Annotated in this window: 57 protein-coding genes and 1 riboswitch (1 of these 58 running past the window's edge); of the genes, 8 read left to right on the top strand and 49 right to left on the bottom strand. The window is 40.2% G+C overall.

The window, feature by feature from the left end; all coding sequences use genetic code 11:
* The 3 genes in view from meaB to HMPREF1151_RS00265 are tightly spaced (at most 4 nt apart) and all read right to left on the bottom strand, a layout consistent with a single transcriptional unit that may run on beyond the window.
* Window positions 1-180, bottom strand: the start of a protein-coding gene (meaB, locus tag HMPREF1151_RS00275) for a methylmalonyl Co-A mutase-associated GTPase MeaB (protein ID WP_009660710.1). It extends 1,074 nt beyond the left edge of the window; the window shows 180 of its 1,254 coding nt (coding positions 1-180); its start codon is at window positions 178-180; its stop codon lies beyond the left edge, outside the window.
* Entirely contained in the window at window positions 173-2,362 is a 2,190-nt protein-coding gene (gene scpA / locus HMPREF1151_RS00270) for a methylmalonyl-CoA mutase (RefSeq protein ID WP_005378012.1), read from the bottom strand. Before scpA ends, meaB begins: the two co-directional genes overlap by 8 nt.
* Before the next feature lie 4 nt (window positions 2,363-2,366).
* A complete protein-coding gene (locus HMPREF1151_RS00265) occupies window positions 2,367-4,529 on the bottom strand; it encodes a methylmalonyl-CoA mutase family protein (RefSeq protein WP_009660721.1) in 2,163 nt (720 codons plus the stop codon).
* Between the two features lie 282 nt (window positions 4,530-4,811).
* A riboswitch (cobalamin riboswitch) is annotated at window positions 4,812-4,988 on the bottom strand.
* A gap of 202 nt (window positions 4,989-5,190) precedes the next feature.
* On the opposite strand from HMPREF1151_RS00265, the gene rarD reads away from it, so the two are divergent.
* On the top strand, window positions 5,191-6,087 hold the full coding sequence (gene rarD / locus HMPREF1151_RS00260) for an EamA family transporter RarD (protein ID WP_009660645.1): 897 nt from the start codon (window positions 5,191-5,193) through the stop codon (window positions 6,085-6,087).
* A gap of 100 nt (window positions 6,088-6,187) precedes the next feature.
* Here the strand turns inward: rarD and HMPREF1151_RS00255 are convergent, their stop codons facing one another.
* Window positions 6,188-7,087 (bottom strand): DUF3829 domain-containing protein, encoded by a 900-nt coding sequence (locus HMPREF1151_RS00255; RefSeq protein ID WP_009660603.1) that lies wholly within the window; start codon window positions 7,085-7,087, stop codon window positions 6,188-6,190.
* A 168-nt stretch (window positions 7,088-7,255) separates the two neighbouring features.
* Here HMPREF1151_RS00255 and HMPREF1151_RS00250 point away from each other — a divergent pair, with 168 nt between their 5' ends.
* Window positions 7,256-7,633 (top strand): type II toxin-antitoxin system HicB family antitoxin, encoded by a 378-nt coding sequence (locus tag HMPREF1151_RS00250; protein ID WP_009660634.1) that lies wholly within the window; start codon window positions 7,256-7,258, stop codon window positions 7,631-7,633.
* Window positions 7,634-7,643: 10 nt separating this feature from the next.
* Here the strand turns inward: HMPREF1151_RS00250 and HMPREF1151_RS00245 are convergent, their stop codons facing one another.
* From HMPREF1151_RS00245 to HMPREF1151_RS00210, 8 genes are all read right to left on the bottom strand, one after another.
* Window positions 7,644-7,967 carry a hypothetical protein gene (locus HMPREF1151_RS00245; RefSeq protein ID WP_232197992.1) on the bottom strand — a complete coding sequence of 108 codons (324 nt, stop codon included), beginning with the start codon at window positions 7,965-7,967 and terminating at the stop codon, window positions 7,644-7,646.
* Window positions 7,968-8,108: 141 nt separating this feature from the next.
* On the bottom strand, window positions 8,109-8,735 hold the full coding sequence (locus HMPREF1151_RS00240; RefSeq protein ID WP_038141032.1) for a tetratricopeptide repeat protein: 627 nt from the start codon (window positions 8,733-8,735) through the stop codon (window positions 8,109-8,111).
* Between the two features lie 258 nt (window positions 8,736-8,993).
* Complete coding sequence (locus HMPREF1151_RS00235; RefSeq protein ID WP_009660688.1) at window positions 8,994-11,816, bottom strand: FAD-binding and (Fe-S)-binding domain-containing protein; 2,823 nt, start codon at window positions 11,814-11,816, stop codon at window positions 8,994-8,996.
* 724 nt (window positions 11,817-12,540) lie between these two features.
* On the bottom strand, window positions 12,541-13,338 hold the full coding sequence (locus tag HMPREF1151_RS00230) for a sulfite exporter TauE/SafE family protein (RefSeq protein ID WP_009660612.1): 798 nt from the start codon (window positions 13,336-13,338) through the stop codon (window positions 12,541-12,543).
* A gap of 60 nt (window positions 13,339-13,398) precedes the next feature.
* Complete coding sequence (gene larA / locus HMPREF1151_RS00225; protein ID WP_009660733.1) at window positions 13,399-14,673, bottom strand: nickel-dependent lactate racemase; 1,275 nt, start codon at window positions 14,671-14,673, stop codon at window positions 13,399-13,401.
* A 420-nt stretch (window positions 14,674-15,093) separates the two neighbouring features.
* The gene (locus tag HMPREF1151_RS00220; RefSeq protein ID WP_009660663.1) at window positions 15,094-16,638 is read right to left on the bottom strand and encodes a ClC family H(+)/Cl(-) exchange transporter; all 1,545 of its coding nucleotides are present in this window, start codon (window positions 16,636-16,638) and stop codon (window positions 15,094-15,096) included.
* Window positions 16,639-16,910: 272 nt separating this feature from the next.
* Window positions 16,911-18,062, bottom strand: coding sequence for a lactaldehyde reductase (gene fucO / locus HMPREF1151_RS00215; protein WP_038141029.1), 1,152 nt, complete (start codon window positions 18,060-18,062; stop codon window positions 16,911-16,913).
* A 141-nt stretch (window positions 18,063-18,203) separates the two neighbouring features.
* The gene (locus HMPREF1151_RS00210; RefSeq protein WP_009660671.1) at window positions 18,204-19,352 is read right to left on the bottom strand and encodes a glycoside hydrolase family 3 N-terminal domain-containing protein; all 1,149 of its coding nucleotides are present in this window, start codon (window positions 19,350-19,352) and stop codon (window positions 18,204-18,206) included.
* A gap of 159 nt (window positions 19,353-19,511) precedes the next feature.
* On the opposite strand from HMPREF1151_RS00210, the gene HMPREF1151_RS00205 reads away from it, so the two are divergent.
* Complete coding sequence (locus tag HMPREF1151_RS00205; protein WP_005378014.1) at window positions 19,512-19,745, top strand: (2Fe-2S)-binding protein; 234 nt, start codon at window positions 19,512-19,514, stop codon at window positions 19,743-19,745.
* A gap of 300 nt (window positions 19,746-20,045) precedes the next feature.
* Here the strand turns inward: HMPREF1151_RS00205 and HMPREF1151_RS00200 are convergent, their stop codons facing one another.
* The 15 genes from HMPREF1151_RS00200 to HMPREF1151_RS00135 all read right to left on the bottom strand — a co-directional run bounded on the left by HMPREF1151_RS00200 (window position 20,046) and on the right by HMPREF1151_RS00135 (window position 30,701).
* A complete protein-coding gene (locus tag HMPREF1151_RS00200) occupies window positions 20,046-20,678 on the bottom strand; it encodes a site-2 protease family protein (RefSeq protein WP_009660738.1) in 633 nt (210 codons plus the stop codon).
* A 98-nt stretch (window positions 20,679-20,776) separates the two neighbouring features.
* On the bottom strand, window positions 20,777-21,547 hold the full coding sequence (locus tag HMPREF1151_RS00195) for a carboxymuconolactone decarboxylase family protein (protein ID WP_009660626.1): 771 nt from the start codon (window positions 21,545-21,547) through the stop codon (window positions 20,777-20,779).
* 183 nt (window positions 21,548-21,730) lie between these two features.
* The gene (locus HMPREF1151_RS00190) at window positions 21,731-22,162 is read right to left on the bottom strand and encodes a hypothetical protein (protein WP_009660628.1); all 432 of its coding nucleotides are present in this window, start codon (window positions 22,160-22,162) and stop codon (window positions 21,731-21,733) included.
* Window positions 22,163-22,247: 85 nt separating this feature from the next.
* The gene (locus HMPREF1151_RS00185) at window positions 22,248-22,769 is read right to left on the bottom strand and encodes a MarR family winged helix-turn-helix transcriptional regulator (RefSeq protein ID WP_009660608.1); all 522 of its coding nucleotides are present in this window, start codon (window positions 22,767-22,769) and stop codon (window positions 22,248-22,250) included.
* Window positions 22,770-23,063: 294 nt separating this feature from the next.
* Entirely contained in the window at window positions 23,064-23,279 is a 216-nt protein-coding gene (locus HMPREF1151_RS00180) for a hypothetical protein (protein ID WP_009660714.1), read from the bottom strand.
* 177 nt (window positions 23,280-23,456) lie between these two features.
* Window positions 23,457-24,047: a nitroreductase gene (locus HMPREF1151_RS00175; RefSeq protein WP_009660624.1), complete on the bottom strand. Its 591-nt coding sequence runs from the start codon at window positions 24,045-24,047 to the stop codon at window positions 23,457-23,459.
* A gap of 91 nt (window positions 24,048-24,138) precedes the next feature.
* Window positions 24,139-24,342: a hypothetical protein gene (locus HMPREF1151_RS09805; protein ID WP_232197991.1), complete on the bottom strand. Its 204-nt coding sequence runs from the start codon at window positions 24,340-24,342 to the stop codon at window positions 24,139-24,141.
* A 419-nt stretch (window positions 24,343-24,761) separates the two neighbouring features.
* A complete protein-coding gene (locus tag HMPREF1151_RS00170; protein ID WP_009660700.1) occupies window positions 24,762-25,187 on the bottom strand; it encodes a hypothetical protein in 426 nt (141 codons plus the stop codon).
* 159 nt (window positions 25,188-25,346) lie between these two features.
* Window positions 25,347-26,330 carry an inverse autotransporter beta-barrel domain-containing protein gene (locus HMPREF1151_RS00165; protein ID WP_038141027.1) on the bottom strand — a complete coding sequence of 328 codons (984 nt, stop codon included), beginning with the start codon at window positions 26,328-26,330 and terminating at the stop codon, window positions 25,347-25,349.
* 183 nt (window positions 26,331-26,513) lie between these two features.
* Window positions 26,514-26,867 (bottom strand): Spx/MgsR family RNA polymerase-binding regulatory protein, encoded by a 354-nt coding sequence (locus tag HMPREF1151_RS00160; RefSeq protein WP_009660717.1) that lies wholly within the window; start codon window positions 26,865-26,867, stop codon window positions 26,514-26,516.
* Between the two features lie 88 nt (window positions 26,868-26,955).
* A complete protein-coding gene (locus HMPREF1151_RS00155) occupies window positions 26,956-27,273 on the bottom strand; it encodes a HigA family addiction module antitoxin (protein WP_009660711.1) in 318 nt (105 codons plus the stop codon).
* Window positions 27,274-27,286: 13 nt separating this feature from the next.
* Window positions 27,287-27,571 (bottom strand): type II toxin-antitoxin system RelE/ParE family toxin, encoded by a 285-nt coding sequence (locus HMPREF1151_RS00150; RefSeq protein WP_038125098.1) that lies wholly within the window; start codon window positions 27,569-27,571, stop codon window positions 27,287-27,289.
* Between the two features lie 176 nt (window positions 27,572-27,747).
* The gene (locus tag HMPREF1151_RS00145) at window positions 27,748-28,203 is read right to left on the bottom strand and encodes a hypothetical protein (protein WP_050988778.1); all 456 of its coding nucleotides are present in this window, start codon (window positions 28,201-28,203) and stop codon (window positions 27,748-27,750) included.
* Window positions 28,203-29,453: a hypothetical protein gene (locus tag HMPREF1151_RS00140; protein WP_009660719.1), complete on the bottom strand. Its 1,251-nt coding sequence runs from the start codon at window positions 29,451-29,453 to the stop codon at window positions 28,203-28,205. Before HMPREF1151_RS00140 ends, HMPREF1151_RS00145 begins: the two co-directional genes overlap by 1 nt.
* Before the next feature lie 123 nt (window positions 29,454-29,576).
* Window positions 29,577-30,701 carry a hypothetical protein gene (locus HMPREF1151_RS00135; protein ID WP_009660651.1) on the bottom strand — a complete coding sequence of 375 codons (1,125 nt, stop codon included), beginning with the start codon at window positions 30,699-30,701 and terminating at the stop codon, window positions 29,577-29,579.
* 215 nt (window positions 30,702-30,916) lie between these two features.
* Between HMPREF1151_RS00135 and HMPREF1151_RS00130 the strand changes: the two genes are divergently transcribed.
* On the top strand, window positions 30,917-32,248 hold the full coding sequence (locus HMPREF1151_RS00130; protein ID WP_009660589.1) for a hypothetical protein: 1,332 nt from the start codon (window positions 30,917-30,919) through the stop codon (window positions 32,246-32,248).
* A 138-nt stretch (window positions 32,249-32,386) separates the two neighbouring features.
* Here the strand turns inward: HMPREF1151_RS00130 and HMPREF1151_RS00125 are convergent, their stop codons facing one another.
* The 10 genes from HMPREF1151_RS00125 to HMPREF1151_RS09745 all read right to left on the bottom strand — a co-directional run bounded on the left by HMPREF1151_RS00125 (window position 32,387) and on the right by HMPREF1151_RS09745 (window position 39,354).
* Window positions 32,387-33,007: a hypothetical protein gene (locus HMPREF1151_RS00125; RefSeq protein ID WP_009660686.1), complete on the bottom strand. Its 621-nt coding sequence runs from the start codon at window positions 33,005-33,007 to the stop codon at window positions 32,387-32,389.
* A gap of 98 nt (window positions 33,008-33,105) precedes the next feature.
* Window positions 33,106-34,326, bottom strand: a complete 1,221-nt coding sequence (locus HMPREF1151_RS00120; RefSeq protein WP_009660614.1) for a hypothetical protein — start codon at window positions 34,324-34,326, stop codon at window positions 33,106-33,108.
* A gap of 407 nt (window positions 34,327-34,733) precedes the next feature.
* A complete protein-coding gene (locus tag HMPREF1151_RS09860; RefSeq protein ID WP_071529957.1) occupies window positions 34,734-35,153 on the bottom strand; it encodes a hypothetical protein in 420 nt (139 codons plus the stop codon).
* A gap of 126 nt (window positions 35,154-35,279) precedes the next feature.
* A complete protein-coding gene (locus tag HMPREF1151_RS09855; protein ID WP_009660604.1) occupies window positions 35,280-35,441 on the bottom strand; it encodes a hypothetical protein in 162 nt (53 codons plus the stop codon).
* A gap of 21 nt (window positions 35,442-35,462) precedes the next feature.
* Complete coding sequence (locus tag HMPREF1151_RS00110) at window positions 35,463-35,837, bottom strand: hypothetical protein (protein ID WP_232197990.1); 375 nt, start codon at window positions 35,835-35,837, stop codon at window positions 35,463-35,465.
* Between the two features lie 5 nt (window positions 35,838-35,842).
* A complete protein-coding gene (locus HMPREF1151_RS00105) occupies window positions 35,843-36,409 on the bottom strand; it encodes a hypothetical protein (protein ID WP_009660627.1) in 567 nt (188 codons plus the stop codon).
* A 478-nt stretch (window positions 36,410-36,887) separates the two neighbouring features.
* Window positions 36,888-37,466: a hypothetical protein gene (locus tag HMPREF1151_RS00100; RefSeq protein WP_227041684.1), complete on the bottom strand. Its 579-nt coding sequence runs from the start codon at window positions 37,464-37,466 to the stop codon at window positions 36,888-36,890.
* Between the two features lie 52 nt (window positions 37,467-37,518).
* Entirely contained in the window at window positions 37,519-38,181 is a 663-nt protein-coding gene (locus tag HMPREF1151_RS00095) for a hypothetical protein (protein ID WP_232197989.1), read from the bottom strand.
* Between the two features lie 100 nt (window positions 38,182-38,281).
* A complete protein-coding gene (locus tag HMPREF1151_RS00090) occupies window positions 38,282-38,989 on the bottom strand; it encodes a nicotinamide mononucleotide transporter family protein (RefSeq protein ID WP_009660725.1) in 708 nt (235 codons plus the stop codon).
* A gap of 155 nt (window positions 38,990-39,144) precedes the next feature.
* The gene (locus HMPREF1151_RS09745; RefSeq protein WP_009660732.1) at window positions 39,145-39,354 is read right to left on the bottom strand and encodes a hypothetical protein; all 210 of its coding nucleotides are present in this window, start codon (window positions 39,352-39,354) and stop codon (window positions 39,145-39,147) included.
* A gap of 1,080 nt (window positions 39,355-40,434) precedes the next feature.
* Here HMPREF1151_RS09745 and HMPREF1151_RS00080 point away from each other — a divergent pair.
* The gene (locus tag HMPREF1151_RS00080; protein WP_009660665.1) at window positions 40,435-41,004 is read left to right on the top strand and encodes a hypothetical protein; all 570 of its coding nucleotides are present in this window, start codon (window positions 40,435-40,437) and stop codon (window positions 41,002-41,004) included.
* An 80-nt stretch (window positions 41,005-41,084) separates the two neighbouring features.
* A complete protein-coding gene (locus HMPREF1151_RS00075; protein WP_009660743.1) occupies window positions 41,085-42,323 on the top strand; it encodes a zinc-ribbon domain-containing protein in 1,239 nt (412 codons plus the stop codon).
* 108 nt (window positions 42,324-42,431) lie between these two features.
* Here the strand turns inward: HMPREF1151_RS00075 and HMPREF1151_RS00070 are convergent, their stop codons facing one another.
* From HMPREF1151_RS00070 to HMPREF1151_RS00020, 11 genes are all read right to left on the bottom strand, one after another.
* Window positions 42,432-42,635, bottom strand: coding sequence for a hypothetical protein (locus HMPREF1151_RS00070; RefSeq protein ID WP_009660660.1), 204 nt, complete (start codon window positions 42,633-42,635; stop codon window positions 42,432-42,434).
* A 10-nt stretch (window positions 42,636-42,645) separates the two neighbouring features.
* A complete protein-coding gene (locus tag HMPREF1151_RS00065; protein WP_038141025.1) occupies window positions 42,646-44,124 on the bottom strand; it encodes a PD-(D/E)XK nuclease family protein in 1,479 nt (492 codons plus the stop codon).
* Between the two features lie 522 nt (window positions 44,125-44,646).
* Window positions 44,647-46,077 carry a [FeFe] hydrogenase, group A gene (locus HMPREF1151_RS00060; protein ID WP_009660662.1) on the bottom strand — a complete coding sequence of 477 codons (1,431 nt, stop codon included), beginning with the start codon at window positions 46,075-46,077 and terminating at the stop codon, window positions 44,647-44,649.
* A gap of 326 nt (window positions 46,078-46,403) precedes the next feature.
* A complete protein-coding gene (locus tag HMPREF1151_RS00055; protein ID WP_005381651.1) occupies window positions 46,404-46,796 on the bottom strand; it encodes a hypothetical protein in 393 nt (130 codons plus the stop codon).
* A 46-nt stretch (window positions 46,797-46,842) separates the two neighbouring features.
* A complete protein-coding gene (locus HMPREF1151_RS00050) occupies window positions 46,843-47,919 on the bottom strand; it encodes a Fic family protein (protein WP_038141023.1) in 1,077 nt (358 codons plus the stop codon).
* A gap of 438 nt (window positions 47,920-48,357) precedes the next feature.
* Complete coding sequence (locus HMPREF1151_RS00045) at window positions 48,358-48,729, bottom strand: hypothetical protein (RefSeq protein WP_009660658.1); 372 nt, start codon at window positions 48,727-48,729, stop codon at window positions 48,358-48,360.
* 226 nt (window positions 48,730-48,955) lie between these two features.
* Window positions 48,956-51,421: a DNA gyrase subunit A gene (gene gyrA / locus HMPREF1151_RS00040; RefSeq protein ID WP_009660692.1), complete on the bottom strand. Its 2,466-nt coding sequence runs from the start codon at window positions 51,419-51,421 to the stop codon at window positions 48,956-48,958.
* Window positions 51,422-51,527: 106 nt separating this feature from the next.
* Window positions 51,528-52,730 carry an ATP-binding protein gene (locus HMPREF1151_RS00035; RefSeq protein WP_005379379.1) on the bottom strand — a complete coding sequence of 401 codons (1,203 nt, stop codon included), beginning with the start codon at window positions 52,728-52,730 and terminating at the stop codon, window positions 51,528-51,530.
* A gap of 348 nt (window positions 52,731-53,078) precedes the next feature.
* Complete coding sequence (gene sfsA, locus HMPREF1151_RS00030) at window positions 53,079-54,323, bottom strand: DNA/RNA nuclease SfsA (protein ID WP_009660676.1); 1,245 nt, start codon at window positions 54,321-54,323, stop codon at window positions 53,079-53,081.
* Between the two features lie 198 nt (window positions 54,324-54,521).
* On the bottom strand, window positions 54,522-54,743 hold the full coding sequence (locus HMPREF1151_RS00025) for a DUF2922 domain-containing protein (RefSeq protein WP_005375863.1): 222 nt from the start codon (window positions 54,741-54,743) through the stop codon (window positions 54,522-54,524).
* A 124-nt stretch (window positions 54,744-54,867) separates the two neighbouring features.
* Window positions 54,868-55,074 carry a DUF1659 domain-containing protein gene (locus tag HMPREF1151_RS00020; RefSeq protein WP_005375915.1) on the bottom strand — a complete coding sequence of 69 codons (207 nt, stop codon included), beginning with the start codon at window positions 55,072-55,074 and terminating at the stop codon, window positions 54,868-54,870.
* Window positions 55,075-55,481: 407 nt separating this feature from the next.
* On the opposite strand from HMPREF1151_RS00020, the gene HMPREF1151_RS00015 reads away from it, so the two are divergent.
* Together HMPREF1151_RS00015 and HMPREF1151_RS00010 are read left to right on the top strand one after the other, a co-directional pair.
* Entirely contained in the window at window positions 55,482-56,438 is a 957-nt protein-coding gene (locus HMPREF1151_RS00015; protein ID WP_009660600.1) for a DUF1858 domain-containing protein, read from the top strand.
* 20 nt (window positions 56,439-56,458) lie between these two features.
* The gene (locus tag HMPREF1151_RS00010) at window positions 56,459-57,124 is read left to right on the top strand and encodes a hypothetical protein (protein WP_005375832.1); all 666 of its coding nucleotides are present in this window, start codon (window positions 56,459-56,461) and stop codon (window positions 57,122-57,124) included.
* A gap of 175 nt (window positions 57,125-57,299) precedes the next feature.
* On the opposite strand, the gene tnpA is transcribed toward HMPREF1151_RS00010, so the two are convergent.
* The coding region (tnpA, locus tag HMPREF1151_RS00005; RefSeq protein ID WP_038141018.1) for an IS200/IS605 family transposase at window positions 57,300-57,671 on the bottom strand (372 nt) is incomplete at its 5' end.

The raw sequence follows: 57,671 nt of genomic DNA, 5'->3' as shown, positions 1-57,671 counted from the left end.
GTGACACGCAAAGGTATCATCTTTTTTCGCATCTTCTGGCACCCAGTCGGGACGGTAGGTACTACCCTCGGCGCTTGCGTTTTTTACACCTAATTCTGGCGCCTTACCTTCACCAGTGGTAAAAGTAGCGTCCTGTGCATTGCGCAATTCATCCGGAGTAGACCGTTTATTATCAGTCATTGCCTTCGTCTTGAACGTGGCTAGTCAATGTTTCTAGTAATTTTTTCGCCGCTACTGGCAAAACTGTACCAGGGCCAAAGATAGCCACTGCGCCATGTTCGCGTAGGAACTCATAGTCCTGAGCAGGGATTACGCCGCCGATGGCAACTAAAATATCTCCACGACCTCGCTTGTTGAGTTCTTCCACAAGTTGAGGTAACAATGTTTTGTGACCTGCCGCAAGAGAACTAAATCCGACGATATGAACGTCATTATCCACAGCATCCTGTGCTGTTTCTTCTGGAGTTTGGAACAAAGGTCCGATATCCACGTCAAAGCCCATATCCGCGAAGGATGTAGCAATAACTTTGGCACCGCGGTCATGACCGTCTTGGCCCATCTTCGCAATCATGATACGAGGGCGACGACCTTCGAGTTCTTCAAAGTCATCTGCCATTTGACGTACTTCTTTGATTACATCATCATCTTCATATTCACTGGAGTATACGCCAGAAATAGAGCGGATAACCGCTTTATGACGGCCACAAACCTTTTCAACAGCAAAGGAAATTTCACCCAAGGATGCACGAGCACGAGCTGCTTCAAGTGCAAGGGCAAGCAAGTTGCCTTCACCGGATTCTGTAGCATTAGTAATCGCTTCAAGGCAGGATTGAACCTTATCTTCGTCACGGTTAGCACGCAATTGTTCGAGGCGACGGATTTGCGCTTCCCGTACAGCTGTATTATCTACATCGAGGATATCCAATGGATCTTCTTTATCTAGACGGTATTTATTGATACCAACGATAGCTTCACGGCCAGAGTCGATACGAGCTTGGCGACGAGCTGCCGCCTCTTCGATACGCATCTTAGGAAGACCTGTGTCAATCGCTTTCGCCATACCGCCAAGGGATTCGATTTCTTGAATATGGCCCCAGGCACGACGGATCAATTCGTCAGTCAATGCTTCTACATAGTAGGAACCGCCCCATGGGTCGATAACCTTACATACCTTAGTTTCATCTTGGATGTAAAGTTGTGTATTACGCGCAATACGTGCAGAGAAGTCTGTAGGCAATGCGATAGCTTCATCAAGCGCATTCGTATGTAGGGATTGCGTATGGCCCAATGCGGCGCCCATCGCTTCCATACATGTACGAGCCACGTTGTTGAACGGATCTTGTTCTGTTAAGGACCAACCAGATGTTTGGCTATGTGTACGAAGAGCCATAGATTTAGGATTTTCAGAACCGAAGCTCTTAATAATCTTAGCCCACAACATACGAGCCGCACGCATTTTAGCCACTTCCATAAAGTAGTTTTTGCCAATAGCCCAGAAGAAGGACAAACGAGGTGCGAATTGGTCAACATGAAGGCCTGCATTGACACCGGTACGGATGTATTCAAGACCATCGGCCAATGTATAACCTAATTCGATATCCGCCGTTGCACCCGCTTCTTGCATATGGTAGCCAGAAATAGAGATACTGTTGAATTTAGGCATGTTTTGAGATGTATACGCAAAGATATCACCGATGATACGCATGGACGTAGCTGGAGGGTAAATATAGGTATTACGTACCATGAACTCTTTCAAGATATCATTTTGGATTGTACCGGCCATAACCTTTTTATCAACACCTTGTTCTTCACCAGCTAGGATGTAGAATGCCATAACAGGCAATACGGCGCCGTTCATTGTCATGGATACGGACATTTGGTCAAGAGGGATACCGGAGAATAGAATTTCCATATCGAGGATAGAGTCAACTGCAACGCCCGCTTTACCAACGTCGCCCACTACGCGAGGATGGTCGGAGTCATAACCACGGTGAGTAGCAAGGTCAAAGGCAATAGACAAACCTTTTTGGCCTGCTGCCAAGTTACGACGATAGAACGCATTGGATTCTTCGGCTGTAGAGAAACCAGCGTACTGACGCACTGTCCAAGGACGAGTTACGTACATTGTGGAATAAGGTCCACGCAAGAATGGAGGTACACCAGCCATATAGTCAAGGTGTGTCATCCCTTCATAATCCATCTCTGTATAGAGAGGTTTTAATTGGATTTGCTCCATTGTCGTGTTATATAAGTCTTCAAAGCTTTTTCCTGTTTCTTTTTTAAGTTCAGCAAGCCATGCATCGCGCGATGTGGCAGACTGAGATCCCAAGCCAAGAGAGGAGAAGTCTGGATTTTTAAACATGAGCTCACATCCCTTTCTTATCTTGTAACGTATTTAAAATAGCGTAGCAGTTTGCGCGAACAGAGATGAAATCATCTACACCTGCTTCACGATATACAGGCTCTAGGTCCTTAGAAGGTGCCCCTGCCAAAATAACCGTTACATTCGGCATAGTTTCTTTCAATTCTTTCGCAAGTGGTGGAACCAATTCAGGATACGTATCATCTGTAGAACAGATAACTACCACATCGGCGCCACTTTCACGAGCTGCTTTAGCCGCATCAGCCGTTGTTTCATGACCATCATTTTTGATTACTTCGAACGCCGCTACTTCAAAGAAGCCTGTGGAGAAGTCCGCACGAGGTTTATGTTGAGGAATAGGGCCCATATTAGCCAAGAATACCTTCACATTATCTTTTGTGCGTTGTTTATAATTTTCCGTACGCATACGAAGAGCTTCAAATTGTTCCGTCCAACGATGAGCCGTAATAGGTTCGATTGTTTCGGAGGAAATATCGCCCGCATCCAAAGCCTTACGGATTTGACGCATTGTCATTTTTTGCAATGCACCGAGCTCGATAAGGCCAATCAATGCACCTGGCTCTGTTGTGCTTGCTTCGAGTGTAGATTGGGCTTTTACAACCGCTTCTGAATCTGCAGTTGCCAAGTATTCTTCGAGATGAGCTACCCGTTTTTGACGCAATGTTTCTTGATTTTCAGGTTTTGGATCAAGCAATTCTTCCGTCATATTAGCGTACATGTTATTACCAACCGCTACATCCTTACGGAATGCAAGGTTTTTAAAGCGTTCATTAAGAATTGTTTTAACTTGCGCTTGAGGATAACCTTCCTTCAAGGCAGCGATAATGCCACCTTTAGACTCGATAGTTTGGAATTCATCCCAAATTTTTTCGCATAATTCCGCTGCCAATGTTTCTACATACCAAGAACCACCTACAGGATCAACTGGTTGACGCAATTCGAATTCAGTTTGTAACATAACTTGAATGTTACGGGCAATACGACGAGAGAATTCATCGGATTTGCGAATTGGTTGATCAAATGGAGAAACTTCAAGACTATTGAGACCACCTACAACACCAGAGAATGCTTGTGTTGTATTACGCAACAAGTTTACATATGGATCGTATACGGTTTTTGTGAAAGCAGATGTTCTGCCGTGTACATGAACGGCACGGTCGCTTTCACCAGCGCCGAAGGCCTCCATAATGCGAGCCCAAAGCACGCGCAACGCACGCAATTTAGCAATTTCCATGAAGAAGTTTGCACCCAAGGAGAATGTAAACATCATGCTCTTAGCAATGGTATGAATATCGATGTTGCGTTGTGCTAATTGCCGCACGTAGCAAACAGCTGTTGCCAATGCATAGGCAACCTCTTGCACATCGTTGGCACCGCCATTAGCGTATACATCACCGGATACAAGCACGGTTTTAAGCTCAGGTGCTTGATCCTTGGCCCATACAACAGTATGTGCCATTTCATCAAAAGCAGTATCTAAAGACATATGCAATGCACCGTCTTTAGCCCACACGCCGATAGGATCTGCACCAACGAGACCTTTCAAATCGGATGTTTGCTTTTTAGAAGCTTTCACAGTAGCCGACAACATACCGAGCAAAATCGCTGCAGATGCGCCAGTTTCAATGTATAAAGGATTTTCCTTAAGATTAAATCGTTCAATTAATTGGCTGCAATCGGCCATCGTATACAAGGATGTGCCGCCTACACCAACAGATGCGCCTACTTGCACATCTTGATCATGGCGTGTTGCTTCATCAAGACGAATGTTGTGAATAGTGCCACCTTTCACAATTTCGTATAAACTTGCATGATTGGCATCCTTCGGTAAGGATTCATCAACATATTGAGATACACCCCAAGAATCTTTGATATAGCCGCTTGCTTTCGTGCCACGTAGGAACTCGCCAGCGCCAGGATAAACGCCCTTTGGAATCTTTTCCTGATGCAATGCAGGTGTATAGATAGGTTGTAACGTAATACCTTCATAGGTTTTGGTGAACATTTTTTTATGGAAATCGCCACCTTTTAACGCCTTTTCAACCTCAGCCTGCCATCGTTCATACGTAGGTTTCTCAAACTCATCAAAGGATACAGGCGCCAGTAAATCGCGTTCAGTGTCCTTTGAAGTCTTTTTGTCAGACATATATGTGCCTCCTTTTCAACTTGAAACCATACAGGGGGAACAGCGCACCGTACCAGTGAGTTGCTTCGTATATGAGTTCCATAGGTGCCAAATATATATCCATCATGATGATGGATCTCCAGTCAAACTATTAAGCCTATGCCATATATGAACGACCCTCTAGCGTGGCAAATAAAAAAACGTGCCACCCGAGAGTGACACGTTAGGTTACATATTGAATGGTACACTAAAACTATTGTAAAAAGTATACCTCAATCCCCTTCCTATCGCTCGTAGGTACATAACGGTGATTATCAAATAGGCAGTTCTCCTGGCTCGGGCTCAACACCTTGCTTTCGCCTTCCCAGATTGCTCCAGTGACATGTATGAAAGCAGGCTCGTCCTTACAGTGGCGGGACCGCATCGGCTTGTACCGATTTCTCTATTAAGTCTTGCGACACCTATTCTCTATATTCGTTGTTCTAAGTCCAATATAGTGTAAAAATATGCACAAAGTCAATGAACATAACAGTTAATCATAAGTAGCAAATTTCAAGTTATAACTAACGCATATATAGAATGATAAAAATGCATAGGTGCAATTTAGAGAAATCACCTCTATAATTTGCTACTGCTATACTACCACCATGTTATAATAATTCTACTAGTGGGAGGTCGTATTATGAACGAAATAAACAAAAAGGGGCTCAGCACCACATTGCTGTGCTGTTTAATTTGGGGGTTGTTGCCCCTCTATTGGGCGCTTTTAAACCAAGTATCATCCTTTTCCGTATTATCGCACCGCATCATCTGGTCCGGATTTTGGATGTTCTTCCTCGTCATCGCCACAGGGCGCCAACAACTGCGTATGGACATACAACTTTTACGCACCCATCTTACGCAATTAGGCCTACTATTACTGGCTGCTATACTTATAAGCATCAACTGGTTCACCTACATTTGGGCCGTTACAAACCAACACGTACTCGACACGAGCCTTGGCTATTATATCAATCCATTGCTCAACGTATTGCTGGGTATCCTAATCTATAAAGAAAGATTACTTTGGCCACAAAAGCTAAGTATTGCCATCGCATTCTTAGGTGTGGCCATCATGACTGTTCAACTAGGTACATTGCCCATCGTCTCTATCATCCTAGCCGTATCCTTTAGCCTCTACGGCGCCGTTAAGAAACGACTCACCATCCATCCATTCTCGAGCATCGCCTTCGAAGCATGGCTCATCACACCGATAGCATTATGGTATTTAGCGGCTATAGACACCACCTCGTGGACCTTTATCGAAAACCTAACACCGACCGGTCTTCTCCTCATCGGTGCCGGCCTTACCACATCGATTCCGCTCATCCTCTTTTCATACGGTGCCCGCCTATTGCCACTTAACATACTCGGCTTTTTACAATACCTGTCCCCTACCATGGGCTTCTTCTTGGCCATCTTCTACTTTGGTGAAAGCTTTGGTACAGCCCAACTCATAGCCTTCGGCTGTATCTGGGTGGCACTCGTATTGTTCACCCTATCTAATCAAATGACGACACGTATTAAGATAAAAAAATAGAATACATTACAAAAAAGCTGTAGCAAATGAAATTCTCATTTAATACAGCTTTTTATGTGTTCGTTTTACACGAGTCTAACGTAAATGAACTCAGATCTTATTAATCTAATTCATTCATATTTGTCGTATTCATATTAGAAATATAATGGTTATAAGCCTCAATCATACGAGTATAGTCCTTATCTTGTTTCGAACCCATATAAGTCCGGATAGCACCAATCGTAGAGTTTACAGAGGTCTTAACAGTGTCATAGTTAGAGTTAGTAATGCCATTAGACAAATCGCCAATAGCTTGTAACTCTTGATTCATGGCATTCACATCCAGTTGTTTTTCACTATCTAACTTTTCAAGAACAGCGGTAAGTCTCAAATGAACCTCTTGTGCTGCGGCTGCGTTTTTCTTACCTGCATCGCGCAATTGTTGTAACTGTTGTTGCAATCGATCGAGGTTGATTTTATGCATCAGATTATCAAAATCTGCATAGATAGGCACAAATTGCTCATACAACTGTACATATTTTGGACCTAATTGCTGTTCCTTAGCATAGTTATCTGTGGTGTATTCTTTAGATTTATAGTATGCATCCAGTTCTTCGGCTACCGGTGTGATTTCATTCAATTTTGAAAGCAACTTATCTAGGGGCTCCTTCATTTCATCATAAGGAATACCGGCTTGCTTAGCTTCTTCTAATTCTTTTTGTAACTGTTTAAAGTTCGGTGTATTAAATACAGTTAAATGCTTACCTGCTTTTAAATCATTAATCGTCGGTGTATTCGCATAATCAAACATAACAGCCATGCGATTATATCGGCTTATGGCTTTCACATATTGATTAAATAATTGTACCTTATCCTGTTCCGACCGCTGTGCTATTTCCTTACGGCTCTGCTCAGTGCCCTGCCATAGCTCTGACATACTACAACCGCTCAAAAACAAAGGTGATGTCAGCGTTAGTGCACACAACACAGCCATTGCCATCCTTTTGCCAAGTGGTTTCATGATGAATTCTCTCCTTTCATCAATATACAGCTTAGTTTATATATTCTAATTATATACCCATTATAAATAATAAGAAATAACTCCTAACAATGGTTTTATACGTGTACACGTGTTATTATGTAAGGAGAGAATATGAAAGATAAAGATTTACTTAAATAAGGAGGCCCTATGAAGTTTATATACCCTGCCATAATCCATGATGATACTGATGGTTTCTGGGCTGAGTTTCCAGACTTAGAATATACAAGTAGTACGGGCTCAACACTGACAGAACTCGTAACTAATGCACAAGAGGCGATGGAACTGTATATTTTAGGTGCCTTAGAAGATGGCGAAAGCTTACCTACACCTACATCTATACGTAACTTACCTTGTACGGATACAACTTATCCTACATTAGTGCAAACAGATATTGATTTAGCTACAAATAGTAAATCCGTAAAGAAAACCTTAACCATTCCTGCGTGGCTTAACGATAGAGCCCTAGCGAAAGGTATCAATTTCTCCCAGCTTTTACAAGAAGCGTTAGTAGAGAAAACAATGTAAATTCACATCATTAATTACTCAGCAAAATTAGGAGTACTGTCCACGCAATAACTGCTAAGGTGAGTAATATGATACAAAGCATCCACAGAATTATTACGAAATAGAGCAATAATTTTAGTACATATAATACATCAAACCATATACTATGACGATCCTCTAATCGCGCCATATATTCGGAGAGATGGCGCACCAAAAATGGAGCTTTCGCATTAGGATTCAGCTTCTTCCAGTACAGCATAATATACGGCGTTACAAAACAACCTACAAACACTAAGTATGTAAAGAATAGAGGTGTTTCTATATTATGTTGTGACATAAACCCTGACCAGTCCATGACCATTAGACAACCAAGGTATAGAAAAACAAACCAATATATAAATCCTACCACTTTTAAAATAAGGCGAATCATCTGTTTACTATCCATTGTGACAATCCCATTACTATCAATAATCTAGCCTTTTCGAGTTTTATAAGACTATAATCCTACTAATGTTTTAAATCGCGCATTATTGTGAAACCGTTCAAAATGATCTTGTTCAGCAGCAACAGCCTTTACAGAGGCATCAATGTTAATTGCTTTTTCAAGCCAATCAAGGGCCTTAGTATCATCCCCTTGGTCTGCATAAATGGTAGCAATACCATACACAGACCAGGTATTATTAGGGTCCTTTTCTAATACCTTTTCAAACCATTGTTTAGACTCAGGTAATTGACCTTGTAGCTTATAGACCATGGCCATATTATAGTAATTAGCCACATTATTAGGATCTAAATCATAGGCCTTTTTAGTATCTGCTATGCCTTTAGTAGTATCTCCATTTAAAGCCGTAGCAAAGCCACGAATCGAATAAGCGTCTGCATTATTTGGATTATTCTTAATAGAAGCTGTTGCCTCCTCGATGGCTTTATTATAATCACCAGACGATAGGGCTTGCTTAGCGACAGTTAAGTGGCTATCTAGATTAGTCATTTTGCTACTGTCTTGAATGGATATACTAGAACTCTTAGCATTGCTTTCTGTATTACTATTATTGGTATTCTGATTTACTCCACAACCACTAATAAATATAAGTAATGTAAGTATAGGCAAAATTCTTTTCATATCATATATTCCATTCTTAAATAATCTCCAAGATGCATAGCATAATAATATAAGAAAAAGGACGAGCTGCCACTCGTCCTTTATTTGTTGTATTGTAGGTAATTTCATACACTCTACTAATAAATATAGTATACCATATTTATTAGAAAATAAATATCTAACAATAAATACAAACACGCCAACAAAACAAAGTGCTAACATCATATAAAAATGTTAGCACTCTATTTTTATTTAGTCTATTAAATTTTTGAATATTCCTTATTTTTTAGCCTTAGAGCAACGATCCAATAAGTACGCTACGCTTACGAATGGGATACCGCCGCTTTCACCAAGACCAATTTCACAGGTAGAACTGGAACTTACGCCAAGTGTAGCACCGTATTCGGAAACTTCACTAGCAAGGTCTTTTGTAGCACATTTATTGAGTTCTGGTGTGAAGAAACCTTTTTGACCAGCAAAGCCATCGCATGCGAAGGATTTAATATTGAATACATTGTCAGAGCAGAGACGTGCCAAGTCTTCAATGTATTGAGATTTGCCCAATACTTTGATTTTACATTGTTTATGAACAATAACGCGTTCATCGCATTTTGTAATATCTAGACGAGGTACTACAAATTTGCATAAGAATTCAGAAATATCATTAATTTCTAAATCTGGCATGTGTTTGAATGCATGGTTGAAGCATGCACTATGGTCGATAACGATTGGGTATTTACCATTTTGAGATGCTTTCATCAACGCATCGTGTAAATCTTTTACAGCCCGTTCATGTACGTCATCGTAGTTTTCAAAGCTCAATCCGCAGCAGAGGTTTTCGATATGTTCAGGATAGATAATATCGATTTGAGCCTTATTGCAGAGGCTTTCAACAACTTGTTGCAAGCTGCGTTGATCATCATAACCTTGGTTTTGACGGAACGCACGGTTCGCACAAGTACTGAAGTATACAACCTTTTCAAAGTTAGTAGGTTTAATGCGGTTTTTCAATTTATAGCGATTAGCCTTAGGTGTTGTTTTAGGTACATAAGGTGTTACGCCAGTTACGCCATGTAAACCTTCAGTGATTTTGGAAATTGCTTTTTGTGTGATAATAGCACCAGCAATGCCTTCAAGGCTTACACCGGCACGGCACATTTCAAGAGTACTGGAGAAGTTGTCGTAAATTTTCTTAGCCAAACCAGGTGCTGGTGGATCGATGCGACGCATGGATAATGCGATTTGTGCAGTATCGATGCTAAGTGGGCAAAGACCTTTACACATGGAGCATGCAGCACAAGTTTCAACACCGAAATATTCATAACCTTTTTTAAGTTCGTTTGCAACAGCGAAATTGCCTTCATTTTCAAGGCGTTTAGTTTCGCGCAACAATGCGATACGTTGGCGTGGTGTCAATGTCAAATTACGGCTAGGGCAGTTCTTTTCACAGAAACCGCATTCCATACAGATTGTGAAAGCATCATCGATAACACATTGTGCTTTAAGATTTTTCTTGTACACATCTGGATCGTCAGTAATCATAACATCAGGGTTCAAGATGCGAGTAGGGTCAAAGATAGCTTTGATACGACGGTTGATTTCGTACGCTTTGCGGCCCCATTCCATTTCGATGAAAGGTGCCACCATGCGGCCTGTACCATGTTCGGCTTTCAAAGAACCACCAAAACCAGATACGCGTTCTGACATTTCTTTTACCAAATCACCGAAGTTCTTAGTATCTTTAGGGTCACTGAAATCAGGAGTAATGTTAAAGTGAACGTTACCGGACAACGCATGACCGAAGATTACACCACCATCAACGAAATCGTATTTGTGGAATAATTCAGTAAGCATTTCGATGCCCTTAGTAAAGTCTTCGATTTGGAAGCAAACGTCTTCTGTGATAACAGTAGTACCTTTTCTACGTTGACCACCAACGATTGGCAAGATACCTTTACGGATTGCCCACCAGGAATCGTATTCTTTAGGATCTTGAGAATAAAGACTTGGAATAGCTGTTGGAATGTCTTTCAATTGTTCTTTAATGAAAGCCAAGTTTTTATCAACAGTTTCTTTAGAATAGCTTTCAGTTTGGAACAAGATAGCACTTGTACCTTCTGGAACTTCACGAACGAAATCAGGTACATTATCTAGAGTTTGAACTGCTTTTAAGGATTGATAGTCCATCATTTCAGCAGCAACAACCTTTTCACGGCCCATATTAGCCAAGGCTACAACGGCAAGAGATGCGTCGTTCAATGTGCTGAAGAACATGAGACCGCAACCTTTGTGAGGTACATCTTCAACAGTGTTGTACACGATTTCAGATACAAAGCCCAATGTACCTTCGGAACCGATGAACAAGTGATTGATAATATCGATGATATCTTCAAAATCTACAAGGGAGTTCAAACCGTAACCTGTAGTATTTTTGATTTTATATTTGTGATGAATCAAATGAGTCAACTCTTCATCAGCCAAGATTTCTTTGCGCAATTGCAAAATATCTTCAACCATTTGTGGTTTTTCTTTGAGGAATTGATCGATGCTCTTTTTATCGGATGTATCCAAAATGGAACCATCTAATAAGACAACGCGAATAGAGCGAATTGTTTTATAAGAGTTTTGTGCAGTACCACAGCACATACCGGAGGAGTTATTGTTCAAAATACCGCCTACCAATGCTGTTGCAAGAGTTGCAGGGTCTGGACCGATTTTACGATTATATGGTTTCAACAAATCATTCGCATCGGAACCGATAACACCACATTCACAACGCAATGCTTTGCCATCGTCGATAACTTCCATTTTTTTGAAGCCATCATTACAAACGATAAGCACGTCTTCACTGGAACATTGACCAGACAAAGAAGAGCCAGCCGCACGGAATGTAAATGGTGTGCCACATTGTTGACACAAACGAATAAGACGACGTACTTCGGATTCGTTTTCTGCTTTTACCACTACTTCTGGTAAATAACTGTAACAAGATGCATCTACACCATACGCATAACGGCGCAGACGGTCTGTATAAACACGATCCTTACAAATCGCTTGCGCCTCTTTGGCAAAACGATCATAATCTTTAACTAATATACTCACTTGAAAAGCCTCCAATCCTATCCTTAGGAAAATTTCTTTTATAACTAGTATACGCCGTTCTCATTTCGGTCGCTACCATTATGCATAAATTGTATATGAAATATAAATTCTATAGATACACAATACAAAATGTATCTTAGTTGAAAGTTGATTTCATTTACCAAAAAAACAAGTGCATTTCCTAGGAACACACATCAATAAAAATATATGATAACCACTTATAAAAACCCTTATGGGTATCCCCTATCAATATGTGTATTCATGGGGATTAAGAGGTATGTAGCATGAATACAGATCTACACCAATATATGAATATTTATGTGAATTTCCCTAGTATCCTGTATATTATACATTAGGAATTATCAATATAAATTAGTTATGCGTTTTAGGAATAGATGCTAAAAAGCACAGACAAAAGGACTGTAGCAAAAATGAGGTAATCTCATTTCTGTTACAGCCCTTTTATATATTTTTCTTATGTTTAGACTATATAGGTACTCTTGTAAATTAGAACAGGCGTGTTCTATTTGTAAAAGTATCATATTTAGGTGCTCTTATAAATTAGTACAGGCGTGTTCTATTTGTAAAAGCATCATATTTAAGTGCTCTTATAAATTAGAACAGGCGTGTTCTAATTCTAAAAGCCTCACATATAGGCCTCCATATAAATTAGAACAGGCCTGTACTAATTTTAAAAAGCAATGTATATGAATATCTATCCTACTTAAAACAATATCCCAGAGCCAATAATCAATTTAATAGCCAATGCAAATACGCCGATGCTCATAAGTGCCAAGATAGCCTTAGCTCTGAGGCGTTTTGCTATTTGAGCGCCTGCTTGGGCCCCAAATATGGCACCGATACTGGCAGGGATAGCAATGTTAAATACGATATGGTTTTCTACAAAATGGGTAATAACACCAACTGACGTGGATACGGCCAAAATAGCATGACTTGTAGCGGTTGCTAAATGTGTGGGAAATCCCATGATGTAAATCAGAGCAGGCACGTGTACTAGCCCACCGCCGATACCGAAAATACTAGAGATGAAACCAACGATAACACTAATAGCAATACCGATTGGTTTATTGTACGTCACTTGATCTTTAGTCAAAGATTCTTCTTTACGCTCTCCTTTTTTACCAAAGTTCTTAAAACCAATCAAGAATGAAGCACATAGCATAAAACAGCCAAAGGCAAACATAAATCCATTACCAGTGAACCATCCAGACATACGAGCACCTAAAATAGCACCTGGGAATGTGGAAATACTGAATATAAGTGCAGCGCTAACATACACCTTTTTCTGCCGTAAATATGCTAATGACCCAGAAATGGCATTACACATAACAGAAAATAGCGATGTTCCCACAATCATAGATGGAGACCATTCTGGGAACCAATACATAAATAATGGTACAAATACAAGGCCTCCACCCGCGCCAATTATCGTTCCAAACATAGCGGTAAAAAAACCAACTACAATAAAAAATAAATAAAACAAAACTATATTATCAGACATAATCACACTCCTACACTACCACGTAAAGGACTTTCCATTGTAAAAATACAATAGACGTAACTATTCTACAATCACTGTAGATCCATTAGGGATTATAGTAATCGATGCATCCTCGCCCATAATGCCACGAGCGATACACAATGCTTCATCTAATGTGGACGCAGGTGTCATGTGCATATCGCGAATGACTTGATGGTCGCAATCTTGAGTCACAACGATAACCTTATAGTGATTCAAAATACGCGCTAAAATTTGAATTTTCCATTGGTATGGTTTAGTTTCATTACGAGGTACGCCGTGGATATCATCTAGGATTTTTTGAGGACTTTCCATATTTTTGAAAGCCTCATATAATGCTTGTCCCCCATGTCCTTCTTTACAGGAAGCAGCGATGATGATAACACCGCCATCCTTACAAGATGCTTCGCCAGCCGTCATCCCCTTTACGGATTGATATAAATTTTGGTCAGATGGATAGCCACCATTACTTGTAATAACGATATCTGCAGGAATAGCTTTCACAGAAGACAAGGAACGAATAAACTCATAACCTTCCTTATGGGCATCTACACAATCACCAGCTACAGCCTTAATAATTTCCTTTTTACTATCGATAATAACATTTAGGATGAACTGCAAATTCGCTTTTCGTGCAGCGTACAACATATCCTTGTGAATCGGATTTTCATCGATTTTACCGGTCCGGGAATGCTCGCTTTCAATAAATTCGGCACAATGATTAGCCAACACCGTCACCTTGGATGCTACGCCAGGCAACACGGATTTGCGGCCGCCCGAGAAGCCCGCGAAGAAATGAGGATTAATTAGCCCTTCGGAGATGAGTAATTCCGTTTCCACCGCCAAACGATTGATGACGCACTTGCCGCCAGATGGCAACGTGCCGATTTCTACCATATTAGCCGCATCCTCAGAATCGTGATTGATGAGTTTTTCGTTATTCACGATATCCTCGCCGAACCGATGCACCATCTCGTCGTGCGTCATAGCCCGATGAAAGCCAGTGGCAATCAAAATCGTAATATCAATCGTCGGATTCACCGCGCGAATGCGACGGAGCAAAATTGGTAACGTCACCTTACTAGGCATAGGACGCGTATGGTCACTCGTAATGATAACCATATTGCGTTTGCCCTCAACCAATGCTTCAAGAGACGGACTATTAATCGGATGATCAAGCGCCTCCTCAACAAGCTCAGCTGGACTCTTCTCCGCCTTATACGCCGCCGCATTAGACACAAGAACCCCTTGCACAAACCGCTCATCAATAGACACATCTACACTTTTATAATCATACGGAAAAGAATACGTCTTCATATCGGCACCTCCTGTTGTATATATAGTAAGTATAACAGAAAAACTAAAGGGAGATAAGTGTAAGGGGGCGCTAAAAGCTCCACCGGCCAGGTCTGACTACGCCCTTCGGGCTCCGCAGGGCCAAAGTCACTTTTAGCCCCCCCTTACACTTCTCCACAATAAAACAGAGAAAACATATTTCCAATCTATAATTGAAGAAATAAAAAAGGTGAGCTGCCTCGAAAAAACGACTTCGGGTCCCTTCCTCTACTCCCTGTAATAATACAGCAAAATCCTATTTCCAATCTATGTTAGATTTAAGACGAAAACGCGAGGTCCCTCTGAAGAAATCGACTTTGGCCCTGCGAAGGCCGCAGGCCGAAGTCAGACCCGGCCGGTGGAGGCTTTTTTAGTAGGACCTCAGTCCAAAACGATTTAATACTAATTAGATTGGAAATATGATTTTGCTGCTTTTAATCGTCCTCGTTCGCACGATACTTGTAGTTCATCGCCCGGTTGTAGTTTTACATCGTTTAGAGGCACGATGTATGTTCCATTCCGGCGAATGCTTACAATTAACGTCCCCTCTGGCAAGTTGAGGTCTTGCAATTGTGTATCAACATAGGATGCCACTACAGGCACCTTGGTTTGGAAAAAGGTTTGAACATTTTCTAGGTTGCTTTGACCTGTCATAGCTTGTAATAAGGAATCGTAAATAGGTGGTTCTTTTAAGAGTTCTGCCACCAAGTAGGCCACGATGGTAACAATACCGATGGCATAGATGTTAGAAAAGCTATCCGTCATTTCAAGAACGAGTAAAATCGCCAAAATTGGGGTACGCATAGCGGCCGCTAGCATGCCACCCATGGCACAAAGAACAAATTGAGGTACAAAATCTGGAGCTATTAATCCCATGGATGAAAGCAGGCTTTCACAAAAAGCACCGGCTGATGCACCGATAACAAGCATCGGTAGAAAGATGCCGCCCTGTGCGCCGCTGCCATAGCAGAAGGTAGTGAGCAAAATTTTGCCTAGCACAATGCCGCCTAGGAGCAATACGCCATGAGACTGAAAGGCCAGTTGACCTACCAAATCATTGCCACCGCCCAACAAGAGCTGGGAATCAAAGCCGATAACGGCGACGGTTACAAAGGTAAGCACAAGCTTTAGAAAGCGAGAACACTTGAGCCACTCGAAGAAACGCTTAAAGGCAAATATCATGCGGCAAAACAATACACCGCAGAGCCCCATTAAAATACCTACACCGAGCAGAACCGGAAAATAATCAAGCGGCATCCCTGAAGTTACGGAAAATCCGAGAGCCGGCGTAAGGCCAAAGATAGTTACCGTAATGTAGTTCGATATGAGCGTAGCCACGAAGGTAGGAATGACGAGGTACGGATAAAAGCTTTTATGCACCTCTTCAAAGACGAACATAGCCCCCGACACAGGCGCACTAAAGGCAGCAGTTAAGCCTGCACCGGCACCAGCCGATGTAAGAATGCGTTGTTCACGTAGGCCTGAATTCATCCAATACGACACAATTTTACCGGCAGAGCCGCCGATTTGCACCGCTGGCCCTTCACGGCCCACGGAAAATCCAGCAAAGCCGGTTAGTACGCCGCCAATCATCTTTGAAATAAGCGTGCGATATGGCTTCATGTCGAATAAACCGAGCATTTCCCCTTCAATTTGAGGAATACCGGAACCGCCAGATAATGGCGCCCACGTCAACAATCGATCGATAATAAAAGCAAACACTACCATGGCAATGAGCCAAGCTATGGCCCATTCGATAGAAATATCGCCCATTAGATGCCACCTGATATGCTCAGACTCGAGGATTAAATATCGATAGGCAGCGCCAAAAAATCCTGCAATGATACCTACTAAGGCCCCTTTAGCAATGAGTTCAGATAGTAGTATCCGGTTCATCGACATATCTGCCAAGGTAGAGCTGCGTTTATTTAGTTTCCATAGTTTCATGCATTCTCCTCCTCGTGGAAAATATATCGAATATCAGTCTAATCTATGTAGGATTCTCTAAATGGACGGCAATAACGATTTCTCTGTCATCCGTTCTAAACGAAGTTTCTCCGCTACATACGTATCAGTATATTTATAACTAGTATACTTTCCGTTTCCTACTTTTTCAAGAATTCCCTTGTAGAAGAATTTCATAAGATAAAGAACAGCATCTATATGAGTAATGATTCATCATATAGATGCTGTACCATATTGTTATTGATTACACTTAATTAGAATATAGATTCATAAATACCAATGATTTCATCAATGGTTACATCTCGTGGATTACCTGGCGTACATGCGTCGTTGAAAGCAGATTCTGCGAAGAATGGAATATCTTCGCGTTTTACGCCAGCTTCGCTGAGGGATTTAGGAATGCCTACATCATCGGCTAGTTTTTGGATAACGTCGATGGCAGCCTGACGGTAGGTGCTTTCATCCATAGCATCCACATTAGGCACGCCCATAACGCGTGCAATTTCACGGTATTTAGCACCTGTTTCAGGGGCGTTGAATTTCAATACTGCTGTTAATAACATAGCACAAGCCTTACCATGAGGGATGTCGTACACAGCACTCAATGGATGGGCCATAGAGTGAACGATGCCAAGGCCTACGTTAGAGAAACCCATGCCCGCAATATATTGGCCTACGGACATCGCTTCGCGACCTGCATATTCGCCAGCCACTGCGCTGCGCAAGGAACGGCCGATGATTTCGATAGCTTTCAAATGAAGCATATCTGTTAATTCCCAAGCACCTTTCGTGATATACCCTTCTACGGCATGAACGAGGGCATCCATCCCCGTAGAAGCACATAGGCCGGTTGGCATGGACGCGGACATATCAGGATCGATTATAGCGATAATTGGAATGTCATGAGGGTCTACGCAAACAAATTTGCGGTTCTTTTCCACGTCAGTGATAACATAGTTGATGGTAACCTCTGCTGCCGTACCGGATGTAGTAGACACAGCGATAATCGGCAAGCAAGGATGTTTTGTAGGCGCCAAGCCTTCAAGACTACGCACATCGCTAAATTCAGGATTTGTCATAATCGTAGCAATAGCCTTACTCGTGTCGATAGCACTGCCACCGCCTACAGCAACGATCACATCAGCACCAGCCGCCTTACAAGCAGCCACACCAGATGTTACATTTTCAATGGTTGGATTCGGCTTAATATTGTCATATACATCGTAAGCAATGCTTGCCGCATCAAGCAAATCCGTAACCTTCGTAGCAACCTTAAACTCAAATAAATCAGGCGTAGATGTAACGAGAACCTTTTTAAAATGGCGATTCTTAATTTCGTTTACAATCTCCTGAATCGCACCTTGCCCAAAATACGACGTGCCGTTCAACATAATTCTCCGGGACATATACTTCACTCCTAACGAATAAAAAATAAACCGATAGAGAATAACTATACTTAGTAATTCTCTATCGGTATCAAAAAGTCCTGTATGAGGGGATAAATACGTTGTTATGAATACACTATATACTATGGATTAACCTAGTATTTATAAACCATGGCTCATCTTCATAAGCAATATCCGTTTCACCGATGCATCAAGGCGTTCCTTAGAAATAGTGCCATCTTTGACGGCTTTCATAAGCCCATTATAGGCCTCTTGCATATGTTCATACTCATGGCATACGAGTAAAATGTCACTGCCAGCTTGGATGGATTGAACAGCCATATCGCCAAAGGTATAGTGTTTGGCAAGGGCGCCCATGTCCATATCATCGGTAACGACGACGCCGTTATAGCCCATATCTTTACGAAGCCAATCAGTGATGATTTTCTTGGATAAGCTAGACGGATGATCAGGGTCGATTTGTGGATACATCGCATGGGATACCATAATCATATACGTATTCGGTTTCGACTGTTTAATAAGGTCTACAAATACCTTTGAATCCTCAGCGAGTAACATATCTTTAGACACAGGCACCACGCTAGTGTCTGCATGTAAATCTACATCGGTTTTACCAATGCCAGGGAAATGCTTGTACGAATACCATAGGCCAGATTCGTCATAAGCTTTGCCTACCGCACCTGCAAACTTCACGACTTGATCGGGATTCGTACTATATGAGCGACCATAGGTTAATCCCAAGTCCGCATCAGGCGCAAAATTAATATTAAATCCAAGGTCCTTAAGTTCAGTCCCTACTTGTTTGGCTAGATTTGCTGCATGGTCAACAGAACCTTGACCCAGCTCTTCTGCAGGGGGCACCTTAATCAACTTGTCCTCCATACGCGCCACGGCGCCGCCCTCTTGGTCGATACCGATGAACAATGGCGTAAGACCCGCACTTTTACCGGCCTTATTAATATCAGTAATGAGCGTTTTCACCTGCTCCTTACTCTCCATGTTGCGGTCGAACAGGATAATGCCACCCACTCGATATTTATTGAGCATAAATTTCGCATCATCATTCAAGGTTGTGCCATGAATACCAATCATCAACAGCTGGCCTACCTTGTCTGCATCGGACATATTAGCCACAAGCTTATCTACCTTTTCTTCTGGTGAAAGCTCACTCTGCACCACCGCTTCATAGGTTACAGGCTCTGCCTTCTTGGCAAAGGGATTATGAAATGCGCAACCTGATGTGAGTGCCAAAGCACCAATCATAGTCGCTGCTACAATACGTCGTAACATATTAACCTCCAAGTATAATTTATAATGCTTATAGTATATCATCTTCGACCATGTTATATGTACTTAACAAATCAACCTTTTCTATGATATACTAAACTATATCGTAAAGTTTCGATGTAATTTAGTATATAATGACTCGTGTGAGTCAAAGAGGAATATATGGAATTTGAAAATAACCAAGTACCAGAGGCAATTCTGGACAAATTAACAAAGGTGTGTACATGTCGCAGCATTACACGCAAAACGATTAAAGAGGCCATTTTTAATGGGGCTCATACATTTCCAGCTGTCAAAGAAGCGACTAGAGCAGGCACTGGTGCCTGTGGTGGCAAAGGCTGTGGTCCGCGCATCGTAAAATTACTAGCGGAACTAAAAGAACAAGGTCGCATTTAATATTATCCCTTGTTTTAAAATAGAACAGGCCTGTTCTATTTTACAGAACCTCATATAGGGCTTTTTAGAATTAGTACAGGCCTGTTCTATTTTGCAGAACCATATATAGGTCTCTTTAGAATTAGTACAGGTCTGTTCTATTTTTTAGGACCTCATACAGGGCTTTTTAGAATTAGTACAGGCCTGTTCTATTTTGCAGGACCATATATAGATCTCTTTCATCTAAAACACAAAAGCTATTAGTTGATCATATACAATCAACTAATAGCTTTTTTAAGTTTAAAGGGCTGTTTTGTTGGGTTATAGCACCAAGTTAACGATGCTTTCAAAACCACCGAGAATCGATTTTTGCAAGGGCACAAAGATGTGCGAAGCAATCGGTGAATTTAATATAACGATCAAGATGAGCAAGGAAACCATGCTAAATCGTGCTACATGAATTTGCCATTTAAGAGGCAAGAAGTTCATCAAAATATGGCTGCCATCGAGAGGTGGCACAGGCATTAAATTTAAGATGGCAAAGTTAATGTTGTACACGACGATGAGAAACAACACGAGGTACAAGGAGTCATTGCCCAACAAGTTCGCCGCTTCCAGGCATCGCATAACAACGTAGCCGATAAAGGCCATCACAAGATTCGCTATAGGCCCTGCGATGGATACAATCATATCATCGGTCCGCGGGTCCTTAAAATTGGTGGGATTTACAACAACTGGTTTGGCCCAGCCAAATCCACCTATAATCAAGGCCAAAGATCCAATGAGATCAAGGTGTACAAAAGGGTTCATCGTAAGGCGCCCCATCATACGCGGTGTGGGGTCACCCAGTAAATCTGCTGCCTTAGCATGAGCATACTCGTGCCCTGCAGCAGCAATGATTAGCGCCGGAATGGACGCGATAATCATAATTAAACTTAATCCAGAAAGAATCATACTACTCCTTGTTATCTAATAGCACTTGGCTACTACATCATATATTGATTTATTTCCAATTCATTAATTGGCTTCTCATTTATTGATTTGTGTTCCATTTAGTGATTTGCTTCCCATTCGGCAAAGCCCGCATTAATGCAAGACAATGCATTCAACACACGAGGAAAACCAATATACGGCACACATTGGGAGGCAATGCTAATCAGAAATCTCTTATCATTTCCTACGTTCAAATTACCAATGACATGCGCCTTAAGCTGCGCTTCACAACCGCCTTGCGCCATGAGAAAACAAAAGGTAATGAGCTCGCGTTGTTTAGTGCTAAGCCCTTTACGAGTATAGTAATCACCGAACATATTGGCTAACCATTTATTGATATGACGCGTATCTTCAGGTCCCGATTGGTAAAAGTTATGCATTCCTTCGCCCCAGATTTCCACTTGCTTTTCGATGCCCTTTTCAAGGCGATTTTCACTGGTAATCGTGCTGCGATGTGGATTTTGAATTTCTTCATCTCGGTAATCGAGTATCTTATTAGTAATCTTAAAGAACGGACGCACCTTCCCGATGCCAAGATATGGTACCGCTTGATAAATAAGTTCCACGATTTCATCGGGAATGACACCAAAATTTAACGCAGCTGGCATCATCAACGAATATTCATCTGTGGCACCTGCCCCAACCAAGGTAGCTAAAATGGCCAAGAAACGGCTATGCGCCGCTACATTACAGCCATCCTCTATAATAACCTCGTGAAAGGCAAAGTTTTCAAATAGATCTTCAAACTCAGGGTCTATATATCCTGCTGGCGATGCAATATCGGGGAACATGCGTTCCGTATAGGCCTGCGCAAATTCAGATTTTGCCATCCTTACCTCCTAAAATAATTATTAAGCTTTCATCTAACATACAATTAATAGACTTTCACCTAACATACTATCTATCACAATTATAATTATATGATATCTATACATTCATATATATACAACAATGGTGAAAGCCCCTTATAAAGAACTTTCACCATTATACGTATCATTATAAGTATTTAATTATTATGCATGAACGTTTACAGTTGCAGGAACAGCATTTACATCAGGGAATGCAAACTCTGTGCCATATACTTCTTTCCAAGCAGCTTTGAACATGTTGAATTCGTTTGTGCCAGGATTGATTTGGTACAATTGACCATCTGGAGCAAAGCGATATACAGTGTGCAAGCTAGGATGCACAATATATTTGAATAATGTAGCTTCGCCATATTGGTTGTTATGCATATTTACTACATTAATACCGAATACATAGTTGCGACTACCATCGATCAAATTAAATTGAGATGCTTTGTCAAAGTAGTAAGTTTCTGTACCGTTAGCACTGTTTGGCACTTCTGGGTAATTTGCCAAACCATTCCAGTCAGCAGCACTCACCACAGAACCAACTAATAATGTTGCTGCAAGAGCAAATGTAGTCACTAATTTCTTATTCATAATGTTCGCCTCCACCCTAAACGGGTAACACTAGGTCTACTCCCAATGACCCAATAATACAATATCTAATTAAATTATATCATATTTATCGTTTAATATCTTCAGGATTGATAACACCATGCGCTGCATCAATGGTATCTAATAATTTATTAAGCAACTTTCTCAATTCAGCAGCTTCATGAACAGTAAAAACTTCTTGCGTGCTAGCTACTAGTTTCTTAGGTACTTCGATAGCGTCCTTGCGAAGTGCATGGCCTTCTTCTGAAAGAGTAACCATTACCACTCGTTCATCATTACGACTACGTTTACGCTTTAAGAACCCTTTTAGTTCTAATTTCTTAAGCAACGGCGTCAATGTACCAGAATCGAGGCGCAACACTTGCCCTAATTCCTTGACGGATAATTCACCATATTCCCACAATGCCATCATGACAATGTATTGAGTATATGTCAAATTCAAAGGTTCCAAATGCGGACGATAAGCATTTACGATTTCCTTAGCTACTACATACAAAGGAAATCCCAATTGATTTTCCAACATTAAATAATCATCTTCTGGAACCTCTGAAACGCGATTATAACCTGCCAATGTACCTATTTTTGCCATTAACTAGCCCTCCATTACACACACATTAATATTTCTAAAATAATTGTACACAATTTTCCATTAAGCGGTCAATACATCTTTGTAAATTCTTCAGCAACTTACGGTTTCATAGATGAGGGGGGGCAAAATGACACGCTAATCTATATTTAGCTAATCGCAATATAGCATTTTATATTAGAATCCATTAGGAATTTATAAAGATTATAAGGAAAAGGGTGCATGGGATTGCACATCAAAAACTTATTTTCGATATACAATCCCATGCACCCTTTGATATTAAAAATATATTTATCCTTAATTATGGTATGTATTGGTATGAGTTATTTTATCGTCTACAGCAGCCATATCAACGAGCATAGTCCAGGTTAAAGCTTCTTGCGATACGCTATTCCAATGGATGGGCATAACAGGCATAGATACTACGTCTGCAGAATCTAATGTGTTCATTACCATTCGTATTGGTTTCGTATGATTGACAAACCAGTCTTTTATTGTGCTTCGCGTTGCCATAGTTGCCTCCAACTAAACTGTATCATTAGTAATAGTATTACTAATTTATATCCATACCCCCATAGGTATTTACTATTATATATACTATATACCCATATAGGTATATTTGCAAGTGTATTTTTATTTTTATTCTAAAAATGAAAAGGGTCGCATATGCGACCCTTCGGTGTGTAGTTATTAGTCAATATAGGTTACAGGATTCCCTTTGATATTGAGTTCTCTGCGGTTTAGTCCATTTGGCAAGTCTGGATAGCCGATGGCAAGGCTTGCATATACTTTTTCATCATCGCCCATGCCAAGTTCGCGAAGGCGTTTGATTATGCGTTCGTTGTCTTGTAGGTGACGTAATTGGTTCACCCAGCAGGATCCCAAGTCTAGTTCGTTGCAGGCAAGCATCATGTTTTCCATAGCACAAGCTGTATCAGAGAAATTATTGGCTAGCACAGGTTTATGAGCCAATACGATGAGCACTGGTGCATTGTAGTGGAATACAAATTTGCCCTCTTTGGACATTTTAATGATGTTCACCATGTATGGTGGCGTTTGTTCCGTTACTTCTGTCTTACCATACTCTTCTTGAACAAGGGTCACGAGTTCTTTCAACACATCCGGATTGGTAATGACCATAAAATGTGTAGGTTGTAAATTGCCCCCTGTTGGCGCGCGACGACCTGCATCGATAACGGTGTCGAGCAATTCTTGTGCAACCGGTTCAGGTTTGAATTTACGTGTACTATGACGTGTTTTTATGCATTCTAATGTATTCATGATAAACCTCCTTTTGAGAGTATTCTACTATGAATTATTGATTGCTTACAAGTTTTCCTATATATAGATTATTGATTACTTACAAGTTTGCCTACATATGGATTTCTGTCTTCGTCAGAATTAGTTTTATATTTCCAAGACAATATAATGCCGAGTTAAGTACTACGAGTAAGCTTCCCCCATTGTGTACGAGGGCGCCCCATACTGGTGAAAGCGTACCAATCATGGCTAAGATAATGGCAATACCATTCAGAATGAGGGCAAAGCTTAGGTTAATTTTAATAGTGCGCATCATGTGTTTGGATAAAGCTAGATAATTACTGATTTTATTAACTGTATTCTATTTTTGCATGTGTTTATTACACAAATACATGAGCAGTTATTCATGTATCATATCCATCGTATTCTTAATGCTCACACTTGGAGATAAGGGCCAATAGACATATATATGTGTCCTACAAAATAGAACAGGCCTGTACTAATTCCAATGAGCCCTATATATAGTTCTGCAATTTAGTACAGGCCTGTTCTAATTCTAATGAGTACCATATGTGGTTCTACAATTTAGTACAGGCCTGTTCTAATTCTAAAAAGGACTTACTAATGTCTAATAAATTAAAAATCGCGACTAGTTGATTAGAAACTAATTAACTAGTCGCGATTTTTCTATTTCTATATTTATATAAGGATTATACAATTCCCTATATGGATTGATTATACTTGCATGGTTGCCCAGATGAGTACATCATAAATAAGTGCTACAACAACGGCCATAGCTAATTGTCCACCGATATAGACAGGCACGAGGTATATAAAAAATGCCCATAAGGCACCGATAATTTTCATCCATACGGCCCCAAGTTGTTTACTTTCAACCCAAGCCACAAAACGATCTAGAGGATTGACGATTTTTATAATCCATCGTGGAACGTTCTTATCTGGATTGCACGCAGGCAGGTATAGCAGTAATAACGGCAATACAATGGCATCAATGGCGAGCAATGTGGTTAGTGTCAAAGAAAACCAATCGGGTTCCCCTTCCCAAGTCACAGGATGCGAATAAAAACGAAGCCCCCACAAATAGGCTTTGTATACGATATACGGTTCTAACAGCCATAGTAGAGGCTTTGTAATATGCATAATAAACACTCTCTCTAAATTATAAATAGTATATTAATTATAGCATATTTTTAACGTTTTAAATTGTGTACTTCTATGCACTTATATCTTTTTTAATAACATTCGCTGATATTTTCCGATGAGTCTAAAAATGAGGCTGTTTGTTACAGCCCCATTCTATTATTCCACAACGATCGTATTATCTCTTCTTACTGTTTCAAGCATTTTAGATCGCACTGTAGATTCTGTATCGAGTTTGTGTTTTCCACCGTACCACGCCATATCGGTACCGGCAAGGCGGAACATGATTTTGCCATAGGCACTACCGGAAGAGTGTTCTGGTTTATTGAATCCCATATCAATAGACACGCGCGGTGTCAGTTGCAGTTCAGTGCCAAGTCGCAATCCGTTTTTATCAGCGCTACGGTCCAGAGTCCAATGATAGGCTTCTCCATAGATGCGAGCCCAGCGCGCATTTTTAAAGGTTTTTCCATAGGACACGGTATAGCCATCGGTAATACGTTCCAATGCACCATTGACCATATGTTCATCACTCATACCACGATAATAGTTGAAACGGAACTCGCTTTCACCAGAAAGATACTCAAGACCAGCACTCATGCGTCTATGTTGGCCCTTGAAACGGTGATCATAAAACAGGTTCGCGCCATGCAAATGATGGTCATCACTGCTGATGCGGCGATAGCCAAAACCGCTGTTAAGGGTCGTACCAACGTCCGCAGCGCGTGCCACGGAACCTTGGGTAAACCAAACTTGGCGGGATTTGTCGTCATAATGGCCTATGGGCTGCACCGTTTCTGCGCTGTAGAGGGGCTTCCAATCCTTCTGAAAGCTAAGCGCCACGGTGGTTCGTTTCATCCATGCTTTACCATTGGTATGCATATCATTGTTGATATTGGACACAGCCACTGCATTGATAGCGGAATTCACCGCATCAACATTAGAATATCGCGTTGTTTTACGCTCTGTTGTATCCATTACCAACGGTCCGCTTTCACCAATCTGATGGTCCGGCAAATAGGCCGGCGAAATATGAAATTCCTCAGTATTCACTTGTCCATTTTTCGTAGATAGCGCCGTATCACTGGCCCACACAGTAGGAGCCAGTAATACCCCACACAACACATACACTAAAAATCGCATATACACTCTCTCATATCTTACGTTCACGATTCATTAATGAAAAACTAATGAAATATCTATTAGTATACCGAAAAACTGTATATGCTGTCAAAAAACGACTGTAACAACATGCATGTACTGCGCATGCTATTACAGCCGTTTATAATAGTAATCAGACTATGGGGTACGATGTCATTCAGCTAATTACAAATTTAGTGCTTCTATCCATTCTTTTTCTTTAAAGCCTACCAAGACCTTATCTTCTAATACCAAAATTGGACGCTTTACGAGCATACCGTTGGATGCCAACAAAGCTAATTTTTCCTCTTCGCTAAGACCTGGCAACTTATCCTTTAATTGTTGCTCACGATAAATCAAGCCAGACGTGTTAAAGAACGCTTTCAAATCCTTACCAGATTGAGGATACCATGCAGCGATTTCCTCAGCTGTAGGATTTTCAGATTTAATATCACGGTCTGTGTACTCAATATGATGATCATCTAAGAACTTCTTTGCTTTTTTGCACGTTGTGCATTTTGGATATTCTACAAATAACATAGGAACTCCTTTATCTACATATAACACTAAGAATCATTATTCATATGTATAGTGTAGCAGATACATCGATTAATTTCAATTTATTGTTTTATATATCATCTGTTGGAATAGCGCTACACCGTTCTATTGACTGTAACGTTTCAAGTAAACGACTATTTGTTTGAGCCTCACGTAAATCAAGATCCATTTGAACTCTCAAGAAAAAACCATTAGACATACCAAAATATTTACAAAGCCGTAAATCCGTATCAGCAGTAATTCTCCGTTTATCATGTAAAATTTCTTGAATTCTAGACACAGGTACTTTAATGTCTTTTGCTAGTCGATACGCCGTCAAGCCAAGTGGTTCCATAAATTCTTCTTTTAACATCTCACTAATTGTTGGAGTAGAAATATAATTTTTCATAAGTATAACCTCTTTAATGGTAATCCACAATTTCAACATTATAAAAACAATTTATATCTTTTACTTGAAAGCAAATCCTATACTGATTATTTATCCTAAGACTATATTGCTCTATTCTGTCACCTTTTAACAATTCTAATCTATTACCAGGAGGCCATCGTAAATCATTAATCGAGGCAGCATTATCTAACAAAATCAATTTTCTCAATGCTAAACGTTGAATAGAAAGAGAAAATCGTTTAGTAAATAATTGATGATAAATTTTTTCCGTGTCCTTATCCTTGAAACTAATAATCATAGAATATTTCTCCTTTATTATACCTGTTATACAGGTATAATTCAATATCACTGCATATTTTACAGGTAAAAATATAAAACTAAACTACGATGATTTATTCTATAAAGATTTTCTACACGGATAATTTCAACACCTGCCTATGACACTAATAGTCACCACCTCTTATAAAAAATCACTCAATTATCGCTTATGATAATCTTCGTCACCTTGCTACCATTATTTTCAAAGAATATACCGCGAATGTTATCGCTATTATATCTAAGATATCCATAGAACCACCGGTTATTAAAGTCGATAAAATCAGGGCGTCCATAGACGTCCATAACCTTTTTCAAGGTATCGCCAACGGCAATGCCTCGAGCAGTTACAGCATCGCGATTGCTTACGGTTATATACCATACGATAGGTCTGCTGTCTTGCATCAAGGAATGTCCGAATTTAATGCCTCCATAGGTAAGCTCATCACGTTTTTCACTAGTCGGCTGACCAAGGCTAGCCTTTACTGCATCAAAAGATGTACCAAGGGACACACCTGCAATTTTCATATCTTCAGCAGGCAAATAGGCCCCTATGACCTGACCAGGTCTATAATGACGATATTGCTCTGCCTTTGGCCAACTTGGTGAAAGTATTAATTATAAAGTGCTATTTTCTTCATATACCAAGGAATATAAACCGAATTTGCTTCTAACTGCTTCTTATAGGTCTCGTCTACTCTCCATTGCGGTTCCTTTTGAAGTGTTCTTGTATTATCAAAGTCTACATATTCAATCATATCTCTCAACTGTTTATGATTATATAAGGACATACTTTCATCATAAAGAATTCGATAACTATAAGCATATACTGAATCTTTTGTATAGTGTCTCAAGTACGAGTTACCTTTGGTTATTTGACGATCAATCAAGAATCCTGGCAAGCCGTTGTTCCATACGGTAGCATATTGGGTAGGTAAATCAAGGTCGCCATATTTATCCAAAAACCACAGTATTTGAGGTGTGGCGCTAGAACGATCTATATGATCTTTCTTAAATATATGACGTATAACACGAATCGTGATTCCCTTATCTTCATAGGTTCGCACCTCATACCGACCTTCTTCTACAGTTTGACTGATCAATTTAGCAGTTTTAGGAATACGATACGTAAAATTACCCCATCTTTCAGTCTTAGAATAAGAATCTAATCCCGCAATCGATTCAATTGATGGAATAATATAATTGCTCATGACTACTTCAGCAGGTTGATTTTGGAATGGATCATTCTTCGTCACAGAACGGCCATATGTAATGCCATACGTATGGTTGGAATTAAACGGAGTGAATTCAGTATACATCACATGTTCTTTAGGATCCGACACAAGTTTCCAAGAAGCCTGTTTTAAATTGTCATATGTATACTTTCCATGCTCATAACCCTTTATTTGCTTACTATGAGGAGGACCTACAAGCAAAAATCCAGTAAGGCTCCGAACAGCATATAATGGTCCTTTTTCTGTATTCGACGTAATTACATCACCTCGAATACTAACATCAGGCACAGAGAAACGAATCGCATTGGCTTTGTCATGCACCAAAACAACAGTAGATTGTGAAAACTCTGCTAATCTAACAGCTTTATCATATCCAGGTTTCTCTTGATTAATTTTTGCTATCAATGAATCTGAGGCTCTCGGATGAGACTTAACATACGCCACATATGCGTCTACCTCCTTAACAGCCGTCTCATTGATATGTGAATAATTTTCATAGGCATTTGCAGGAATTTTCCTGTCTGCACCAGGTATAGGAGGTTGTCCGGCCGGCACCTCAATCTCTACGGCATTAACATTCATAGTAAAAGCTAATGCCATCGCCATCATAAATAAGCTACGCCGCATCATATTACATCCTCTTCTCTCAACATAAAATAAGCACAACACTTCTTAGTATAAGTATACTATGCTAAGAAGCATTGTGCCTATTGTTTTATGGTTTATTCGTATTTGACGATATATATGCTCTTTTTATGCCCATACACATGGTGTTTTCAGTAAGTTCTGAATGATATTGTGCCCTGCTATGACGGTCATGACTGACGGAGCGCAATAGGTAAATTCTGAATCTGGCAAAATCGTTTTGATGTAGCAATCTTGTGTTTCCATAAATGATTTGTATGTATCAAGTGAAAACAGTCCATAATTACCACACAATTCCCATCTATCTTTAGCGAGAAGGGCCAAAAATTCATCGGCATGTGGGTCATATGCAATGTTAGGTAAGGTGCTGGTTGTTAGCCCCGTATCACTATTTGTACATGGAGAAATATGATACATATACCCTCTTGGTGTGATACAAAGCATCCAAGTAATGGCTCTAGACATAAGGGTTCGTTTCAAAACGCCAAATACTTCTTGTAATCTTGATTTTCGCACATACAGAGCATAAAAGGTTTCCCTATATTCCGTTGGGTCATCAGGCGTATCGAGATAGGTTTGCTCCACTACATCAAAGGGTACATTACATATATTAGCGAGGTCTTCAATCGAATGGCGCCATATTCCTCTACGAACTAAACTAATACGCCTTTTGGGGAATAGTAAAATATATTCACTGCCAATATAATCAGATAAAGCACCAAAATGAATGCCATCTTGACGATTAAACTCAGGAAATTGCATACGCCGATAATCAACGTCAATGCCCGTACAAGCGTAGCTTTCACCTAAAACAGTGCTACCATAGGTCTCAATCTGATGAGGATCCCAGTCCCCTAAGTCATCGCCATACCGCATCTTGCCATGATCATAACGAAGCATCTTGGTGTGCCCCGTAGGCGACACGCAGAGCACGCAAGGATACCCATACCGCTGCGTATACCAACCGCCCACGCTGTGCCAGTCCGCAATCCGATTTTCAGGCCATGCAAACAAGGTCATTTCCACCGGCTGCTGTCCATGTACACCATTCACGGATGCCGTGCCATGAATCGTATGCTTATACCAATTTCGGCCAATCATATACTGCCATGCTAACGGTGGCGTCGGGCCACTTTGGCCAACAGGATCACTAATCACAATGAGCATACCCATCCGCGCTTTTCGATAGGGTCTAACGATATCATTAATTTGGCGCACTAAACCTTGATTCATAGGACATCCCCCTTTTATCTTACCAATCTTGATGAAAGCTAACGCTGTTTACACCTTTAGTATAAATGAGTAGATGTGTAAAATTTAGTGCATAGAGGCATGCAAACTCATTACTGCTTAACATATAAGAAAGTTATATAATTATACTTAATAAAGAGAATATAAGTATTGTTATAGCTCCTATAACAAGGAGCATGTAAGCAGGAGAAGCTATTATGCTAAAATTACCACTCATAGTGGGTGCTTTCATCATGAGCACTATACTGTCGCCAGTAAAGGCCATCGACGTCAATATTCCTGGTGCGGATCCTAAAATCCCAAAGGATGCGTATATAAATTATCAAGCCACAAACCAAACCATTGAACAGGATGTGGCCAATTATGTAGAAACGTTAAAGAGCACCGATAAAGCCAACGGCATTAGCAGAAACGAACTAGCCTATGCAAAAGAAGCCTCCATATATCGCGGAGAACATTACCACAATACGGTGATTTCCGTTTACAATCACTACAGCCAGATTCGGCTTTCATTCCCCGTAGCAAGCATAAAGAGTGAATATAATATTGGTCGGTATAAAAATCCTGATCGCACTATAGAGGATTATCGCGTTATAACCGATAATGGCAATCTTAATCTAGAAATCGACTATGCAGATTACAAAGATCAGGATTGGCGCAACACTAAAATTGCCTATGAAAAACTAACAGACAAGGACGTTCGTAAGTTCTTACAAGATAAAGCAAAGAAGAATCTAGAAAAGCATATTTCTGATATAAAGGCGACTGTATTTTCATACCCTACCGTTACCTATAGTACTTGGGACAGCATGAAAATGCCTTACCTCAAAAATGGTCAAAAAACGACGATGACCGTGGATACCATCAACTTTAAACATATGGGCTTTGCCATACGGTATCCTCTATATCACGCAGGTATCGCCTATTTTGATAATAAACCGGTGTTGAATAAGGTGCCTACTGACAATCTACTCGCCAATTACGTGCTTCCATCGATGAAAAACCTCAATGAGTTGAATGAATATTCACGCATAGAAAATCTAAACGGCATACAGTATCGCGTACCTAAGGATGCCATATTCGATGGTGAAAGCAAGGACGAATATCAAGATATTAGATATTACAAAAAGGGCACCATAACCTTTTTCATTTCTACTATCAATCCCGCTAAGAATCCGTATGCTGGCAATCCTATTATTAATGGTCATTACAATTTTAACAGAGAGTTACGTTCATTCTGGGATATGTACCGGTACCACCCAACACCAGATTATATAAATTACTCTGTTGTATGGAATAACAATATTCCTGGGCTCTCCATACACAGCTATGAACCGTATAGGGATAATCACATCCTAAACTTTGAATCCTATGATGGTACCTATCATTTTATCTATATCATCTTTTATCCAAAATTTTTAAGTGCTGATGAAGTCCAAAAATTACGGAATATGATTGAGTTCTTTGATTCTACGAATAATCCTGAATTTAAACTACAGCAACATGTTGTGTTTCCAGAGAATCGCTAACTAGAAAACTAAATACAACTAATCTACTATCTTAAGATACACAAACAAAACAGCCAGTACCGTAATCACAGTACTGGCTGTTTGTATTCTATTTAGTTTTATGTAGCTATTTCAAATTACCTAATATAACGCGTATTCTTATTTTGCCTTACCTTGTTTTTCATGTTGTTCTACAAGGGCAAGGAATTCTTTAAAGTTGTTGATTTTAACGGCTTGCCATGTGCCATCATCAAGTTTTTTCATAGCAAGGTTAAACGTTACGTCTTGGTTAAGTTCTTTAGAGTTAAATGTAACAGGCACAACGGCGCTATTACCATCAACAGTGGCAGAACCAATGCTTTTGAACTCAAGATCTTTAATACCTGTTTTTTCTTTCATGTCATCAGCGGCTTGTTTTTCGCGAGCATTTTGGTCTGAACTTTCAGGTTGCTTTGCAATGGCACTGTAAATTTCATTACTCAAAATAGGCACAATCTTAGGTTTCAAACCTTGGAACATCACCTCAGCAAGGCCTTTAAGTGGGTTATCCTTAATTTCAGGATCTTCCAATTGCATAGCCACAACATCATCATAGCCAGAACCGATAATAGAATCTACATCGACATGTTTTTTGAAAGCATTCACATCGTGCTTTTCTACGGCTTCACGAGCAAGATTCAAAGAATAGACAGGTGTTTTTGTGAAATACAAGAAATACCAACCTAGAGCAATGGCCACAATGGCTACTAATGCAGCAATAATAATCTTCTTTTTAGACATAATGGTCTCCTCTCATGCGGACACAATAGTATATAACTTACTTTCAATTTTACACTAAAACCCTCTTAAAATTTACAAACTATATACACACAACTGTATTACATCTTTTCTCGACTTTGCATGCGGATTACTTTATTCCTCAATGTTTCAATATTTGCAAAGTCAGAATATTCTACTGTATTACGCAGCTGAATATGAGAATATGGCACAGCCCCGTCGGTATAAACTAAACTCATAATGTATATATTCTTGTCATCGCGTAAGAATCGATACATTAAAGATTTTTTACCTGGTTGATAGTTATCTACCAAAAGACTAGGCACACCATTATTCCAAACAGATGCTGCTTGAATAGGTGCATCACCTATAATTTGGCTTTCCGGCTTTACCTCCGAAATTTCATTAATAAAAGAGTAAATATATTTATCATCTACTTTTACAGGTTTCTTGTCCACAACAAGTTGCATCCCCAATCCACGATAGTCCCTTATTTTAGCAGAGTCCTTTAATGACTTCTGTGCTGTTAGTTTAAGCCCTTTAGGAATGCGATACATGAGATTATCCCAGCTGATACTTTCACTATAATGATCCAAGTCATCTAAAGAACGAATCGATGGAATTACATAATTACTCATAACGCGCTCGATCTTATTGGTAACAGGCTGATTTTTGTAGCTAAGGCCTATCATATATTCTTGATTTGGTTGATTATCTAAACCAACTACAGCAACCATAGCAGGCGTATTCTCACCAAAAGATTCTGTATCAATAGCCCATTTACCATGTGAAATACCAGGATATATGAACTCCCCTTTTCGCTCTGATTTTAGTTTACCTAATGCATCATCATAATTTGGTTTCGTACCGATCGCAAAAAATATGGAATTCTCTCTTACAATAGATAAACGTTCACCATCACTGCGTTTTGGGTAATATTTACTTGCTAATAGTAGTCCAGGGACAGATGCTCGGATGTTATTACGATCATCATGCAACAACACAACTGCAGTCTCATTAACAATTAAGTCTATCAGCTTTTCAGAATCGCTTGCTATCTGATTGACTTCATCTCGTGTTAGTCCCCAGTCAGTTATATACATTTCCATACGCTTCTTAGATTCAGAATGTAACTTTATAACATCACTAGCTCCTACATTACTCAAGCTATCGGCCCGATAATTCTCATACGCATTAGCAGGAATGCTCGCATCTGCCCCTGGCATAGGCGGCTGTCCGGCTGGTACTTCGATCTGTACAGCACTTACATTTATGGTGAAAGCAGCTGCTAGTAACATCATAACTATACTTTTACGTAACATAAAACCCTCTCTTTTTCTCTCACATTACAACAAAATAAGCACAACCTTGTTAGCATAAGTATACTATGCAAACAAGACTTTGCCTATTATTAGTAATTTTATATTTTAGTACGTATAAGTTTTTTGTATATATTTAGTATTTATAAGGTTTATCTCAATTTGACGATATATATCTTTATCCCTATAATATAAGTAGATAGTCAGACGAGTAGTGACGTCAGGCTCATCTCTACTTACATAAAAACATGAAGAAATGGCCTTTTCGTTTTATACTAATCTCCAGATTAGTGGAAATGAAAGGCTATTTGTCTTTTGTGAGACAAACAAGGGCTATTAATGCCCCAAAGGCAATAACGACAGTTATTACCTGTAATAAGAGCATGATTATTTCATAATCACTCATAGGCTTATCCCTCCCTTCGATGACGAAGAGAGGTCCAACCTCGTCTAACTATCCTAAGTCTATTATAGAACGAACTAATATACGATAGAACAAGAAAGTAATAATAGAAATATATGGGTAAATATATGGATAAATATATAAGAAAAGCCCGTCTTAAGACGGGCTTTTTAGTATTCATAGGATAGTATTTTTGTAGTACCAGGTCCGCAAATTGAACGGCTAGTCCAAGGTAGTTATGAGGATCTAGCATATAGTCGATTTCGTCTTCTGTGAAAGCTTCAGTAAATTCTGGCTCAGCCATCAAAGCATCTTTCATTTGGGCTTCTTCTTCATAGGCTTTCATGCATGTACGGTAAACGATGGAATGCGCAGTCATACGGCCCAAGCGAGGTGCCAAATGCATCATAATACATTCACTCATCATTAAGCATCGTAGAGGAACCAACTTTCCCAATGAAGAACGGTTCTTCTAATTCAAGGATTTCTGTCCGTTGTAAGCTTAAAATTTCATGTCTCATAAGATAACTGTACTTGCCATAATAAGCGCCTCCTATTTCGCAACTACATCGTCAAATTGTACGCTATATACACGTTCATACAGACGGTTTGCCAAAAGATATCCTGCAAAGCCAAAGTCTACAGGGGCCGTTGCCATCCGTCTATCTCTCGCTTCGCTTTGTGCATCATATCGGTTTCCATCTACATGGAACACTTTAAAATCAATAATAGTAGATTAAATTCCTGAATTCTTTTGTTTAGACAACCATAGATCTTTATACGATGCTAATTGATGGGCATCCAATTTCTTAATTAAATTGGCAAAGGACTGCTTTGTATCAAAGGTGTAAAGAACCTGCTTTTCCTGAATCGTGTCACCAGCAGGCATGAGCACATACTGTGTGATGGTAATTTGCTTTGTTCCATTCGGCCCGTTAGAGGCCTTGATGGAATCCTTATCTATATAGGTGCCATCACCATTGCCGCTTTCACCAAAGCCACGAAGCATTTCATAGTGGCTAGTATTTTGTAATTCCTGCATAGACATGCTATGCGCGGGCACCACACAAGACAGCGCCACCGCCATTGCCATATATAGTACTTTCATCATAGGCCTCATTTCACCACCACATCCTCAAAATGCATACGATACGCTTCATAGAATAATGTATCTGCTATATCATAGCGTGTTGTATTAGGCGCCATGCGCACAATAGCACGAGTCGAGGCTTTCACCTGAACCGGCAGGGACTGTCCGTCAAAAGAGAATTTCCCCAATGGTTCCTCAGTGCCCGTCATACCGGTTTTCGTCTGTGCCGCATCAATAACTGTCGTCAACGAAGCACCCGCTTGTTTCGCGCGATATACCTGACTTGCCAGTGACAAACGAGTATCATAGGATACAATCCAGGAATCACTATAAATAACATTTTTCCGCGGCGATTGGTACGCATTATATACCGTGGCTTTAATTTTATACATAGGTGGCGCATACTCTAATACCTCTATGGATTTCGTATCTAAATACCATGTAGTATGCTCATCTGCATTAGGACCATCAGGCGTTACCTCATAAATCACCTTAAACTGCGGTGATGACTTGAGTTCCTGTATCGATATAGCTTGGCTAGGTATGGTGAAAGCTAGCGCTACTGCTAACATTATAAAAATACGTTTTAACATAAAACACTCCTCTTAGAGATTATAGTTAGAAACACTATACCTCACTCGCTCATTCATCTTAATTTGACGATATATCATAACCTTATTATAATATAAGAAGATAGCTAGACGAGTCGTAACGTCAGGCTCATCTCGAAAATTAATTTACTTAGGAAATGGCCTTTTCGTTTATCTAGCTACCAAGCGGTAACGGAGGGCTATTTGCTTTTTGTAAGGCAAATAAGCGCTATCAGTGCTCCAAAAGCGATAACAACAGTCATCACCTGTAATAGAAGCATAATGATTTCATAATCACTCATAGGCTTACCCCTCCCTTCAATAACGAAGAGAGGCCCAACCTCGTCTAACTATCTTAGGCTTATTATATAGCAAACAAACATACGAAACAATAAGCATCGTATTATACCGATTTATAGATAAACCTCTACCTAAAAATTCTAGGTAGAGGTTTCTTTTCATATCTACATTATACTATTCACTATAGTAAATAAGGTAGTAAGTTATATTCTTTTACATCACTCAATACATTACTATTTCCATGTCGATCACGTTGGTACCGAATCAATACGACTCGATTTGTATACTTATTGAACACAAAAGATAAGCCTTCATTGTGATAACCTACGTATTCGCCCACATAGTACCCTGTATATGTATCATAACCATGGTAGATGTCGCCATATGGCTCTGCCGGACGGCCCCATTCAGTATCCTCAAGAAGCGGTCCATAAAGAGATTCCACTTCACTACGCGTCATACCTACCATGGCCCCTTTATTGGTAGCATATCCTGATTTTGTAATATATATCATACTTGGTGGTGTGCTATAATCCCATAATGAAATAATAACTGATTGGTCCGCAGAGATGTACATATCATGACTAGAATAACGATGATCTGCTAGCCATAAAGAATAATGGTAATGATTCAAATAAGAGTACATATCCGAATTAGATTCTAATCCGGCTAAAACACCTGCATCATCAGTTTTGGCAAACGCAGTTTGTCCCATACAACCAATGATAAGAATAGAACTCAATAAGAATTTTACAAGCATATATTTCAATAGACTCACCTCTTAAACATATAGATTATAGTTATATCATCAGTTAGTGCCCTGCATCTAAATTTCCATGGTTAAATCCATTTTCTAATTGTTGTACTACATCTTGATATTGATCTTTCTTTGATTGTAAATACTTAATATGCAATTTATTTTCAGAACCAGCACCAACAAAACCTTTCACATAATAAATAAATGTACCATCAGTATACGTTACGACATACCAATCATCACTGACGGTATGAAATCCAGGTATACCTCGTTGCTTGGCTACATTAAGAGTCCGATAATAAGCTGCTTGTGTTGTTTCATTAAGTGTATTATTCGAACCAGATACGGTAACTTCAATAGTTCCATCTTGAGGTGATATAACACACCCATCACCATTAGTCGGTTCCTGCCCCTTTACCCATGTACTAGGATAACGAACAGAAAAGCCGAATCGGGCATTACGATACGTAAACACATCTATCGAGTTAGTATTAGCTTGATTTGTCGGTGTTGACGTTTCCTGTCTTGGTGCCTCAACTGGCTTTACTTGTGCGCTCGTTGTCTCCGTTTGGCCCATATTCTTTGATTCGTGATTGACCAACATAACTGTACCAACACCTATAGCAACACCAATTGCTAAACATGTAATAGCCACAATAATATGCTTTTTAGTAATTTCAATAACCATCAATGCTAATCCCCAATCTATGCACCTCATCAAGCTTTTATTTTATAAACATTATAGCCTGTCTATACATAAAATAGCCAGTACCTCATTGTCGAGATACTGGCTATAAATCTGAATACAAGCAAAATGTTTATTTCGCTTCTTTATCATTCCAAACTAGCAATGCACCAATGGCATTAAGAATATAAAATACATATTTACCAACATTGGCAAAATTTCCTTGAGTGAATGCTTTTAGAAGCTGAACGATATTATAGACCATCCAAAATGGCCATTGCGTATTTAATTTTAGAGCGTTAAATAGATTAGCGATGAGAGATAAGGCAAATACAATCGTTGTAAGAATCGATAAGAAATTAATATGACCGCTAAACCCAATAAAGTTAGCTATGATAGAAAAAATAAAAGCCATCACGGTAATCATAGATCCTACCCATCGTTTTTGTGATGGACTCATCGTATTAGGAATCCCATCATGCGATGCTTTCCATTTTTTTATAGCAAATGTATAAATAATAAAGGTAACAGGATATGTAATAATCGCGGCTTTATTACCAAGAATGAAATCAATTACACCTGATAACACAGTATTAACAATGCCAAGATAGTTACCCCATTTGTTCAATTGGCCAGTAAATCGTGTAGACAACATAGAAATACCAACATTGATAACAGAAATAAGGCCAAATGGAACTAACGCAGTCCATGGTCCCCAATCTACAAATTTCTCAAGTCGAGAATTAAGATACCCTGCAGAGATTGCAATGCCAACTACGAGTGCCACGCCGATTAAATCAAACCATCTTGATGTAGCAAATTGTTTTAAATACTGTTTCATATGTATCGCCTTTCTACACAACATGTTTAAAACTGTTTTAACACAACACAAATTTCAATGCAATAGTCAATTTATATAATCCATAGATATAGCCAGTACCTCTCTTCAAAGATACTGGCTATTTTCATGCATATATACTATTCAAACAATATTATTTAATGGAATACATAACTCATCCAAGATACCAATGCCTTCTTATACTCGTCAATGGTAGAGAATTTCGGTGTATAGTTGGTTAACCACTCGGTTAATGTAGGTTGTGTCGCCTCTGGGTCTACGGCGATTGGCAAGTCCCAGATGTTACCATGTTTGCCTTCAAAGTAGCGCCATTTGTCTTGGGCAAAGAAAACAAGAACGCATTGCAACACGCCTCAAAGGACTTGCCCATTTCCACACACACGGCCTTGACGAACGCTCGAATCCACTGCCGTTCCAGCTCAACATGAGGACCATTGACAACCACATCGTCTTGCTCCTCATCATAAAATGGGATGATCCTGCATGTATTAAAATCCAAGCCAAGCAAAAACGTCGTCGTTTCCTTCCCCTCTATCGGCGGGAACAAGGACGACCGAATCGTATTAAATACACCTGTTGTACTAATCGTAACGTGACGCATAGTACCTCCTATATAACAAACTATATACTAAAACTCCATATATCATCTATATTTGACGATGAATGAAATCGCCGTTATAATAAAAGAAGATAGTCAGACGAGTGGATACGTCAGGCTCATCTCTAAATTACATATACATGTAGAAATGGCCTTTCAGTTATCGAATTATCAAAGATAACGAAGGGCTATTTGTCTTTTCCTAGACAAAAACTCTATTAGTTCCTCAATAGCAACAACTTACATCATCTATATTTGACGATGAACTAAACCGTCGTTATAATATAAGAAGATAGTCAGACGAGTAGTTGCGTCAGGCTCATCTCGGAAAACATAAAATTTTGAGAAATGGCCTTTTCGTTTTTACTAATCTCCGGGTTAGTGGAAATGAAGGGCTATTTGTCTTTTCCTAGACAAATAAGCGCTATTAACGCCCCAAAGGCGATAACCACGGTCATCACCTGTAATAGGAGCATAATGATTTCATAATCACTCATAGGCTTACCCCTCCCTTCAATGACGAAGAGAGGCCCAACCTCGCCTAACTATCTTATGTTAATTATATATCAAACAAACATACGATACAATAAGTATCGTATTATAGAGATTTATAGATGAAAGCTCTACCTTAGAAGATCTAGGGTAGAGTTTTTTGTGTTTATAGTATATCTACATTACTCCGTATATCAACTCTGTCTTTTTAACTATATACAATAAATAGTAAGTGATATCAAAGCTTTCACATAAACGATTTTCCGAAAGGTTGTTGTATGATACTATATAAAATATGAAGGTTTTATGAATGTGTATATAAGGGAAGGGTTACGTAATGGCTACTAATAAATTTACTTATAAAACATATCAAGAGGAATCTAATTATTACCAAAAATGTAGCTATGAATTCGAAGAGAAAAATAAATCGCTCCAACAACGGATGACGGACCAAGAAAATCAATCGGCACAAAAAATTCATGAGCTAGAAACGCAACTACAATTGATGGCGGAAGATGAAAAAGCATATGAGAACGATGCAAAGCGTCTAAATGATGCTAAAGGTTTACAACAAATTTACGAAAAATTTGAACTAGAGAAACAATTCTTAGCGGATTATACAAGTACTAATCAAACAGTGCGCGTTTATATCCAAAAAATGCTCACTCGCCTATATGCAGCCGATGATCCAACACAAATTGATGCCACTCATAATAGTAAAATCAATTCATTGGGATTCCCTATTTATCATATGGAAACCGCTGATGGATATCGATTATATTATGCGTATTCAAAAACAAGTGCCAAACCAATTCACATTCTTTGTCACTGCATAAAATCAAAAGAAGCAGTCTATTTCAATAAGATGAAAAATTCAGAAACATTTAAGAAAAAATTCCGAAACTAAATCACTTGAATCACTATGATTTATAGGGTTAAAATTAAAATATATTCTTATCATATACAAAACAAGCCAAGGAGAGAATCATGATTTGTCAACATTGCGGCACCCCCTTACCGGAGGGCGCCAAATTTTGCAGTATTTGCGGCCAACCCCAAGCACAATTAACATGTAGCAATTGTGGCACCCCATTAGAACCCAATACCTCATTTTGTAGCAATTGCGGAACACCAATTAATAGCACACCAACTACACCAGAAGCAGTAAGAACTTCTCCAACACAAAAGACCAGTCCTTTGTATGACTGGGATCCTTTTGAACTCAATGAACTAGACACACTTACATTTGTGCTCACCAAGAAATATGCTGAATTTCAAGGTCGTGCCAGTCGTAGCGAATTTTTCAGATATAATTTGATGATTTCTCTTTGTCTAACAATCATCCCTATCATAATGGGTATCATTAAATTAGTATCTAATAATATCGTGACTGTTATCGTCTTATATGTCCTACTAGGTATTATCGAATTAGCATTAATACTTCCAGGCTTAGCTATTGCAGTCCGCCGTCTACACGACACCAATAAATCTGGTTGGTTCTTCCTTATCAACTTTATTCCTATCGTAGGACCCATTTGGTTCTTAATCTTAATGCTAACCAAAGGTGATGCACATACTAATAACTATGGTGAAAGAACTTCCTATATCCAAATCACCCCAGAAATCCAACGACAACATGGACTCCGGCCGTCACCAACCTCTACATCTACTGCATTGTATATCATTGCCTATGTCGTACTCATAAGCATAAGCATTGGCTTGAGCGCTGCTACTATCGCTACTAGTTTTAATCCTATAAACAATACAACACCTACCCACTATTCTACGAATACTAACAGTAATAATTCGTCTGTGAAAGCTACACCTGCCCCACAACCATCACCAACAAATACACAATCAGTGGCACAAAATAATGCGGTTGAAGAAAGTACAAAAGCATTACAAAACTACTATCGCTACCTAACCAATAAAGACTTTGCTAATGCCTACACGTACCTCTCTGATGAACAACGTGCTAGCCTCGGTACCTACGACTACTGGCGCAATGGATATAAATCAACCCTATCCACCACATTACTTTCAGTAAAAGCTGTATCCGTCTCACCAGACACCGTCGTATATAATTATCGCATTGAAAGCAAAGACCTCGTTAACGGCCGCATCAAACATCAAACATTCACCGGCAATGTAACCATGGTAAAAAACAACAATAACTGGATCATTCAAGACCAAGATGGTCAATTAGCTGATTCCTATTACGAATAAAATACATAAACATAAAAGACTCGTATCATTTGCTGTGATACGAGTCTTTTATAATCTATGCTATTACTATCCCTAAAATTATAAATACTAACTACTATTACTCATACATCATGAGATCTCTACTATTTCACTAATTTCACTAGCAAACAATTCATAACAATCAACATATATCGAGGCCTCATCTGGCTCATTATTTACACCAGAAACAAAAGAGTCCAACTTACCTATTAACGACTCTCCATCAATAAATCTAACCTCTACATATGTTGATTGTATTTCATGATAACGATTATATAACTCTTCCTCTGTCATAAGGTCACCTCTACTTTAGCACTCCTTTACGCACAAGGTCCCATTTCACGTCCTCGATCTCCTGCGTTAATTCTGCATTTAAATCACGCATTAAGGATATAAATTGTGCACGCTTATCCGCATCATTCCAATCAATTAGTATCTTATGCAATTTAAATTGTAACAGAGTGTTTTCATATTGCTTATATAAATTACCTTCAGAGCATATATCTCCCTTATCAGTTGTACAACAATATAGCTTATTAATAGCCTCCAATTTAGCAGAAATCTTCTCTAATGATAATATACGCTCTTTAATATAATTATACACACGTGTTTTATATGAGCATGTATTGCTTTCACCATTATCACCGGCGCCCTTTTCCCACCATGTATAGTACCGCAAACTCAAAACGGGGCCTTCTTTAATTTTATCAACACGCCAAAACATATATGGTTTAACGGTTAAATCATCTTCGTTTGCATTTTGAAAGCCCCAATAATCGGCATCAACAGTGCGGTCTAGAGAACGATTCCAAAAGTGCATCAATGACCAAGGTGAACCAAAGCTGCTGCCATGCTGAATCGTATGAGTATTAGGTGCATCATCTATGCGACCATATACATATGAATCCTCAATATCCTCAACGTGTTGCTCCAATTTCGCCATAAATGGTGCTTCATGATTTGGCTGATTAAATACAGTCTGCAAAAATCTTCGTTGGGCAATCGCAGTATCTTGGATATAAAAACGAATATGCCCATCTACATCCTTATAGTATCTCCAAAAACAGCTATGCTCTATAGTAGTCCTAATTTTAGAGCGCAAATAATCCACAAAGCTCATTAAAATTGGATTATTCCACTCACGACAAGACAGTAACAAGGATAAGAACTCTGGCCCATCCACATAGGTATTAACCTTTGGATCCTTCTCCAGTTCCCAAACCGTATTCCAGTCATCATCATTGAACCAATCCGTCTTCAAATACGCAGTATGAATCGTATACTTTGACAAATCTAATTCTCCCGGTTCATCTCGTAATGCCCATCGAATACTATTCACCGCGCCCCAGCAAGCAGTCCCATCACGTTTTTGCTGTTGTTCCTTTTTATTATCTGGAAGATGTTGATATATATCTAATCCATTGTATTGATTTGATTCAAATGTTTTTGAAAGCAAGTATTTATATCGATTGATCTGATTACCGTGCTCCTGTGATGATGTTTTATCTTCAATAATTAAAGCTACTTGTAATTCTGGAACCAATACAAGCACATCAATATTAAGTAACTGCCTAAAAATATATATCTGGTTAACACCAGATACATCATAGCCCCCGTTCAACAAACGAGATAAAAATCGAGCTCCAAACTGACGCCCGCTTTCATTATCGTCGCGAACAGACATATTAATCCAATTCAAACACCAACAAATAAACGCATCCTGCGACAACTCATTCGTCGCAAAACTAAAAATATTATTCTCCACAATCCGTTCGTCAATCATATTCCGTATCCCCGATATAATACAAACAACTACCCTAACCAACCCCGGTACATAAAACTCGATCAATTTATAATAACAATACCATCCTTAAGACAAGTATACAATCACAAACGTGTAAATTACTTACCATAAATGAAAAACAATGCCCTGATATCACAAAAAACACAAACGTACATAGAGAAAGACCCTATCGGCCCCTCAAAACGACTTCGGGCTCCGCGTATCGCAGTAGCGTGTCGGCTTTCTCCCTTCTCCAGAAACAATACCCTAACATCACCTAAACTACAAGCGTACATAGAGAAAGCTCCCAGGGGAGCCTAAAAAACGACTTTGGCCCTGCGGAGGCCGCAGGCCGAAGTCAGACCCGGCCGGTGTATTCTCTCTAAAAAAACAATGCCCTAACATCACCTAAACCACAAACGTAAATAGAGAAAGACCCTATCAGCCTCTCAAAACGACTTCGGGCTCCGCGTAAGCGCAGTAGCGTGTCGGCTTTGAGGGGCTGATAGGGTCTAACTATAATTACCCTTTGTATTTAGGTGATGTAGGGCATGTTTCAGGCACCACATCTTTGCGGTCCCCTAGTTGTGCACTACGGTCTGTATAGTGTGTATGAAGTAGTTCGTGTGCTTTATGTCCTAATGGTTCACCCAAGAAGTTTTTGTATAGGTCTTGGATTTCTGGGTTTTCATAGGATGCCACATATTTATATTCTTCATCAGCTTTGTAAAGTCCGCCAATGCGGGCTTCTTTTGTTTTCACAGCTTGTGGTAATTTAGTACGTGGTTGACCACCACCACCGATACAACCACCTGGGCATGCCATAACTTCGATGAAGTCATAGTGTTTGCCACTTTCTTTCAACGTGTTAAGGAAATCACGAGTATTTTTACCACCGTGTACAACAGCAACGGACAATGTTACGTCATCACCGAGTTGTACAGTCGCTTCTTTAACACCGTTCATGCCGCGAACGTCTTCAAGGTGAGTCAATGCATATGGAGGTGGCTCTTTATCAGTGATGAGCTTGTACGCTGTACGCATAGCTGCTTCCATAACGCCGCCCGTATTACCGAAGATGATGGACGCACCAGTTTCCATGCCGATTAAATCATCGAACTTAGAGTCTTCTAAGCTGCCAAAATCAACACCTTCGTCATTGAGCCAGCGAATAAATTCGCGTGTGGTAATGGAAATATCCGTATCCATGCCGAGGCTTTCATCATCGTAATAACGAGCCGCCGCATTTTCCTCAACCCGCTTAGTTTCAGCCTTCTTCGCCGTACAAGGGTTAACGCTGACAGACACGATATTTGCAGGATTGATGCCCTTTTTCTCAGCAAAGTACGTTTTAATCATGGCCGCTTCCATAGCGATGCAAGAACGGGTACTGGACAAGTTTGGAATGAGTTCAGGGAAATAAATTTCCGCAAAGCGCACCCATGCAGGGCAACAGGATGTGAATTGAGGGATGGTACCGCCATTCTTTAGGCGATCTACAAGCTCAGATGCTTCTTCCATAATGGTCAAATCCGCACCAAAGTTCGTATCGACCACATAATTAGCACCCAATTTACGAAGGGCGCTAACCATTTTTCCTTCTAAGAATGTGCCTGGTTCGTAGCCAAAGCCTTCGCCGATAGCCACGCGCACAGCTGGAGCCGTTTGGATAACAACGATCTTGTCTGGGTCAGCAATAGCCGCTTTCACCTTATCAAGCTCAGATCTAGCATGCATGGAATCGAATGGACAGGCAGCCGCACATTGACCACAGTGGATGCACATTGGCACATCACCGGTTGATTCAAGATCGTAATAATCGAGCACGCTCATCACATCGGCGCAAGCGCGACGGCACAAGGTGCAATTCTTACACTTCGAAATATCGTGGTAAATGGACGGGTTGTCGAGCGCGATTGGCACGCGTTTGTCGATAAATTCAAATTGGGACATGAGGACCTCCTCGTTCTGTATAATCATACCTATTGTGAAAGTTTTAATTTCTCTTATATTACTAGCATAACAAATAAGGAGGCCATTCATCAACGAACTAGGATAGTAGGAATTGGCGTTTAGTATAACACGATATAGTATATTACGATATACTATATTACGTTATACTAAATTAGCAAAGAAGATACATGCCTCATCAGACCAGATATTATCTGGTGTTATAAGGGTTTTCACCCACACGTTTTGTCCTATAGCTCAAACTCATACTCTGCATATAAACACAAAAAAGCAGCTCTTTCGAGCTGCTTTGTCGTATAAGGTGTATATTATTTTTTACCTTGTTTTGCTTGTTGTGGCCATAAGAAGTTGTAAACTGCTTCGGATGGAGAACCAGCAACAACTGGACGATCTTTGCCATCAACTTTATCTTCACGTTCTGCGTAACCTTGTGGGTTATACAATACAACCTTTTGGTCTTTTACAGTTTTCTTTTTGTGGTTGAATTCTTCAGTTGCGATGAAATGATAACCTTCAGAATCTTGAGCTTTGATCATTACAGTTGCAGTTTTATCGCTTTTTTGAACGCTATCTTGATCGATGGACCAAGTGATACCTGCACTATCTTGACCAAATACTTGCCAGTTAACAGCACTAGCAGAACCGAAACCGAATGCGCAAATTGCAGCAGCAGCTAAACATGTACCTAGTAATTTTTTCATATATTTCACCTCGTATAAAATCAAATTTAATTTATTATACCATATATTAAATGTATTTTGCGTGAAAGCTAATTTTTTGCGATACTTTTACGTAAAATGTACTTCGTCCTACGCCATGACGTTCGATAAAGCCCTCTTCTACGAGTTCTTTCAAGGCTTTTTCAACAGTAGATACAGCTATATCTGGTTGTTTCTCAAGAATTCCAGATTTCGTAATCTTCCCAATAGTGGCAGTAATTATGATTTTTATACGATCCTTTGCAGATAACGACGTATTCAGCAAGGCGATGCGGCTTTCAAAATCACGATAAGCCGCCAAAATAACGCGAAGCATATATTTGACAAAAGGGACTACATCCTCATCGCCTGTGTGCCAACCTGCGCCGGATTGAGCTAATGCCGCATAATAACTATCCTTTGTACGCTCGATTTTTTGCTCTAAACTAATGAACTTACCTATCATGTACCCATTTTGGTACAAGAGCAACGTCGTCAGCAATCGGCTCATACGCCCATTGCCGTCATTGAAAGGATGAATACACAAAAAATCGTGTATAAATACAGGAATCACAAGCAATGGATTCACCGATTTATCTTGGAGAACCGCATTAATACTATGGCAAATGTCATCTATAGCAGCCGGCGTTTCATATGGTGCCAAGGGCTTAAAGCGCTCCACCTCAGAACCATCCGCAAGCCGCTCAATAATCGAATTCTGCACATTCTTGAACTGTCCGCCAATCCCCTTGTGGGAATACGCATACAAATCGCGATGCAACTGCAGTACAATTTGCCTTGTCAAATCGATATACTCGTAATTTTCGTGTACCGTATTCAACACATCGCGATACCCCATAATCTCTTCCTCATCCCGATTACGAGGCATCACCTTATCCGCTACCAACGACCGAATCCGAGCCTTCGTCGTCACAATCCCTTCAATCCGGTTCGACGACTCCACACTCTGCACCTTCGCAATATCTACCAACCGCGCTACACTACTAGGCCGCTGAGACACAAACAAATCCTGTCGCCCCTTATACTCATGAATCTGAGACACCAACGACACAACCTCACCATCCCACAGACAATCCTCGAGCCACCGATAATCAAAACTACGCATACCGCACCACCTTTCCCCTAAGCGAACATTTCTCCCCTAATTTTAATACAATTTAGGCGATAAATAAATAAAAATATATCTTCCTTCTCCGGCCCTTTCGGAAAAATAAAATTCTAAGGAATAAAAAATGCTTATGTTTCTGATTTTGTATTCAGGATATAGAAAAGAATAGTAGGGAATCGAAAACCAACTTTACCTTCACTGTGGATGACCTTTGAGGAAAATAATTTTAATGTAGAATAAAAAGAAACCTCGCTCTGAATATGTTGCTAGGATAGGTTGGGAAATGGATGGTGTCTAAAAACAGACTTTGGCCCTGCGAAGGCCGTAGGCCGAAGTCAGACCCGGCCGGTGGAGGATTTTTAGACACCATCCATTTCTACATACCACACCAGAATGCTAATATTCAGAGCGAGGTTTCAAAACATCTATATTAAATTATTTTCCCCAAAGGGCCTGCATTACTTCTGCCCCTATTGTATCTTTCTCAATTTTCACAGGTTTTTGTTTTTCATTGCTACTCAACAAAGGTACGCCAGATTGGCTATACACGGTGGCGTTGACTTCTGTCCATGTGCTATCTGGGCGATTGATTTCAACGGTGTAGATATAGGTATACCCTTCTACATTGTTGGCTTTCACCAAAATACGAGCCATAGAATCTGTTTTAAACACAGATGAGTTATCGATAAACCATGCGGAATCGTCTGTGTCCGCATCAACGTAGTACCAATCAGCAGCATTGGCTACGCCAAAGCCACCGAAAAATATACATCCTGCTGCCATGATGGCAGCTAACCATTTTTTCATCATTCTCTCCTATTCAATCCTTTATTCATTCAACTATATATGGGCATGATTGTGGTTTGTTCTCTACAGAACGTCAGGGCCTTATAGATAAAGCAACTGCTCGTCCTGTATAACACGAGTGGCGACCACTTAGGTGATCGCCAATTGTGCATATCTATGTTAGATATAGTATATTTTCGTTACTTTGCATATAGAATACAAACAAATCTATATGACATATACGATATTAGTCTTCGCTTTCGATTTCAGATGCAGGAATTACAGCAATGCTTGCTACCTTATCACCTTCGTCGAGGTTTTGTGTTTTCACACCAGAAATGGCTTTGCCTTTTTTCACAGCAATGTCATTCATGTTAAAGCGAATGATTTTACCTTGTTCGGAAATGAGCATCACTTCGTCATCATTGTGAACGACTTCAACGGCTACTACATCGCCAGTTTTATCGTTAATGCGGAAGTTCTTTGTACCGATGCCGCCGCGTTTTTGTACATTGTACGCATCCGCTTCGTTGCGTTTACCATACCCCTCTTCGGAAATAGTAAACACTTGTGCTTCGCTTTCATCAGACTCAAGAACACCAGCGCCTACAACAACGTCGCCTGTTTTCAATTTGATACCACGAACGCCATGAGCCGCACGTTTCATGAGACGAACGTCCTCTTCGTTGCAACGGATGGCCATGCCAAGTTTCGTACCGATTAGGATATCTTGGTTGCCTGTGGTTACGATTACAGAAATCAAGCGGTCCCCATCGTCAAGGTTAATCGCATTGAGGCCAGAACGACGGATGTTGCGGTATTCTTCGATAGCCGTGCGTTTTACAACACCGAATTCAGTAACCATGAATAAGTTTACATTTTCATGGATGCGTTCAAGGTCGATCATAGTCGTAACGGATTCGCCCACAGCGAGTGGCAATACGTTGACCATAGCGGTACCACGAGAGTTACGGGAACCTGCTTCTGGCACTTCGTACGCTTTGAGGCGATATGTGCGACCTGTGGACGTAAAGAACAACAATGTATTATGCGTGCGAACATGCATAATTTGCGTTACGTAGTCGTCTTCCTTCGTCTTCATGCCAATAACGCCAGCGCCACCTTTATGTTGGTTGCGATATACGTTCGCGTTCATCCGTTTGATATAACCTTGTTTAGTCAAGGTAATAACCATTTCTTCATCAGCGATGAGGTCTTCTACATCAAGGTCGGACGTATCGATTGTGATTTCACTGCGACGAGGATCGCCGTATTTCTTCTTCATATCTTCCAGTTCGTCTTTGATGATTTGACGTTGACGCGCTTCGCTAGCCAAGATAGCTTTCAAATCTTCGATCAATGCCAACAATTCCTTGTATTCTTCTTCGATTTTTTCGCGTTCCAAGCCTGTTAAACGGCGTAAACGCATGTCGAGGATGGCTACTGCTTGTTTTTCTGAAAGCCCGAATTTTTGCATCAATGCGTTACGTGCGATTTCATCAGTTTGAGAACTGCGGATTGTAGCGATAACTTCATCGATGTGGTCGAGGGCAATCAACAAGCCTTCCAAGATGTGAGCACGCGCTTCAGCTTTGTTAAGCTCGAATTGAGTGCGGCGTACGATGACATCGAGGCGATGATCTAAGTAGTAACCCAATACTTCTTTCAAATTCAATACGCGAGGATGACCGTCTACGAGGGCCAACATAATCACGCCGAAAGATTCTTGAAGTTGAGTGTGTTTATATAATTTGTTAAGAACGATATCTGGTTGCACGTCAGCGCGCAATTCTATAACGATGCGCATACCTTGACGGTCAGATTCGTCGCGAAGTGCTGTGATACCATCAATAACCTTGTCACGGCTCAAGTTCGCAATCGTCTCGATGACGCGAGCCTTGTTAACTTGGTACGGAATCTCAGTCACTACGATTTTATGCTTGCCCTTCGCCATTTCTTCAATGGTTGCACGAGCGCGCATCTTCACGCTACCACGACCTGTGGAGTACGCTTTTTTAATGCCTTCTCGGCCCAAAATGAGCGCACCAGTCGGGAAGTCTGGACCTTTAATTTTTGTCATCAATTCGTCCACAGTCACATCTGGATTATCGATGAGCATTTCAAGGCCATTACAAACCTCATTAAGGTTGTGCGGCGGAATATTTGTCGCCATCCCTACGGCGATACCGCTGGAACCATTGATGAGAAGATTTGGAATCTTCGCTGGCAATACGGTAGGTTCTTGCAAGCTTTCATCATAGTTCGGCATGAAATCAACAGTTTCCTTGTCGATATCAGCGAGCATTTCTTGCGTAATTTTTGCCATACGTACTTCGGTATAACGCATCGCAGCAGCACTATCGCCGTCGATGGAACCAAAGTTACCGTGGCCGTCTACCAAGAGGTAGCGCGTATTGAAATCTTGCGCTAAACGAACCGTTGCGTTGTAAACAGAGCTATCACCATGTGGATGATATTTACCGAGTACGTCACCGACGATACGAGCGGATTTCTTGTACGGTTTATTTGGCGTCATGCCTGTTTCGTGCATCGCGTACAAAATACGACGATGTACTGGTTTCAAGCCATCGCGCACATCTGGAAGAGCACGCATTACGATTACGGACATCGCATAATCGATATAAGCGTTCTTCATTTCTTTATCAATCTGAACGGGATGAATATTCCCGTGGGACCATTGTTGGTCTGCCACAATCTCACCTCATTTTACTAACACTGATTATAATTCATCATATTATTATAGCATTTTTGTGGGTTTAGCGCTATTGTTATCAGGATTTTTGTGAAAGCTGCCCCGCCTATTCTAATAGCCAATCCAGAACATTCTTTTGCTCTATACCATTATGGTTATCTGTTTTATGTAATACATCCATTGTAAGTAAATATTTAGGGTAGTTATCATCAAGTTGCTCTAACGGTGATAATTCACGTAGTAATGTAGCATCTTCCATTACGGTATAACTGACTTGGTAATATTCTAAACGATGTGGTTTTTTAGCAACAAAATCTATTTCTCCATTTTGTTGATGTCCCACATACACATGATATCCACGTCTAACCAATTCCAAATATACTATATTCTCTAATATATGACCTCGATCTGAATCTGTGCGACTTAATAAAAACTTACGGAATGCACTATCTACAACATAATATTTAGCATTTCGCTGTAATAATGCCTTCCCCTTTACATCAAATCGATCAACTTCATAGATTAAAAGACCATCTTTAAGACCTTGTAAATATTTCTCAACCGTCTTATTGTCCGTTTTACGACCATAACTAGTAAGAGTGTTCGCAATTTTTGTAGGATTAATCAGACTTCCTATATTAGCCAGTAAGTATTTTATAATATCCAATAATAAAGGAACATCTGTAATTTTTAATCTCGTTACAATATCTTTCAAAACAACTGTATTAAGAATGCTTTCTAAATATTCATCAATGCTTTCATCATCCTCAACACGCACTAATCTTGGAAATGAACTATGTTCAATATATAAATTATATATTTCCATATCTGATAAATTTTGCTGACTATATGCACTGTGAAATTCTTTGAAAGAAAGAGGTAACATCTCTATTTGTACATATCTCCCCGTTAGCAATGTAGCAATATCAGAGGACATAAAATATGCATTTGAACCGGTAATATAAATATCTACATTAGGTTTGATAAATAAACTACCTACGACCTTTTCAAATTGTGGTACATGCTGCACTTCATCTAAAAATACATACATGGGAGTCTCTGGAATCAATCGTTCTACTATATACTCATGGAGGGCATGATACTCCTGTAGCGGTTCAAACTCTAAATCTTCAAAATTAATAGAGATAATTTGATTTGGTTTAACACCACTGTCTAATAATTCTTGTTTAAATAATTCAAATAATGTAGATTTACCGCACCGACGCACACCAGAAACGACTTTTATTACATCTTGATCTTTATGACGCCTCAAAAAATCTAAGTATTGCTCACGTTGAATTAAAGACATCATAACCTCCTTTTCCTAACACTATATCACTGTTAAAATACAATCAATGTATATATTTTAGGACAGCAATCCTAATTCAACTCTATTTTAAAAAGTTCAAGGATTACAATCCCTGTACAATTTAATTATAACATATTTAGGGATTGCAATCCTTAAACTTTCTATTTAAACCTGTTCCATTTTGGAACAAGTTCAAAACCTTTCTAATTTACCTTCAGCATAAAATCTCAATACATATAGAAGACGTGCAAATCAAATTGATTTACACGTCTTTTTTTAACATATCATCAGAGGCAGTTGTTTCCATTTTGGAAATAACTACTAACACATCTCAAATATGCTACTTTATTAATTCTCAACAATTATGGAATCCAGTTGATTCATCCTAAATTCTTCTACCACATCCATAAAGGCCTTATTATGTATTGGATTTTCAGTCATACCAAACAAATGGCTCGTGCAATCACAGTCGGAGCAGCCAAATTTTGGCACGTCCCACTCGGAAATGGCACGTACCGCATCAGCTAAAGCACATTCGACGCTCACGTCTACATCATCAGGGTCTGGCATGCTCGGCATGGATGGGTATGGTTCGTGAGTAAGGCTCCAGCTTTCAAGGGGCAGTCCACTTGTGCGAATGGGCACGGCCGCAATCATTTCGCAATAGCCCCGGAAGTAATCGAGGTGCCAATGCATTTTCTTACGTTTTCTCTTATGGCGCTCAATGCGTTTTGTAAGGTTCGCCTTGGCGGAGCCGACATACATGTAATAACCTGCATTAAAATGCATCATGCCCTTAGATCCGATTTCGAGATCTAGTTCATGGTCAAGGTGCATCACCATGATGTATACGCCGCTATCGTGCGCTTCGCTGTCGAGAACATAGCTCGGATAGGTGCAGGCGCGTGTCACGGTAGGCATTGTGAAAGTCTCATCCCACGCCACAGCAACGGCTTTCCAGTCGAGGAATGGTGCCACTTCTTTAAAGGTCGTGGCAAATTCTAAATCCGTATGGTAGTCCGGCAAGAACCATTTAGCTTGGTCCCATTGTACAAGGAATAGCACACCCGTATGGTATCCTTCATCCTGAAGTTCCCGTAAGTGCAATAAATGCTTGCGTCCTCGTTCTGTGATAGCATCGGGGAACATGGCACCGGTCTTGGAGAACAAGGTGCAGGATTTAACCTCTAACAGGAATTCTTCACCATCGTCGTTAGTGAGGAGTAAATCAAAGCGTGATGTCGCCCCATGTAGTTTTACCGTATATTCGCGACGTACAACACGCCATTGTTCCCAACCAGGAATGAGTTTGTTTTCAATCAAATGCTCTGCTACATCATTGCTATAATTCGTATCGAGCATGATAACAACGCCATCACGTTCAATGCCTACAACGCGATACTTCGTCTTCGCATCAGGCTTATCATGAGGCACGATGTACATCGTAACACCTGTAAATAACAATTCCCACATACGACCTGGATTTGGTAAATGGGCAAGTACGCTTTCACCATTAAGATCTAAGGTCACCACAAAACGATTGGGACGGCCTGTATAAGTTGCTTTCAAAATTGTATCGTATAGAACCTTCATCGTTCCTCCTACATCAAGATAATTCTAGGTTCATTATACAACAAAACGGGCCACTCCGAAGAGCGGCCCGCTGGGAGGCGCATATGACAGGTTCCGAGGCTATCATATGACCAGGGATAAGATATTCATCGCATAACAGCGATAGTTGTGCTAAGCACAGATGGGATAGAATTATCTATGCATTAGCGATATATTGTTTTATTGCAAATCTCTACTTTGCGTAGATACTTCACTGGCAGAGGTAAAGCTTGCCAATGGAGCGTCGCCAGAGCCTAAGATTACCTTATTCGCTACTAGCGCATTAGCTGCCGTTTTAGCTTGTTCCAAAGTAAGGCCAGTGCGAGGTCCACTAATTGTGATCGATGCGCTTTTACCATCGACTGTAGCAAATTTAAGATATACCACACGTTTATCAGCCATGTTGGGCACTCCTTTCTAATTCATATACATAAGGATGGGAATGATCGCGATAGGTCCACAGGGTTTGGATTACTACGAACCTTCACGCAGCCATTATGTGCTAACTATTATGAGTGAAAGCACATTAATGACCAAGGGATACTTCGTTGACGCGTATTACGTCAGCAATGGTGTTCTCATAGAGACCAGCCAATGCGGTACCGACGATTTTGACCGCATCATCAGTAGCTTCTTCAGCGACGCGTGTGAAAGTGACGTCTTTGTACTTCGGTTTTTCTTCCGTACCGATATTAAAACGTAACACTAACTTTGTGCGTTTTAGTTCAGCCATCTGATCACCTCCTTTCACCTATATACATTCCAAAAAGAGGCTCGTGACAAGCAAATTCGTTTCAAAAAGAGGAATAATATTTTTCCCCATGAAAAAACGACCCCAAATCAAGGTTTAGGGCCGTACTTTTGTATTTAGTTTCACGTGAAACAGTGCCAAAAATTTTTGCTTTTTTGTAGCTTGGGACACATTATTTTATTGTAAAATGAATTATACTAGTATATGTAATTTGAAATGATGATAACAATCATTTCATAACGATCTCTTACTAGCTCTCTAGAACATGTATCGTTTGGACGTACATCACCGTCGAAACGCATCATCTCTAGCATGTGCTAATAGAGACTTTCACAGTGAAAATATATGATAAAATATAAGTAGTTCATTACAATTTAGAGGGGATTACAATGGCTCAAATCGCAGGAAATTTACAACGAATTAAAAACGGCCAACGCCGTTATGCTATTACACCGCGCATTCCAGCGGGTTTTATTCAACCAGATCAATTACAAAAATACATTGATGTGGCGAACAAATTTGGCGCTGTTCTTAAACTAACCGGCAGCCAACGCATTATGATTACGAATTTGAAAGCTGAGGACGTAGACGCAGCGTGGGACATGCTCGGCATGGAGCCGGCGTACATGGTGTCCAACCGCGTGCGCAGCGTCAAGATTTGCCCAGGCACAACGTTTTGTAAACGGGCTAAACAAGATAGCGTGCATCTTGGCATGCAATTGGAACGCAAATATTTGTCCCAAGAAATGCCTAGCAAGATGAAGATCGGCGTGTCCGGCTGCATTAATTCTTGTACTGAAAGCCGCATGAAGGACGTTGGCGTAATCGGTACGGTTGAAGGCTGGAGCATCTACGCTGGCGGCAGTGGCGGTGCGCATCCACGCATTGGCGACCTCATTGCAGAGGTAACAACAGAAAAAGAAGCCCTTGCACTTGTGGACCGCATCATCGAATATTACAAAGCAAATGCACAAATCGAACGAATGGGTGAATTCATCGACCGCATCGGCTTAGAGGCTTTCAAAGAAGCTGTACTAGGCGACCTTGAAGGGGCTCCTACAGAAGTAAAAGCAGCAGAACCTATTGTTAACTTGCCAGGTCACGGCAATGATCCAGAGGTTGAGACGCCACGCCTTGAACCAGGTCAACCAATTACACCGGATACAATCATCCGCGATATCGTGGACATCTATCCAAATACAGTACCTGTACTACAAAGCATCGGCATGGGTTGCCTCGGTTGCCCATCCTCTACGATGGAACCACTATGGCAAGCCGCTGAAATCCACGGCGTCAACGTGTACGATTTACTTAACAAACTAGAAACTGCCCGCAAAGGTGCATAATTAATATAAAGGAGTTTCACATGTCCGCATTTTTAGGTCACATTCACTACTGGTTATACCGCAAAATCCAATTGCTCGTAGAGCGTGAAAACTTAATTCTTGAAAAAACGACAAAGGTCGTAGACGATCTTGCTGAGGAATTACATTCCATCTCCGTAGATACATACGGCGAACCAATTAACCCTAGCATTCCATTGGAAAACATTATCGACCATAACAACATTCACGGTTGGCTCTCGAACCAAATCAACATAGCATCCGTCCGCGAAGCGGCTTTCATCAAAGACATGCTCGATACAAATGCTGATGAAAATGCTATTCACGTAGTAACCGCTATTCTCGATGCCTTCGCTGTACAAGGTCAAGCATGCGGCGTTGTGGCCCAAGATAGCCTCGAAGAACATACGGCGCCAGCCATCTACAACGCCCTTCAAAACTTCTATGTAAACGGCATGCCTTGCGACGGCGGCGACCAAATCGTTGAGGACAGCGCTGACCGTTTCACATGGGTCGGCGACCACCGCTTACAAGCTGGCTACTGGCGCACTGCAGGCGTAGACCCTAAATTCATGATGCTCGCATACCAAACATGGTTCGAGGCCTTTGTGAAAGCTATCGATCCTGAATTCGAGCTTATCACCACCGAAGACAATGGCACACGATTATATACAATCGCTAAAAAATAAATACCATTTCGTTCGCTAAAACGGACGAAAAATCATAACCACCCGTTGAACGGGTGGTTTGCTCTGACCCTATAAGGGTCTTTCTCTAGTGGTGGCCCTCTAAAGAGGGCTTTGAATGATCTGACAACCACTCTATTACCACTGGCTGCCCCCTACTCGGGGGCTTTTATTTTGCCTATTTTACCGGCTCACCCGTAAACGGGTCGGTATATTCTTTAAAGTTTAATGTATCTTGTGCTATATCTTCTTGTAATTGATTGCGAATATACTCTTTTATCGCTCCTTCGTATCTTCCCACTGTATCCACATAATATCCTCTACACCAGAAATGTCTATTTCCATACTTATATTTTAAATTTGCGTGTTTATCGAATATCATGAGGCTACTTTTGCTTTTTAAATATCCCATAAAACGTGATACACTTAAATGTGGTGGAATAGTTACTAACATATGAATATGATCCGGACAGCATTCTGCCTCTATAATCTCTACATTTTTTCTATTACATAAATCTCTTAAAATTTTACCTACATCAGCTTTTATCCG

Source organism: Veillonella sp. ACP1 (assembly GCF_000286635.1).
Lineage (GTDB): Bacteria > Bacillota > Negativicutes > Veillonellales > Veillonellaceae > Veillonella > Veillonella atypica.
Note: the sequence above shows the minus strand (reverse complement) of the source record. Positions and strands in the feature narration are given on the sequence as shown.

Excerpts from the sequence above, each read along its gene's own strand:
- scpA (WP_005378012.1), bottom strand. The coding sequence starts at position 2,362 with ATGTTTAAAAATCCAGACTTCTCCTCTCTTGGCTTGGGATCTCAGTCT.
- HMPREF1151_RS00265 (WP_009660721.1), bottom strand. The coding sequence starts at position 4,529 with ATGTCTGACAAAAAGACTTCAAAGGACACTGAACGCGATTTACTGGCG.
- rarD (WP_009660645.1), top strand. The coding sequence starts at position 5,191 with ATGAACGAAATAAACAAAAAGGGGCTCAGCACCACATTGCTGTGCTGT.
- HMPREF1151_RS00255 (WP_009660603.1), bottom strand. The coding sequence starts at position 7,087 with ATGAAACCACTTGGCAAAAGGATGGCAATGGCTGTGTTGTGTGCACTA.
- HMPREF1151_RS00250 (WP_009660634.1), top strand. The coding sequence starts at position 7,256 with ATGAAGTTTATATACCCTGCCATAATCCATGATGATACTGATGGTTTC.
- HMPREF1151_RS00245 (WP_232197992.1), bottom strand. The coding sequence starts at position 7,967 with ATGGACTGGTCAGGGTTTATGTCACAACATAATATAGAAACACCTCTA.
- HMPREF1151_RS00240 (WP_038141032.1), bottom strand. The coding sequence starts at position 8,735 with ATGAAAAGAATTTTGCCTATACTTACATTACTTATATTTATTAGTGGT.
- HMPREF1151_RS00230 (WP_009660612.1), bottom strand. The coding sequence starts at position 13,338 with ATGTCTGATAATATAGTTTTGTTTTATTTATTTTTTATTGTAGTTGGT.
- larA (WP_009660733.1), bottom strand. The coding sequence starts at position 14,673 with ATGAAGACGTATTCTTTTCCGTATGATTATAAAAGTGTAGATGTGTCT.
- HMPREF1151_RS00220 (WP_009660663.1), bottom strand. The coding sequence starts at position 16,638 with ATGAAACTATGGAAACTAAATAAACGCAGCTCTACCTTGGCAGATATG.
- fucO (WP_038141029.1), bottom strand. The coding sequence starts at position 18,062 with ATGTCCCGGAGAATTATGTTGAACGGCACGTCGTATTTTGGGCAAGGT.
- HMPREF1151_RS00210 (WP_009660671.1), bottom strand. The coding sequence starts at position 19,352 with ATGTTACGACGTATTGTAGCAGCGACTATGATTGGTGCTTTGGCACTC.
- HMPREF1151_RS00205 (WP_005378014.1), top strand. The coding sequence starts at position 19,512 with ATGGAATTTGAAAATAACCAAGTACCAGAGGCAATTCTGGACAAATTA.
- HMPREF1151_RS00200 (WP_009660738.1), bottom strand. The coding sequence starts at position 20,678 with ATGATTCTTTCTGGATTAAGTTTAATTATGATTATCGCGTCCATTCCG.
- HMPREF1151_RS00195 (WP_009660626.1), bottom strand. The coding sequence starts at position 21,547 with ATGGCAAAATCTGAATTTGCGCAGGCCTATACGGAACGCATGTTCCCC.
- HMPREF1151_RS00190 (WP_009660628.1), bottom strand. The coding sequence starts at position 22,162 with ATGAATAAGAAATTAGTGACTACATTTGCTCTTGCAGCAACATTATTA.
- HMPREF1151_RS00185 (WP_009660608.1), bottom strand. The coding sequence starts at position 22,769 with ATGGCAAAAATAGGTACATTGGCAGGTTATAATCGCGTTTCAGAGGTT.
- HMPREF1151_RS00180 (WP_009660714.1), bottom strand. The coding sequence starts at position 23,279 with ATGGCAACGCGAAGCACAATAAAAGACTGGTTTGTCAATCATACGAAA.
- HMPREF1151_RS00175 (WP_009660624.1), bottom strand. The coding sequence starts at position 24,047 with ATGAATACATTAGAATGCATAAAAACACGTCATAGTACACGTAAATTC.
- HMPREF1151_RS09805 (WP_232197991.1), bottom strand. The coding sequence starts at position 24,342 with ATGATGCGCACTATTAAAATTAACCTAAGCTTTGCCCTCATTCTGAAT.
- HMPREF1151_RS00170 (WP_009660700.1), bottom strand. The coding sequence starts at position 25,187 with ATGCATATTACAAAGCCTCTACTATGGCTGTTAGAACCGTATATCGTA.
- HMPREF1151_RS00165 (WP_038141027.1), bottom strand. The coding sequence starts at position 26,330 with ATGCGATTTTTAGTGTATGTGTTGTGTGGGGTATTACTGGCTCCTACT.
- HMPREF1151_RS00160 (WP_009660717.1), bottom strand. The coding sequence starts at position 26,867 with ATGTTATTTGTAGAATATCCAAAATGCACAACGTGCAAAAAAGCAAAG.
- HMPREF1151_RS00155 (WP_009660711.1), bottom strand. The coding sequence starts at position 27,273 with ATGAAAAATTATATTTCTACTCCAACAATTAGTGAGATGTTAAAAGAA.
- HMPREF1151_RS00150 (WP_038125098.1), bottom strand. The coding sequence starts at position 27,571 with ATGATTATTAGTTTCAAGGATAAGGACACGGAAAAAATTTATCATCAA.
- HMPREF1151_RS00140 (WP_009660719.1), bottom strand. The coding sequence starts at position 29,453 with ATGATGCGGCGTAGCTTATTTATGATGGCGATGGCATTAGCTTTTACT.
- HMPREF1151_RS00135 (WP_009660651.1), bottom strand. The coding sequence starts at position 30,701 with ATGAATCAAGGTTTAGTGCGCCAAATTAATGATATCGTTAGACCCTAT.
- HMPREF1151_RS00130 (WP_009660589.1), top strand. The coding sequence starts at position 30,917 with ATGCTAAAATTACCACTCATAGTGGGTGCTTTCATCATGAGCACTATA.
- HMPREF1151_RS00125 (WP_009660686.1), bottom strand. The coding sequence starts at position 33,007 with ATGTCTAAAAAGAAGATTATTATTGCTGCATTAGTAGCCATTGTGGCC.
- HMPREF1151_RS00120 (WP_009660614.1), bottom strand. The coding sequence starts at position 34,326 with ATGTTACGTAAAAGTATAGTTATGATGTTACTAGCAGCTGCTTTCACC.
- HMPREF1151_RS09860 (WP_071529957.1), bottom strand. The coding sequence starts at position 35,153 with ATGATGAGTGAATGTATTATGATGCATTTGGCACCTCGCTTGGGCCGT.
- HMPREF1151_RS00110 (WP_232197990.1), bottom strand. The coding sequence starts at position 35,837 with ATGATGAAAGTACTATATATGGCAATGGCGGTGGCGCTGTCTTGTGTG.
- HMPREF1151_RS00105 (WP_009660627.1), bottom strand. The coding sequence starts at position 36,409 with ATGTTAAAACGTATTTTTATAATGTTAGCAGTAGCGCTAGCTTTCACC.
- HMPREF1151_RS00100 (WP_227041684.1), bottom strand. The coding sequence starts at position 37,466 with ATGCTTGTAAAATTCTTATTGAGTTCTATTCTTATCATTGGTTGTATG.
- HMPREF1151_RS00095 (WP_232197989.1), bottom strand. The coding sequence starts at position 38,181 with ATGAGGTGCATAGATTGGGGATTAGCATTGATGGTTATTGAAATTACT.
- HMPREF1151_RS00090 (WP_009660725.1), bottom strand. The coding sequence starts at position 38,989 with ATGAAACAGTATTTAAAACAATTTGCTACATCAAGATGGTTTGATTTA.
- HMPREF1151_RS00080 (WP_009660665.1), top strand. The coding sequence starts at position 40,435 with ATGGCTACTAATAAATTTACTTATAAAACATATCAAGAGGAATCTAAT.
- HMPREF1151_RS00075 (WP_009660743.1), top strand. The coding sequence starts at position 41,085 with ATGATTTGTCAACATTGCGGCACCCCCTTACCGGAGGGCGCCAAATTT.
- HMPREF1151_RS00070 (WP_009660660.1), bottom strand. The coding sequence starts at position 42,635 with ATGACAGAGGAAGAGTTATATAATCGTTATCATGAAATACAATCAACA.
- HMPREF1151_RS00065 (WP_038141025.1), bottom strand. The coding sequence starts at position 44,124 with ATGATTGACGAACGGATTGTGGAGAATAATATTTTTAGTTTTGCGACG.
- HMPREF1151_RS00060 (WP_009660662.1), bottom strand. The coding sequence starts at position 46,077 with ATGTCCCAATTTGAATTTATCGACAAACGCGTGCCAATCGCGCTCGAC.
- HMPREF1151_RS00055 (WP_005381651.1), bottom strand. The coding sequence starts at position 46,796 with ATGAAAAAATTACTAGGTACATGTTTAGCTGCTGCTGCAATTTGCGCA.
- HMPREF1151_RS00050 (WP_038141023.1), bottom strand. The coding sequence starts at position 47,919 with ATGCGTAGTTTTGATTATCGGTGGCTCGAGGATTGTCTGTGGGATGGT.
- HMPREF1151_RS00045 (WP_009660658.1), bottom strand. The coding sequence starts at position 48,729 with ATGAAAAAATGGTTAGCTGCCATCATGGCAGCAGGATGTATATTTTTC.
- HMPREF1151_RS00035 (WP_005379379.1), bottom strand. The coding sequence starts at position 52,730 with ATGTCTTTAATTCAACGTGAGCAATACTTAGATTTTTTGAGGCGTCAT.
- sfsA (WP_009660676.1), bottom strand. The coding sequence starts at position 54,323 with ATGAAGGTTCTATACGATACAATTTTGAAAGCAACTTATACAGGCCGT.
- HMPREF1151_RS00025 (WP_005375863.1), bottom strand. The coding sequence starts at position 54,743 with ATGGCTGATAAACGTGTGGTATATCTTAAATTTGCTACAGTCGATGGT.
- HMPREF1151_RS00020 (WP_005375915.1), bottom strand. The coding sequence starts at position 55,074 with ATGGCTGAACTAAAACGCACAAAGTTAGTGTTACGTTTTAATATCGGT.
- HMPREF1151_RS00015 (WP_009660600.1), top strand. The coding sequence starts at position 55,482 with ATGGCTCAAATCGCAGGAAATTTACAACGAATTAAAAACGGCCAACGC.
- HMPREF1151_RS00010 (WP_005375832.1), top strand. The coding sequence starts at position 56,459 with ATGTCCGCATTTTTAGGTCACATTCACTACTGGTTATACCGCAAAATC.